The organism is Thalassolituus sp. UBA675, assembly GCF_002297765.1.
Classification (GTDB): domain Bacteria; phylum Pseudomonadota; class Gammaproteobacteria; order Pseudomonadales; family Oceanobacteraceae; genus Thalassolituus.
Window position 1 is genome coordinate 1 of sequence record NZ_DBNJ01000012.1, and the last position, 57,671, is coordinate 57,671.

At 51.8% G+C, this 57,671-nt stretch carries 47 protein-coding genes (1 of these 47 running past the window's edge); 16 read left to right on the forward strand and 31 right to left on the reverse strand.

Going from position 1 to position 57,671, the window contains the following annotated elements:
- Positions 1-320: 320 nt before the first annotated feature.
- The 3 genes from B3007_RS15630 to B3007_RS05750 are packed head-to-tail and all read left to right on the forward strand — an operon-like array spanning position 321 to position 1,099.
- Positions 321-611: a type II toxin-antitoxin system RelE/ParE family toxin gene (locus tag B3007_RS15630; protein ID WP_414716216.1), complete on the forward strand. Its 291-nt coding sequence runs from the start codon at positions 321-323 to the stop codon at positions 609-611.
- Positions 553-840, forward strand: a complete 288-nt coding sequence (gene nadS, locus B3007_RS05745) for a NadS family protein (RefSeq protein ID WP_301378086.1) — start codon at positions 553-555, stop codon at positions 838-840. Before B3007_RS15630 ends, nadS begins: the two co-directional genes overlap by 59 nt.
- Before the next feature lie 34 nt (positions 841-874).
- Positions 875-1,099, forward strand: a complete 225-nt coding sequence (locus tag B3007_RS05750) for a CopG family antitoxin (protein ID WP_301378085.1) — start codon at positions 875-877, stop codon at positions 1,097-1,099.
- Between the two features lie 84 nt (positions 1,100-1,183).
- Here B3007_RS05750 and B3007_RS05755 read toward each other — a convergent pair whose 3' ends face one another.
- The 3 genes from B3007_RS05755 to purL form a co-directional block, all read right to left on the reverse strand.
- Positions 1,184-1,732: a GNAT family N-acetyltransferase gene (locus B3007_RS05755; protein ID WP_301378084.1), complete on the reverse strand. Its 549-nt coding sequence runs from the start codon at positions 1,730-1,732 to the stop codon at positions 1,184-1,186.
- Entirely contained in the window at positions 1,720-2,268 is a 549-nt protein-coding gene (locus B3007_RS05760; protein ID WP_301378083.1) for an NADPH-dependent FMN reductase, read from the reverse strand. Before B3007_RS05760 ends, B3007_RS05755 begins: the two co-directional genes overlap by 13 nt.
- A gap of 359 nt (positions 2,269-2,627) precedes the next feature.
- Entirely contained in the window at positions 2,628-6,506 is a 3,879-nt protein-coding gene (gene purL, locus B3007_RS05765; protein WP_301378082.1) for a phosphoribosylformylglycinamidine synthase, read from the reverse strand.
- A gap of 287 nt (positions 6,507-6,793) precedes the next feature.
- Here purL and mltF point away from each other — a divergent pair, with 287 nt between their 5' ends.
- Positions 6,794-8,239: a membrane-bound lytic murein transglycosylase MltF gene (gene mltF / locus B3007_RS05770; protein ID WP_301388773.1), complete on the forward strand. Its 1,446-nt coding sequence runs from the start codon at positions 6,794-6,796 to the stop codon at positions 8,237-8,239.
- A 19-nt stretch (positions 8,240-8,258) separates the two neighbouring features.
- Here mltF and tadA read toward each other — a convergent pair whose 3' ends face one another.
- From tadA to B3007_RS05800, 6 genes are all read right to left on the reverse strand, one after another.
- Complete coding sequence (tadA, locus tag B3007_RS05775) at positions 8,259-8,786, reverse strand: tRNA adenosine(34) deaminase TadA (protein ID WP_281251176.1); 528 nt, start codon at positions 8,784-8,786, stop codon at positions 8,259-8,261.
- The gene (locus B3007_RS05780; RefSeq protein ID WP_301378080.1) at positions 8,776-10,614 is read right to left on the reverse strand and encodes a monovalent cation:proton antiporter-2 (CPA2) family protein; all 1,839 of its coding nucleotides are present in this window, start codon (positions 10,612-10,614) and stop codon (positions 8,776-8,778) included. The genes tadA and B3007_RS05780 overlap by 11 nt, the downstream gene beginning before the upstream one ends.
- Positions 10,607-11,155: an NAD(P)H-dependent oxidoreductase gene (locus B3007_RS05785; protein ID WP_301378079.1), complete on the reverse strand. Its 549-nt coding sequence runs from the start codon at positions 11,153-11,155 to the stop codon at positions 10,607-10,609. The genes B3007_RS05780 and B3007_RS05785 overlap by 8 nt, the downstream gene beginning before the upstream one ends.
- Before the next feature lie 2 nt (positions 11,156-11,157).
- Positions 11,158-11,517 carry a translation initiation factor Sui1 gene (locus tag B3007_RS05790; RefSeq protein WP_068435511.1) on the reverse strand — a complete coding sequence of 120 codons (360 nt, stop codon included), beginning with the start codon at positions 11,515-11,517 and terminating at the stop codon, positions 11,158-11,160.
- Between the two features lie 75 nt (positions 11,518-11,592).
- A complete protein-coding gene (locus B3007_RS05795; RefSeq protein ID WP_301378078.1) occupies positions 11,593-13,206 on the reverse strand; it encodes a sensor histidine kinase in 1,614 nt (537 codons plus the stop codon).
- A 42-nt stretch (positions 13,207-13,248) separates the two neighbouring features.
- Positions 13,249-13,734 (reverse strand): Lrp/AsnC family transcriptional regulator, encoded by a 486-nt coding sequence (locus tag B3007_RS05800; protein ID WP_068435515.1) that lies wholly within the window; start codon positions 13,732-13,734, stop codon positions 13,249-13,251.
- Positions 13,735-14,022: 288 nt separating this feature from the next.
- Between B3007_RS05800 and B3007_RS05805 the strand changes: the two genes are divergently transcribed.
- Positions 14,023-15,708 carry a 2-isopropylmalate synthase gene (locus B3007_RS05805; protein ID WP_301378077.1) on the forward strand — a complete coding sequence of 562 codons (1,686 nt, stop codon included), beginning with the start codon at positions 14,023-14,025 and terminating at the stop codon, positions 15,706-15,708.
- A gap of 54 nt (positions 15,709-15,762) precedes the next feature.
- On the opposite strand, the gene B3007_RS05810 is transcribed toward B3007_RS05805, so the two are convergent.
- From B3007_RS05810 to B3007_RS05840, 7 genes are all read right to left on the reverse strand, one after another.
- Positions 15,763-17,460, reverse strand: a complete 1,698-nt coding sequence (locus B3007_RS05810) for a VRR-NUC domain-containing protein (RefSeq protein ID WP_301378076.1) — start codon at positions 17,458-17,460, stop codon at positions 15,763-15,765.
- Between the two features lie 83 nt (positions 17,461-17,543).
- Positions 17,544-17,756: a hypothetical protein gene (locus B3007_RS05815; RefSeq protein ID WP_301378075.1), complete on the reverse strand. Its 213-nt coding sequence runs from the start codon at positions 17,754-17,756 to the stop codon at positions 17,544-17,546.
- 390 nt (positions 17,757-18,146) lie between these two features.
- Positions 18,147-18,632: an FKBP-type peptidyl-prolyl cis-trans isomerase gene (locus B3007_RS05820; protein WP_068435523.1), complete on the reverse strand. Its 486-nt coding sequence runs from the start codon at positions 18,630-18,632 to the stop codon at positions 18,147-18,149.
- 76 nt (positions 18,633-18,708) lie between these two features.
- Complete coding sequence (locus B3007_RS05825) at positions 18,709-21,030, reverse strand: ATP-dependent helicase (protein ID WP_301378074.1); 2,322 nt, start codon at positions 21,028-21,030, stop codon at positions 18,709-18,711.
- Between the two features lie 160 nt (positions 21,031-21,190).
- Positions 21,191-22,639, reverse strand: a complete 1,449-nt coding sequence (eat, locus tag B3007_RS05830) for an ethanolamine permease (protein WP_301378073.1) — start codon at positions 22,637-22,639, stop codon at positions 21,191-21,193.
- A gap of 86 nt (positions 22,640-22,725) precedes the next feature.
- A complete protein-coding gene (gene eutC / locus B3007_RS05835) occupies positions 22,726-23,562 on the reverse strand; it encodes an ethanolamine ammonia-lyase subunit EutC (RefSeq protein ID WP_414716215.1) in 837 nt (278 codons plus the stop codon).
- A 4-nt stretch (positions 23,563-23,566) separates the two neighbouring features.
- Positions 23,567-24,967 (reverse strand): ethanolamine ammonia-lyase subunit EutB, encoded by a 1,401-nt coding sequence (locus B3007_RS05840; protein WP_301378071.1) that lies wholly within the window; start codon positions 24,965-24,967, stop codon positions 23,567-23,569.
- A gap of 236 nt (positions 24,968-25,203) precedes the next feature.
- Between B3007_RS05840 and B3007_RS05845 the strand changes: the two genes are divergently transcribed.
- A complete protein-coding gene (locus tag B3007_RS05845; protein ID WP_301378070.1) occupies positions 25,204-26,193 on the forward strand; it encodes a helix-turn-helix domain-containing protein in 990 nt (329 codons plus the stop codon).
- A 41-nt stretch (positions 26,194-26,234) separates the two neighbouring features.
- On the opposite strand, the gene B3007_RS05850 is transcribed toward B3007_RS05845, so the two are convergent.
- The 13 genes from B3007_RS05850 to B3007_RS05910 all read right to left on the reverse strand — a co-directional run bounded on the left by B3007_RS05850 (position 26,235) and on the right by B3007_RS05910 (position 45,510).
- Complete coding sequence (locus B3007_RS05850; protein WP_301378069.1) at positions 26,235-26,942, reverse strand: M48 family metallopeptidase; 708 nt, start codon at positions 26,940-26,942, stop codon at positions 26,235-26,237.
- Entirely contained in the window at positions 26,942-30,196 is a 3,255-nt protein-coding gene (locus tag B3007_RS05855; RefSeq protein ID WP_301378068.1) for a type I restriction endonuclease subunit R, read from the reverse strand. Before B3007_RS05855 ends, B3007_RS05850 begins: the two co-directional genes overlap by 1 nt.
- The gene (locus B3007_RS05860; RefSeq protein WP_301378067.1) at positions 30,189-30,956 is read right to left on the reverse strand and encodes a helix-turn-helix domain-containing protein; all 768 of its coding nucleotides are present in this window, start codon (positions 30,954-30,956) and stop codon (positions 30,189-30,191) included. The genes B3007_RS05855 and B3007_RS05860 overlap by 8 nt, the downstream gene beginning before the upstream one ends.
- Positions 30,956-32,254 carry a restriction endonuclease subunit S gene (locus tag B3007_RS05865; protein ID WP_301378066.1) on the reverse strand — a complete coding sequence of 433 codons (1,299 nt, stop codon included), beginning with the start codon at positions 32,252-32,254 and terminating at the stop codon, positions 30,956-30,958. Before B3007_RS05865 ends, B3007_RS05860 begins: the two co-directional genes overlap by 1 nt.
- Entirely contained in the window at positions 32,247-34,994 is a 2,748-nt protein-coding gene (locus B3007_RS05870) for a type I restriction-modification system subunit M (RefSeq protein WP_301378065.1), read from the reverse strand. The genes B3007_RS05865 and B3007_RS05870 overlap by 8 nt, the downstream gene beginning before the upstream one ends.
- A gap of 100 nt (positions 34,995-35,094) precedes the next feature.
- On the reverse strand, positions 35,095-36,762 hold the full coding sequence (locus B3007_RS05875) for a restriction endonuclease subunit S (protein WP_301378064.1): 1,668 nt from the start codon (positions 36,760-36,762) through the stop codon (positions 35,095-35,097).
- Positions 36,752-37,039, reverse strand: a complete 288-nt coding sequence (locus B3007_RS05880) for a hypothetical protein (protein ID WP_301378063.1) — start codon at positions 37,037-37,039, stop codon at positions 36,752-36,754. The genes B3007_RS05875 and B3007_RS05880 overlap by 11 nt, the downstream gene beginning before the upstream one ends.
- Before the next feature lie 147 nt (positions 37,040-37,186).
- Complete coding sequence (locus tag B3007_RS05885) at positions 37,187-38,365, reverse strand: alkane 1-monooxygenase (protein ID WP_301378062.1); 1,179 nt, start codon at positions 38,363-38,365, stop codon at positions 37,187-37,189.
- Positions 38,366-38,413: 48 nt separating this feature from the next.
- Complete coding sequence (locus tag B3007_RS05890) at positions 38,414-39,448, reverse strand: NADH:ubiquinone reductase (Na(+)-transporting) subunit F (protein WP_301378061.1); 1,035 nt, start codon at positions 39,446-39,448, stop codon at positions 38,414-38,416.
- A 359-nt stretch (positions 39,449-39,807) separates the two neighbouring features.
- The gene (locus tag B3007_RS05895; protein ID WP_301378060.1) at positions 39,808-40,389 is read right to left on the reverse strand and encodes an NADPH-dependent FMN reductase; all 582 of its coding nucleotides are present in this window, start codon (positions 40,387-40,389) and stop codon (positions 39,808-39,810) included.
- A 68-nt stretch (positions 40,390-40,457) separates the two neighbouring features.
- Positions 40,458-41,066 (reverse strand): glutathione S-transferase family protein, encoded by a 609-nt coding sequence (locus tag B3007_RS05900; protein ID WP_068436074.1) that lies wholly within the window; start codon positions 41,064-41,066, stop codon positions 40,458-40,460.
- Positions 41,067-41,140: 74 nt separating this feature from the next.
- The gene (locus tag B3007_RS05905; RefSeq protein WP_301378059.1) at positions 41,141-42,073 is read right to left on the reverse strand and encodes a response regulator transcription factor; all 933 of its coding nucleotides are present in this window, start codon (positions 42,071-42,073) and stop codon (positions 41,141-41,143) included.
- Positions 42,070-45,510, reverse strand: a complete 3,441-nt coding sequence (locus B3007_RS05910) for a hybrid sensor histidine kinase/response regulator (RefSeq protein WP_301378058.1) — start codon at positions 45,508-45,510, stop codon at positions 42,070-42,072. The genes B3007_RS05905 and B3007_RS05910 overlap by 4 nt, the downstream gene beginning before the upstream one ends.
- Positions 45,511-45,730: 220 nt before the next feature.
- On the opposite strand from B3007_RS05910, the gene urtA reads away from it, so the two are divergent.
- The 9 genes from urtA to B3007_RS05955 all read left to right on the forward strand — a co-directional run bounded on the left by urtA (position 45,731) and on the right by B3007_RS05955 (position 54,468).
- Positions 45,731-46,987, forward strand: a complete 1,257-nt coding sequence (urtA, locus tag B3007_RS05915) for an urea ABC transporter substrate-binding protein (RefSeq protein ID WP_301378057.1) — start codon at positions 45,731-45,733, stop codon at positions 46,985-46,987.
- Positions 46,988-47,091: 104 nt separating this feature from the next.
- Complete coding sequence (urtB, locus tag B3007_RS05920; protein ID WP_297534069.1) at positions 47,092-48,018, forward strand: urea ABC transporter permease subunit UrtB; 927 nt, start codon at positions 47,092-47,094, stop codon at positions 48,016-48,018.
- 15 nt (positions 48,019-48,033) lie between these two features.
- The gene (urtC, locus tag B3007_RS05925) at positions 48,034-49,233 is read left to right on the forward strand and encodes an urea ABC transporter permease subunit UrtC (protein ID WP_301378056.1); all 1,200 of its coding nucleotides are present in this window, start codon (positions 48,034-48,036) and stop codon (positions 49,231-49,233) included.
- Complete coding sequence (gene urtD, locus B3007_RS05930) at positions 49,226-49,990, forward strand: urea ABC transporter ATP-binding protein UrtD (protein WP_068436057.1); 765 nt, start codon at positions 49,226-49,228, stop codon at positions 49,988-49,990. The genes urtC and urtD overlap by 8 nt, the downstream gene beginning before the upstream one ends.
- A gap of 11 nt (positions 49,991-50,001) precedes the next feature.
- The gene (gene urtE / locus B3007_RS05935; RefSeq protein WP_297534067.1) at positions 50,002-50,691 is read left to right on the forward strand and encodes an urea ABC transporter ATP-binding subunit UrtE; all 690 of its coding nucleotides are present in this window, start codon (positions 50,002-50,004) and stop codon (positions 50,689-50,691) included.
- A gap of 12 nt (positions 50,692-50,703) precedes the next feature.
- On the forward strand, positions 50,704-51,750 hold the full coding sequence (locus B3007_RS05940) for an aliphatic amidase (protein WP_301378055.1): 1,047 nt from the start codon (positions 50,704-50,706) through the stop codon (positions 51,748-51,750).
- A gap of 14 nt (positions 51,751-51,764) precedes the next feature.
- Positions 51,765-52,835 carry an AAA family ATPase gene (locus B3007_RS05945; protein ID WP_301378054.1) on the forward strand — a complete coding sequence of 357 codons (1,071 nt, stop codon included), beginning with the start codon at positions 51,765-51,767 and terminating at the stop codon, positions 52,833-52,835.
- 10 nt (positions 52,836-52,845) lie between these two features.
- Entirely contained in the window at positions 52,846-54,075 is a 1,230-nt protein-coding gene (fmdA, locus tag B3007_RS05950) for a formamidase (protein ID WP_076515082.1), read from the forward strand.
- Between the two features lie 15 nt (positions 54,076-54,090).
- Entirely contained in the window at positions 54,091-54,468 is a 378-nt protein-coding gene (locus B3007_RS05955; protein WP_068435725.1) for a zinc ribbon domain-containing protein, read from the forward strand.
- Positions 54,469-54,620: 152 nt separating this feature from the next.
- Here B3007_RS05955 and B3007_RS05960 read toward each other — a convergent pair whose 3' ends face one another.
- Positions 54,621-56,501 carry a DEAD/DEAH box helicase gene (locus B3007_RS05960; RefSeq protein WP_301378053.1) on the reverse strand — a complete coding sequence of 627 codons (1,881 nt, stop codon included), beginning with the start codon at positions 56,499-56,501 and terminating at the stop codon, positions 54,621-54,623.
- A 250-nt stretch (positions 56,502-56,751) separates the two neighbouring features.
- Here B3007_RS05960 and B3007_RS05965 point away from each other — a divergent pair, with 250 nt between their 5' ends.
- Positions 56,752-57,033 carry a pyrimidine/purine nucleoside phosphorylase gene (locus B3007_RS05965; RefSeq protein ID WP_273091947.1) on the forward strand — a complete coding sequence of 94 codons (282 nt, stop codon included), beginning with the start codon at positions 56,752-56,754 and terminating at the stop codon, positions 57,031-57,033.
- 87 nt (positions 57,034-57,120) lie between these two features.
- On the opposite strand, the gene B3007_RS05970 is transcribed toward B3007_RS05965, so the two are convergent.
- A protein-coding gene (locus tag B3007_RS05970; RefSeq protein WP_301378052.1) for a bifunctional diguanylate cyclase/phosphodiesterase crosses the window boundary here: on the reverse strand, positions 57,121-57,671 show its final stretch. Its footprint extends 2,095 nt past the window's final position; the window shows 551 of its 2,646 coding nt (coding positions 2,096-2,646); its start codon lies beyond the right edge, outside the window — the gene reads right to left on this strand; the stop codon is at positions 57,121-57,123.

The window sequence follows — 57,671 nt, forward strand, 5'->3', positions numbered from 1 at the left end:
AACAACGGGACGGGTCCATATAAGAGAATCTTATTCCCGACAGCGTATCGGACAATACACGGTTCAGGCTTCAAACCACCCTATAGGAGCGATTCAGCCAGCTTGCGTGGCTATTCGCGAACAACCTCAGCAGTGACCGGCGCTGTGACGTCTATGTAAACCGGACTATTATGCCTGCATCTAGCTGAAGTATAATCCATTGGATTACACTAATAACCATGCAGACAATTGTAGAGCTCCCTGAATTTCAGAAGCGAGCTAGCAATCTTTTCACGGATGAAGAGAAGCTGAGTATTATCAATTACTTAGCACGTCATCCTATGGCTGGCGACATCCTGCAAGGAACTGGCGGAATACGAAAGCTACGGTGGTCTGCTCAAGGGCGAGGTAAAAGCGGTGGTGCACGTGTCGTGTACTTCTACCATAACGGAACCATGCCCCTCTTTCTTCTGACTGTTTTTGGGAAGGGTGAAAAGGCTAATCTCAGCAAGGCTGAGCGAAACGACCTGGCCAGACTCACCGACCTGTTACGTAAGCATTATGGTGATGTTGATGAGGAATGCATTCGCAAGTATCGAACAAGGGCTGAAAGAAGCCGTCGAGTTTTCTAAGGGCAAATCCCAAAAAGCCGTCATACATGAGTTTGGCCCTTTAGATGTTAAGGCTATCCGGGCAAAACTGGATATGTCACAGAATGAGTTTGCATCTGCCTTTGGCATCAGCGTCAGTACCCTGCGCCACTGGGAGCGCGGTGATCGCTCCCCTCAAGGTCCGGCTTTGGTATTGCTGAATGTTGTGGCGAGGGAGCCTGAGCTGGTGTTGCGGGCGCTGGCGGACTGATTAGAACGAAGCTTTCGTAAAATGGGGGTATTCGATGAAAGATGAGTACGATTTATCAGAAATGAAGTCGCGTAAAAATCCTTACGCTTCAAAACTGAAGAAATCAGTCACCATGCGCCTGAGCGAAGACGTGATTGAATACCTTAAAGACATGGCCGAAGAAAAAGGCATCCCCTATCAGAGCCTGATCAACCTGTACCTGCGCGACTGCGTAGCGCAGCATCGTGAAGTGGATATTTCGTGGCATTCGAAGTCTTGAGATTCTGATTTCTGCGGTAGCAATTCAGTCAGTATTCCCAGGCTATTTTCGAATCACCCTGTCTGTGATTCTAGGAATCAGATGCTATGGGACATGATAAACCACTTCATCTAGCAGATTACCCGACAAGGACAATGTTTTCTGTTCTTTAATAATCTCTCCGCCTAGCGACACAGCAATTTTCCTGCTTGCCAGATTCTTCTTCTCAACTGGGTAGATAAAGTAACTGAGTTTCAGATTCTCAGAAGCCCAGTCCCTCAGGCAGCGCACGGCCTCCCGACCCAAAGCGCTTCCATGAGCGCATTTTTTAACCCAGATACCTAGCTCTGGAGTAAGTGAAGACTCACGAGAATGCAAACCAGCACATCCGAGGAATTGCCCTTCAGTATCAACTATTACAAACACTAACTCTTCCGAGCGCTGCATACCTTCAATACTGCTGCGAATGAACTCAAGCGTTTCGGAGATATCCTGTGGTGGAGGCGGCATCATGTAGCGAGTAATTTCTGATGTGAATTCGCGATAAATATCCTCTCGAAACCGTTCAGAAATAGGAGTCAAGGAAATGCGTTGAGAAACGATAACCAGATCTTCAAAGCTTGATATCGGATTATTAAAAGTCAGTTGGTGCATTGTGTACTACCTCCCCTAATTTCAGCCAAATAAGCATGAAGAAACCTAGAAACGTCCTTCTGCAACTCAGTGCTTCTAAGTAATTCATATACTTCATCAGGCGTTTTACCAATAAGGGGGATACGCAAAAAATGGTCCTCAAAAAATTTACTACTTACCGTCGAAAGAACCAGCCTCAATGAATAAAGCATATCATCTCCACGATGAGAGGCATGCGCTAACGCTACTGGTTTATCGACAATTTCAAATCGAGAAACCATCCAGTCGATTGCGTTCTTCAGCCCGCCGGGAATGGCTCTGACATATTCTGGGCTTGAGATAATCAGGCCATCGCACTCCTGAACTAACTTGATAAAGTCACAAACCACATCTGGTGTTAAGGCGCCTTCTGCATCTGGAGAGAAAATGGGTAGGGAATCAAGACTACTGAAAACTGTAAGTTCGACCCCTTCGGGGGCCGTATCCTTCATTGCATTCAACAAGGCTGTATTCGTAGATAATCTGCGGGAACTTCCTGATATAGCGAGTATTTTCATAGCATCCTAGCTAACACGGTAATTTCATAAGTAGCGTACCTCCACAATCGGTATCGCTCTCGGGACAAAGAATAGCCTCCGGCTGCTAGTATAGAAAGCGCCCTTTCATCCAACCAGATTGCCAGACTACTCCATATACACTGCTCGATAAAACCTTATCCGGTAATTGTATGAGGGAGTCATATTCCTTCCTACAGTGATACCCGCAGTTGATCGCGAATAGCCAGGCAAGCTGGCTGAATCGCTCCTACATGGTGTGATTTACCTATAGATTCCCAGAGAACCAAAAAGCCGCTAATCATTACTGACCAGCGGCTTTCTTTATGGGCAGGCATGGTGGGCAGTGCCCACCCTACTTATCAGCTATTCTCAGAGCACCACACCCGCGCATTTCTGAACATACGCATCCAAGCACCGTCCTCGTCCCAGTCGCCTGGAATATGGCTGTTCTGGATCGCGCGGAATACACGCTCTGGGTGCGGCATCATAATGGTGACGCGGCCGTCGGCAGCGGTCAGGCCGGTAATACCCTGCGGTGAACCGTTCGGGTTCAGTGGGTATTGCTCGGTGACTTTGCCGTAGTTGTCGGTGTAGCGCAGTGCAATCTGGCCTGCCAGTTCGTCGATGTCTGATTCGTCGGCGAATTCTGCACGACCTTCCCCGTGGGCGATGGCGATTGGCATACGTGAGCCGGCCATACCTGCGAGGAAGACAGAATCCGATTCCTGAACTTCAACCATAGCAACACGGGCTTCGAACTGTTCGCTGGTGTTGCGAACGAAGTGCGGCCAGTGCTCAGTGCCTGGGATCAGTTCGTGCAGGTTGGAGAGCATCTGACAGCCGTTACATACGCCCAGTGCGAAGGTGTCATTACGCTCGAAGAAGGCTTTGAACTGACCACGAGCCTGTTCGTTAAACAGAATCGATTTCGCCCAACCTTCACCGGCACCCAGTACGTCGCCGTACGAGAAGCCGCCGCACGCCACAAGACCACGGAAGCCTTCAAGCGTTACGCTGCCCGACAGGATGTCGCTCATGTGTACGTCAACAGTGGCGAAACCAGCGCGGTCGAAGGCCGCAGCCATTTCGATCTGACCGTTAACGCCCTGCTCACGCAGAATCGCTACCAGCGGACGCTCGTCGCCCAGATCCGCTGTAATATCTTCATTAATATCGAAGGTCAGTTCAGCGTGGATACCCGGATCTTCTGCATCGAGCAGAGCATCAAATTCCTGCTTCGCGCAGTCGGCGTTATCACGCAATGCCTGCATTTCGTAGCTGGTCTGTGCCCACAGGCGCTGCCAGGTCACGCGGCTTTCGCTGAGGAATTCTTCGTCCTGGAAGCTGAAGGTAATCTGGTCGTCGTCATTCAGCGTACCGATCACCTGAGTGCAGTCCCCCAGACCCGCCGCTTCAAACTGTGCCAGTACTTCTTCCAGATCGTCACGTTTTACCTGCATGACTGCACCTAGTTCTTCAGCGAACAGGGCTGCGGCAAGCTCATCTTTGTTTTCTGCTAATAAGTCCAGTTTGATATCCAGACCCGTATGCGCAGCGAACGCCATCTCGGTCAGGGTGGCAAACAGACCACCGTCTGAACGGTCGTGGTATGCCAGCAGTTTGCGATCAGCGTTCAGGCCCTGTACCACAGCGAAGAAGGCTTTCAGGTCTTCTGCGTCATCCAGATCCGGCGCAGTATCACCCACGCGGTTGAATACCTGTGCCAGACAGGAAGCACCGAGACGGTTCTGACCACGACCCAGATCGACCAGAATCAGGTCAGAGGCTTCGTCAATGCGCTTCAGTTCTGGCGTCAGTACTTTGCGTGCATCAGACACTGGCGCGAAGCCGGTGATGATCAGTGACATAGGCGCAGTAACGGCCTTGTCTTCTCCTGCATCATTCCAACGGGTCTTCATCGACATAGAGTCTTTACCCACAGGAATAGTTACCTGCAGCTCTGGGCAGAGTTCCATACCCACGGCTTTTACGGTGTCGTACAGTTTGGCGTCTTCACCTTCGTGACCCGCTGCACACATCCAGTTAGCCGACATTTTGATGTCAGCCAATTTGTTGATGGGTGCTGCGGCGATGTTGGTGATGGCTTCGGCCACTGCCAGACGACCAGATGCTGGTGCGTCAATAAGTGCAACAGGGGTACGCTCACCCATCGCCATCGCTTCACCGGCGTAGGTGTCGTAAGACGAGGTCGTTACGGCAACGTCAGCCACTGGCACCTGCCAAGGGCCAACGAACTGATCACGCGCAACGGTACCGGTAATAGAACGGTCACCGATGGTGATCAGGAAAGATTTGCTCGCCACGGTAGGCAGCGTCAGGATGCGCTTAGCGGCGTCCGTCATGTCTATTCCGGCGCTGGTGAAGCTCTCTTCGGCTTTGCCACGGGTCGCAACGTCACGGTGCATACGTGGAGCCTTACCCAGCAGGACTTCTAAGGGCAGGTCTACCGGGCTGTTGTCGAAGTGGCTGTCGGTCACGGTCAGGTGTTCTTCTTCGGTGGCGATACCGACTACGGCGTATGGGCAGCGCTCACGGGCACAAATAGCGTCGAACGCGTCCATGTCTTCTTCCGCAACGGCCATTACATAGCGTTCCTGAGATTCGTTACACCAGATCGCCAGCGGGCTCATGCCCGGCTCGTCGTTTGGTACGTTACGCAGTTCAAACTTACCGCCACGGCCGCCGTCAGATACCAGCTCCGGGAAGGCGTTAGACAGACCGCCCGCACCTACGTCGTGGATAAAGGCGATTGGGTTTTTGTCACCCAGCTGCCAGCAGCGGTCAATAACTTCCTGACAACGACGTTCCATTTCTGGGTTTTCACGCTGTACAGAGGCAAAGTCTAGGTCGGCATTCGACTGGCCAGAAGACATAGACGACGCAGCGCCACCGCCCAGACCAATCTGCATCGCAGGGCCACCCAGTGCGATCAGGCGTGCGCCAACAGGGATATCACCCTTCTGTACGTGCTCGTCACGGATGTTGCCGTAACCACCCGCAATCATGATTGGCTTGTGGTAACCACGAACTTCGCCATCGTGCTGCAGTTCGAAGGTACGGAAGTAACCACACAGGTTCGGACGACCGAATTCGTTGTTAAATGCTGCACCACCGATAGGGCCTTCGATCATGATATCGAGGGCAGATACGATGCGATCAGGCTTGCCGTACTGGCTTTCCCATGGCTGTTCGAAGCCCGGAATTTTCAGGTCAGATACAGTAAAACCAGTCAGACCCGCTTTTGGCTTAGAGCCTCGGCCAGTTGCGCCTTCGTCACGGATCTCGCCGCCGGAGCCGGTTGCTGCACCAGAGTGCGGTGCAATCGCGGTTGGGTGGTTGTGGGTCTCAACCTTCATCAGGATGTGCATTTCTTCCTGATGGTAAGAATATTCACGGCCATCTGGATTGGGGAAGAAACGGCCAGTGTGATGACCACGGATCACAGAGGCGTTGTCTTTATACGCAGACAGGATGTTTTCGTTGTAACACTCGTAAGTGTTTTTGATCATGGCGAACAGGGATTTGTCCTGGTCTTCGCCGTCAATCGTCCAGCTGGCGTTAAAGATCTTGTGACGGCAGTGCTCGGAGTTCGCCTGGGCGAACATCATGAGTTCGACGTCAGTCGGGTTGCGATCCAGCTTTATGTAGTTTTCAACCAAGTAGTCGACTTCGTCGTCGGCCAGAGCCAGGCCCAGGTTCTGGTCAGCAGCGATCAGTGCATCACGGCCACCACCCAGAATATCAATGGTGCTCAGCGGCGCAGGCTCAGCGTGAGAGAACAGGTTCTCAGCGGCGGCGCTGTTTTCAAGTACCACTTCAGTCATGCGGTCGTGCAGTGCTGCAGCCACGGCATCACGGTCAGCTGCTGTTGCACCCTCAACGTAGTAAGCAACACCACGCTCAAGACGATCCACATTGCTCAGGCCACAGTTATGAGCGATGTCGGTTGCCTTAGAAGACCATGGCGAAATCGTGCCAAAACGCGGTACGACTAAGAACAGCTCACCCGCTCCGTCTTTCTGCTCAGCCTTTGGCCCATAGCGCAGAATGCGCTCAAGGACAGTGAGTTCAGCGTCATTCAAATCGGCTTTCAGATCAGCAAAGTGCATGAATTCGGCGTACACGCCGGTTACTGCTGGCACCGCTGACTGCAGCTTGTTAAGGATTTTGTTCTGACGGAATGAGGAAAGCGCCGGGGCGCCACGCAGCTCAAGCATGGTGGTTCGACTCATAACAGGAAAAAAATGAGGCCGAATTGTACTGGATCAGCCCTTCATCTGCCATACGGAAGGTGAAGCAATAGAAAAACAGATATGACTGAAAGAACAGTCTGTTCCTGAGGTCAGAGTGGCATGTTGTGCCAGACAAACTCTATTTTCTGTATATATTTCAAAGTACTACCTGCAATTCACTGCTTAAGGCGAAGGTAAAATTCTCCCGCATCGCTGTTTTAACTCATTCACAGGAGCTAAACTCTCAAGTCCAAGGGAGATGTAAAATACTTATGACCAGGCTGCTGAACACCATAAGGAATACAAGACGTGTACTGACCACACTCGTTGTGGTTGCACTGCTTGTGAGCAGCCGACACCCCACTCTGCTCGACCGGATTATTGAAGATGGTCGTCTGATCGTTGTTACACGTAACAATCCCACCACCTATTATGAAGAGCGCCACGGCGCGACAGGGTACGAGTACGAACTCGTCGAGTCTTTTGCGGATTACCTGGGCGTAGAGCTTGAACTGATGGTCGTTGATAATCTGCAAACAGCCATGGAAGCTCTCGAAAATGGCGATGCACATATATCAGCAGCGGGGTTCACCAAAGAGCAGACATCAGGCTACCCGGTTGTGTATGGCCCAACCTACTCCTCAATATCAGAGCAGATCGTTTACCGTCTGCGCACCACAAAACCTGAATCGATTGAAGACCTGCAAACCGGGCGCCTGATGGTTCCGGCTAAGTCACGGCACGCACGTACGCTCAGGCACTGGCAGAAAACCGAGCTGCCCTCGCTTTCATGGCGGGAAACCAGCGAGCTGGATGCGTCTGACCTGCTGCAGATGGTGTCTGACCGCGAGCTGGATTTTACGCTGGTGAACTCGAACGAATTTCGCCTCATGCGTTCGTACCTTCCGAACCTCGATGTCGCATTTACTCTGGGTGAAATTCAGACCGTTGCCTGGGTTATGCCGCGCCGCGCAGATGATTCTCTGCGCGACCGGACTTTCGACTTTTTCTACCGCCCCGAGACCGGCGTACTCATGGCCGAACTGTCTGAGCGGTTTTATGGTCACGTCGGGCAGTTTGACTATGTCGGCGCTCATCGATTCCTGCGTCATAGCCGCAAGGTCTTGCCCCGCTACGAGAAAGACTTCAAAGCAGCCGCGGAGAAACACGGTTTCGACTGGCGCCTGCTCGCCGCTATGGGCTATCAGGAAAGTCACTGGAATCCACGCGCGCGTTCATTCACAGGCGTCAGAGGCCTGATGATGCTGACCCTGAGAACCGCAGGTGAGCTAGGCGTTACCAACCGCCTCGACCCATCACAGAGTATTGCTGGCGGTAGCCGTTACCTCGCTGGGTTACGCGAGCGTCTCGATGAGTCAGTGCACGAGCCGGACCGCACCTGGATGGCGCTGGCCGCCTACAACGTCGGCTTCGGCCACCTTGAGGATGCCCGCAGACTGGCGGAGAAACTAGGGCGTAACCCGGATCTGTGGATCGATGTGAAAAAGGTACTGCCGTTATTGACTCAGCAGCGCTACTACCGCCAGACGCGTTATGGCTATGCGCGTGGCCAGGAGCCAGTGACCTATGTTCAGAATATCCGTCGTTATTACGATGTTCTGATCTGGAATGAAGAGCAGGTTGTCGCAGACGAGACCGACAACGACAGCATTCAGGACTCCGATGTGCCCGTGACGGTTATTCCACCCCTGCTCTGAAGCGCAAAGTACTTAAAATTCAGTCTGCCGCAGGCGAGGCTTTCTTGAGCTTCTTTTTACCTGCTCTTCGCGCAGCAAAAAACTCGGTCATGGTGGTAGCGCATTGCTCAGCCTTTACGCCGCCCACGACCTCTACCTGCCAGTTCAGAAAGGGCTTTTCAAAGAAGCACTCAGCGCTTTCCACCACGCCCGCTTTGGGCTCGGTAGTGCCGTAAACCACCCGCCCGATCCGGCTGTGAATAATCGCACCTGAACACATACTGCAGGGCTCAACTGTGACATAGAGCGTCGCGCCACTCAGCCGGTAGTTTCCGATCCGCTGTGCAGCATCACGAATCGCGTTAACCTCCGCGTGAGCAGTTGGGTCGAGACCAGTGATCGGCGAATTTGATCCGACGCCAATGATTTTGCCCTCACTGACGATCACAGCCCCTACTGGCACTTCACCCTGCTCTGCTGCCAGAGCTGCCAGCTCAAGGGCACAGGCCATGCCCGCCTCATCATCGGCAATGTCGAGGCCGCACAGACTCACAGGATCAACTGCCACTGTCCCAGCCTCTGTCGTCGAGTTCGGTATTCGCCTGATCGTCTGACTTAAGCACTTTTTCCAGATCGGTGGCGTGCTGTTTGGCAACCGTCAGATACTTCTTATCGTCCTCGATTACTTCACTAAGAGCGTACAGGCTCTTCTTGTCGTGGTGCTTAAACAGCTGTGCCGCTCGTTGTGCCTGGTAGGCACGGAATCCCATCAGCGAAAGTGCCATACGGCCCATCGACAGCGCCGAATCAAAGGTTTCCCGCTCAATATGGTCAGCACCGGCGTGAATTAATTCAGCGGCCTCACGGCGCCCAGCGGCTCGCGCCAGAATCTTAATATCCGGATGATGACGCTTAACCTGATGGATGGTTTTCAACATCCGCTGATGATCATCAATCGCCAGTACCAGCAAATCCACGTCTTCAATGCCTGCGGTTTCCAGCAGATCCATCCGGGCGGCATCACCGTAGTAAACTTTGTGGCCAAAGTTACGGACAAGATCCACCTGAGCAGCATCGTGCTCAAGTACGGTAATTTCAAAGCCGTTCATACGCAACAGACGCCCTACAATCTGGCCAAAACGACCAAACCCTACAAGGATCGCCTTCCCTTCCGGTTGTTTAATCGCATCGTGGGGACGTTCGGATGCTTTCACTCCGCGCAGGCGCGGCAACACAAAGCGCTCATTGATAACAAACAGTAATGGTGTCAGTGCCATCGATAAAGCAACAACAAGCGTCAGTGGGTCAATAATGTATGGCGGCAATACATCCTGCGCAGATGCAAAACTGAACAGCACAAAAGCAAATTCACCGGCCTGCGCCAACGAGAAAGTAAAGATGGCATTACTGCGGCTACTGAGGCCGAAGGCCTTACCCAGTACCAGCAGAATCACCAGCTTAATCAGTACCAGTCCGCCAACCATGGCGAAAATTGGCCATGGGTTTTCCATCAGCAGCGCAAAGTCGATCGAGGCCCCCACAGAGATAAAGAAGAGCGCCAGCAGCAGCCCTTTAAAAGGCTCGACCTCGGCTTCTAATTCATGGCGATATTCAGAGTTCGCCAGAACCACACCAGCGACAAACGTACCCAGCGCCGGAGACAGACCAATGTGCTCCATCAGTAAAGCAATGCCGACCACCAGAAAGAGTGCTGTCGCAGTAAACATTTCGCGTAGACGGGTTTCAGCAATAATGCGGAATACCGAGCGGCTCAGCCAGCGACCGACAACAACGATCCCGATAACCACACCCAATACCATCAGAGCACTCTGATAGCCCGGCAGATTATGTTTATCGCTATAAGTACCGACCTCAGCCACCGCCAACAACGGCAGCACGGCAAGCATAGGAATGACGGCAATATCCTGAAACAGCAGCACGGCAAATGCGGACTGGCCGCTGTCATTTTTCATCAGACCTTTTTCGTTCAGGGTCTGAAGAACAATGGCGGTAGATGATAACGACAGAACCATGCCGACGACGACCGCATGCTGCCAGTTGTCGAGATAGATAAGCGCTATACCGGCAATCACGGCAGTAGTGAGTACGACCTGCAGCCCGCCCATACCCACAATGGGTACACGCATGCGCCAGAGCTTCGATGGGTCAAGTTCTAACCCCACGAGAAACAGCATCATCACGACACCGAACTCAGCGAAGTGCATCACCTCTTCGATATCCTGACCAATCAGACCCAGCGCAAACGGGCCGATCACAGCGCCCGCACAGAGATAGCCGAGAACAGAGCCCAGGCCAAGGCGCGCTGCAATAGGCACCGCAATCACCGCGGCGGCCAGAAAGACAAACGCCTGCATAAGGAAGCCAGCTTCATGCATCGCCCGGGTGCTCCTTCAGGTACTTCAACAGACAGGACCGATACTGCTCAACCGTTTTATCAAGGTCCTCATCCGGAGAATGACGACCATGATAAACCTCAAAGGTGGGTTTCATTTCCAGATGACAAACGTTCGCCATCCGCGGGTAATGAAGAAAATACTCACTCAACGGGCGCTCATTAACACCAGTGTCGCTGTAAGTATGCTCTGGTGCCCCGGCCGTCAATACAACCCACATATATTTGCCTGCCAGACGCTGCTGCTTACGCCCGTAGGCGTAACCGTATTCCAATACAAGATCCTGCCATTCACGCAAAAGCGCTGGCATGTTGTACCAGTACACAGGATGCTGAATTACGATAACGTCGTGTTCCAGAAGCAGCTTCTGCTCGGCCTCTACGTCGATAAAGAAATCCGGATAGGTTTCATATAGATCATGCACGGTGACGTTATGCAGATCGCTGATCCGGTTCAACAGAGCACGATTTGCTCTTGAGCGCTGATGCGCAGGATGAGCATAGACAATCAGAGCCTTGGCCAATATCAGCCCCCTACTTTTTTGACAGTAAATCCACGCTTAGTCAGCTCAGAGACCAGCAGATCACGCTGTTCGCCCTGAATCTCAATCACACCATCTTTGAGAGCACCGCCCGTACCACACTTCTTTTTCAGTTCTTTTGCCAGTGTTTTCAACTCACTACCAACAAGAGGCACGCCCGACACCAGAGTCATGACCTTGCCGCCGCGACCTTTGGTTTCACGCGCGACCCTGACAATACCGTCGCCCTCGGGCACCTGCTCCTGATCACAGACACACTGATCAACAGGCTCGCCGCAACCCGGGCAGGCACGACCAAATTCAGTGGAGTAAACCAGGCCACCAGATGAAGATTTTTTAGACATGACGTGTTTCCGTTGTCAGAGCAGTTCAGCTGGAAACTACCCTAACCGGGAGATGGGTTCAATCAGGGGAGCGCTTCAGAAGAGCACATTATCTCTGGGAAACTTAAGAACAACCATAGTGCCATGACCTTCCTCACTGGCCATGCTCAATTCACCGCCCTGATTTAACATCAGGTTGTAGGCGACGGTCAGGCCCAGGCCGGTTCCCTCACCGACGGCCTTATTGCTATAGAAAGGGTTGATCGCTTTTTCCAACTGGCCCGAATCCATACCACAGCCACTGTCTTTGATCACCAGGTTGATGTTGGCATCATCGACTTCCGAAGCAATTTCGATATTGCCCCCCGCTGGCATTGCCTCACAGGCATTTTCCAGTATTTTGCCGAGGATTAGTCTCACCTGAGATGGAACAACCTCGACCTCAAGATCCTCGTCGACCAGACTGATCAGTCGGATTTCATCCCGTTGGCAGCCATCGACTGTGCGCACAGCTTCGCGCAACAGATCATTCAGCCGCACTTTCTCACGCTCGAGCGAGTCAGAATCGGCAAAGGTTCTCAATTCACTGATGATATTCCTGACCCGCTCAAGGCTATGTTTCGATGCTGAAATTAACTCTGGCCCATCGTCTTTCACGAAGGCCAGGTCAATCGCCTCGCGCATTTTCTCCAGCGCTAAGCGCAATTCGTTATCGTTAATTTTATCTTCGGCATGCTGATACTCTTCGGCGAGGCTGATCAACTCACTGAGATATTCACTCAACGTCGCGATATTGCTGTACACCACAGCGACAGGGTTATTGATTTCGTGAGCGACGCCGGCAGCAAGATGCCCCAGAGAGGCCATTCGCTGGGCCTGCAAAAGCAGCGCCTGCATTTTTTGCAACTGATCAAGGCTGGCTTGCAGGTTAGTATTACTCTCGTGCAGTTCGCGCGTTCGGGCATGTACCTTTTCTTCCAACTGCTCATTCAACTGCTTCGCTTTCTGCTCAGCGGCCTGTCGCCGCTCCATCTGCGATTGCATCGCCGATAAGAGATCACGCATCTTCGATGTCAGGTCATCCAGCTCTGTACCAGCCAGCGACTCCTCGACTTCGATATTAAGTTGAGTAGGACTATGAATGTCGGTTTCGATCAAGCGCCGGGTCAGGCGTCGGACCGGCCCAGTCAGACGTAAACGAAGTACAATCAAAAGAACAACGATCAGTGTTACTGTGCGGCCCAGATCTGCCAGAAGCACAATGATTGCGCGGCGCTCGAAACCTGCGTTGATCTCAGATTTGTCAGCAAAAAGCGTGACTTCCCCAATGACCGACGGCGGCGCGGCGTTGGCCGTGCGATACTGCTGAGGCACGAAGAGCTCGGTGGTGAATTCCAGTAACTCCTGACGACCAGACACACTGCCCTGACGGATCATAAAGTCAGTATTTACTTCGCTGACCTGGGCAGCAACAACCCCAGGGTGGGTGAGCATACTATCGAGCCCTGCGGTCAGACTGCGTTGATCATAGTTATACAGTGCCAGCGCAGCCGTAGAGGTAGATCGCTCTAACAGGGTATTAACAGATTGATCAAAATTTTTCTGTGCATCGCGATAGTCCACCACCATCTGTATGCCGCTGAAAACGAGTCCGGCAAGAAGGCTCCAGATTACAACCTGAAGGGTGAGCTTTTTATCGATCGAAGTCACTGGCGACACTCAGATTCTGTAATGTATCCCGAAGTATAGACCCTATCGGGGAATTGGAATCGCAGTACGGTCCACAACTTTACGCATTACAAATGAAGAGTGTACGCCGCTGACGCCTTCAATCCGTGTCAGGGTGCCCAAAAGAAACTGCTGATAGGCGTCCATGTCCTCTACCAGCACCTTAAGCACATAATCGGCTGACTGGCCGGTAATCAGATAGCACTCCAGCACTTCCGGGCAGGCGGTCAGCTTCTCCTCGAAGTTATTGAAACGCTCTGGGGTATGACGGTCCATGCTGATATTGATCAGTGCCAGCAGGTCGAGGCCAAGCTTACGGGCGTCTAACAGCGCCCGGTAGCCCGTAATCAGCCCGCTATCCTCCAACGCTTTCACACGGCGCGAGCACGGCGACGGAGATAAGCCGACTTTATCGGCAAGCTCAAGATTACTGAGACTGCCATCCTGCTGCAGGAGCTCCAGGAGGTGTCGGTCGGTGCGATCAAGCACCACAGGAGTTGTTTTAGCCATCGACTCACCCTAAAAAGCAATATTTAACCAATAAATATTATAATTACAGATACTTATTGCCCGATCAATGGTTTTCAAAGGCACATTTGCAATCATTCTTCGCAATAACAGGCATACACTATATCCATACTGTGAAGGCAGCCGGTGACTCCAATCAGAGCCCGGTGGCGGGAAGCTCAAAAAGCTGACCGAAGTAACACTCAAAAGGCAGTTACAGGCCAGCCAGACAGTCTCGAAACCAACTGAAACTACCCATTCAGAACCAACGGACAGATAACGGATACGACAATGACGACGCCTACGAACCCACGCTTCAATCACACCAAATACCGCGCCTTTCCGCGCGTGACGCTTGACGACCGCCAGTGGCCATCGAACGCCCTGAGCAAAGCGCCAATCTGGTGTTCTGTGGATCTACGTGATGGCAACCAGGCGCTTATTGATCCCATGACCGTTGAGCAGAAAAAACAGATGTGGGCCCTGTTGGTACGCATGGGCTTTAAAGAAATTGAGATCGGCTTTCCATCAGCGTCACAGCCTGATTTCGACTTTGCCCGCTGGCTGGTCGAAGCCCGTCAGATACCAGAAGATGTCACTGTTCAGGTACTGGTACAGGCACGCGATGAACTGATTGAACGCACCTACGAAGCATTGCGCGGCGTACGCCGGGCTGTGGTGCACGTCTATAACTCCACCTCGCCCGTGCAGCGCAACAAAGTTTTCGGGCTCGAGAAAAGTGGCATCATCGACATTGCCCGCAAAGGTGCAACGAAGGTGATGGAAGAATCGAAAAAATTTCCTGATACGGAGTGGGTGTTCCAGTACTCACCGGAAAGCTTCTCAAGCACCGAAGTCGAATTTGCCACAGAAGTGTGTAATGCCGTGATCGATGTCTGGCAGCCAACGCCAGAAAACAAAACCATCATCAACCTGCCGGCCACGGTAGAGTCTGCCATGCCGAACGTCTTTGCTGATCAGGTTGAGTGGTTCTGCCGCAATGTCGATAACCGTGACAGCATTACCGTGAGCATTCACACCCACAATGACCGTGGTTGTGCCGTCGCAGCAGCAGAACTTGCCTTACTGGCTGGCGCCGACCGCATCGAGGGGACGCTTCTGGGTAACGGTGAACGCACAGGTAACATGGACATAGTGACGATGGCCATGAACCTTTACAGCCAGGGGATCGACCCCGAGCTGGATATCAGTATTGCTGACGACATCATTGCGACCGTCGAAGAGTGCACGAACATTAAAACGCATCCACGCCACCCGTGGTTGGGAGAGCTGGTTTATACGGCCTTCTCAGGAAGCCACCAGGACGCTATCCGTAAGTGTCTTGCACAGCAGAGCGAGGAAGAGCACTGGGATGTCGCCTACCTGCCGATTGATCCACAGGACATTGGCCGTACGTACCAGTCGGTTATCCGCGTGAACAGCCAGTCGGGTAAAGGTGGCGCCAGTTATATCGTCGAACAGGCGTTAGGAGTGACTCTGCCACGCTGGATGCAGATAGAACTGGCGCAGCACATTCAGTCAGCATCGGAGCGTGAAGCTCGTGAGCTGAGCAGTGATGAGATTGTCGCCATCTTCCGTCAGGCCTTTATGCCTCGTGGCGGCCACTACGAACTGTCGGGCTATCAGACCGAGCATGACAGCCTGCACCATACGATTCAGGCGACGTTGAATGACGGTCAGAACCTGATCACTCTGCACGGTAAAGGCAGCGGCAGTATCAGTGCCTTTGGTGATGCACTGCACAAAACAACCGGAATAGATCTTCAGGTTGTACAGTTTGAAGAAGTATCTCTCGGCGAGGGCTCAGACGCGCAGGCAATGGCGTTTGTTCAGATCAGCCTGCAAGGGCAGCGCTTCACAGCAGCAGCTCAGGACAGCGACACACTGGCAGCCAGTCTGGAGTCGATTGTGACTGCACTGAATATCGCCATCAGTCAGGGCGTTAAAGCCGCCTGACCTGGGAGTCAGTCCGGGAGTCAGTCTTCTGGACTTTCCTCTCCTTGCTCTGCGTCAGTCAGACCGCCCCCCCATAATGGTGGGGTCGTCTTTTACACGAATCACCCTGGCTGGAATGCCTAAGCGTTCGAACTCGGCGAACCAGACTTTCTGATTTTTCTGTAAGGTGTCTCCCGGCCCTTTTACCTCCAATAATTCGAAGCCCTCACTCGCGGGGAATCGGATCAGGTCTGGCAAGCCGGCTTTATGCTGTCTGAGATCTTGCAGCATAAAACGAAATACACCCTGCCACACGGCCACAGGAATGCGCTCAACAGACAAACGAATCAGGTCTTCGGTCAGCACCGCCCAATGCACAAACGGATTCGCGATGCCCTGCTTCTGCTGATAGGTTTCTGAAGCTCTCTCTAAAAGACTGTCAGCGGATTCTAATGCCTGCCAGCAGACATCAAACTCTTTCTGGCGCAATGTCACGAAGTCCGCTTCATAAAGGTCTGATGGCCGGATCTGGAATGGGTGGAAAAACGCACCCGGGACTTCAGCATAGATAGCCGACCAGAAAATCAGGCCGAACATCCCAGGAATTAACAGATTTTCGCAGTACACCAGCCGGTCACCGGGGTTCTCCGATTCAAATGCAGCAGCCACTGCGCGCTCAACACCAAGCGATAATCGCGTTTCAGCCGGCATAGTCATAACGTCTTCCAAGGGAGCCGACACCCGCTCTGCAAGACGCTGACACAGTTCATGGTTGTGCTTCATTTTTCGCGGCACAAATGAGAGTAAAAACTGGTGCTCTTCTTCGTTGAAGGGAGCCTTCGCCATGGCGAACGCAAGCTTATCAGCGTCTTCCTGCTGTCCTTGCGCAACTAATATCCTAAGCCGGCGCTCCCGGGCCGGGTGACGCATGCTGCGCTCATAGATAGTGAGAGCGTCATCAGAATACCCCAGCCGTTCTACCTGGCGTCCGATATCGACCAGAAAGCGATGACGTCGCCGCCTGAGAGTGGGCTCTTCGGATGCCGGCAAGCTGTCGGCGATCCGGCACAAGCTTTCTGCGCTGTGATCTTTCAGGTCTCCGGCCTCTTCACGCAAAGCGTAATAAAGCCGGTGTGCTTCAAGATCACTACGTTGATGGCACCAACGACTGGCAACGTTGAGGTTGTATGATTCGTATCGGTAAATCCCCAGATCCCGCAGTACAAATTCCGTAAAGTCCTGATAAAGATTGCCAAAAAAAAGCAGCCGGAAGGTGTCCAGCTCCTGCTCTCCGTAAACGCAATAAATCTCCGTGTCAGGCAGACCGGCAACGAGCTTCTCGCTGTTTTCCTCGAAGCGTGCCAGCAACTCTTGCTTGCGCAGCGACGTTGGCACTTTCTGACCGGTAGACGTCTGTATGGCTGTGGCCAGTTCCTGACGCGTGAACAGATTCAGCCAGTCATCTTCCTGGGGCAATCCGCCCGACTGAAGGTCATAGATTTCGAGAAAACGCTGGCTCTGCAATTCGACTGCTGCGGCAGTGATATCGGGGATTTCTGCGTACGCCAGTTTGTCACGCCTGAACCAGTCCCCACGGCGACTGAGCAAGCGAGCATATAGACACTGTGCACTTTCCGACAGCGCAATAAAATCGTCGTAAAAGGTACGCTCGTCCTCATTAATAATGTCTGCGTAAAGTTGCGCGACATGATTGAGAACAAAATAAAAGTTATCGAGGTAGTATTTCTCGGGAAGATCCGGGGCGACGGGCATGCGTAGGTAACTCGTCCTGTGTGGTCAGTGCCAGGACATAATAACAGGCGCAGCAGCCTGCCCAAGACCGCTGCGCAGAATTCTTATTTTTTTGTCTGGTGAGGGTGATGATGTACCGGAAAGGTACGACCGTACGTAATCATCTCTCCCAGGATCAGACCACCGAAGAAGCCTGTTAGTGCAGCTTCAAGGGACGCGCCCACCATGCTGCCGATTACAACGCCAAAGGCGGCACCAAGAAGACCACCAAATACCATTGACTTGCGACGGTACGCCGCTATTTTACCTTTTCTCATTTGCATTTCCTCCAGATGTTCAACCTGTTGAACAGGGCATGCTTGAAGACAGCCTACTTTCTGAAAAGTTGCCGTTGTAATAACAAATTTCCAGATTGTTTCTACCGTCTGACTTTTAATTTATCACAGCTTGTTAAGGCTTCAATCCGGTGGCGCAGAAGGTCTCAGTTCTCACAGAGAAAATACGACTCAGATCAAGATTGATGTACAAATTAATGCTGACGAATGGTGCATGATTACTGGTATTTCAGAGGGGCGCACCAGTGGTGTGCAGTGAGATGTACAGTATTGGTAAATAAGGCGGGAGGGTCTGAATTTGTCGGCTTTGACAGAGGGATGAGAAGTTAGCGAAGAGCAGACCAGCGCCTGGCCTGCTCTGTCATACGAAGATCAGTGCTGAACGCCACCTTCGCCGTGCACGTGACCGTGCTGCAGTTCTTCTTCGCTCGCTTCACGAATGCTCTCAACTTTTACAGAGAACGCCAGTGACTTACCTGCCAGCGGATGGTTTGCATCAACAGTCACTTCAGTTTCATCAACTTCAGTCACGATCAGGTTGATTGGGCCGTGTTCAGTCTGAGCAGTGAATGCCATACCCGGCTCTACTTTCTCAACGCCCTGGAAAGCTTCGTGCGGTACTTTCTGGATACGCTCATCGCTGTATTCGCCATAAGCATCTTCAGGAGCGATGGTTACGTCGAGCTCGTCACCCACCTGCTTGCCTTCCAGCGCAGCTTCCAGGCCTGGAATGATGTTCTGCGCACCGTGCAGGTACGTCATTGGCTGACCACCTTCTGAAGAGTCGATCACTTCGTTGCTGGCAACGTCAGTGACTTTATAGTGAATAGTAACGACTTTCTTTTGTTCGATGGTCATAGTGTTTCCCGTAATTGTTTGCCCGGCTGGGCTGAATGTGGCCCCAGTATAACAAGCCACACGCTGAGGAAAACCGTCACAGCAAGCGGATTTTGTCCATGACGGCATTTCTTGAGAGTGTTCGCACCCTGGAATCACTGTCAAAACGGACTTTGAGGTAATCGCTGTCCTCACTGATAACAATTCCTGTCCCCAGGGTGTCATGCACAATTCTGGTCAACTTTTTATCATCATTGAATTTGCTGTCGATCACACCGCCCGGGCGTTTCACCTGCCCGGCGGTCGACGAAACTGGTACTTCAAAACGTACTTCCAGATCCCCGGCGCCGAGGTGCGCCAGGTACGTCCCCAGCCATTGTGGTTGATAGCCGTCCTGACCGCGGAGCACATAGGTATTATCCCCGCGCGCTATTGTCTCAAGCAGCTCTTTTGACCTGATAACCCCCAGTTCCCGCTCAAAGGTGCTGGGCATCTCGCGGTCTGAGCACTCGCGCAATGGCTTGTCAGGCGTGTCCGGAGCGAGTAGATGCAATTGTTTACGCGCCCGGGTCATACTCACATAGAGAAGCCTGCGCTCACTGGCGATGTCCGCCGCAGTCGTGAACTCCCCCTCAGGGTGGTACGGGAAGTACTGGCCATTCAGGCCCGGGATAATCACAGTATCCCACTCCCTACCCTTGCTTTTGTGCGCACTGGTGAGTGTGACTCTATGGTCGGACTGATTCTTCTGCGCTTTTACCTTTTGCAGGAGAGACCTCCAGTGCTCTGACAGTTCACCCGCACTGAGATCAGTACTACTCGCATACCTCATAAACGCACGGATGGTCTCTATGCGATCATCGCTCTGCTGTGCACTGAAGGCATTATCGCGAATGCCCTCTTCCAGCTCAGTCTGCTCTGCATAATCTTTCAGCAGCCGCCAACCCTTCATATTGGTCAGTTCTGCGGCTGAAATAATCTGCGCACGCGTTTCAAGTTGTTGTATCTGCCATTTGCTCAGATCGTCCGGAAGCGCCTCAATCAAGGCTTCGCCGTAACCATGAGTAACAGCGCCCATTTTCTGAGCAATACGTTCCAGGAGTGCTCGTCTTACTTTTGGAAAAGGCGTCGTCAGTATGTGCAGCCAACTGTCTTCCCGACTGCGGACTGAACGCTCTGCAAAACGTCCGGACGCAATCTCCAGTAATAACCAGAAAATGCGTAATTCCCAGGCCTCAAGAACCGAACGACTGTGATCCAGGTGATAAGGAATATCTTCCTTGAGAAGACCAAGCTCCAATGCCGCCGACAACGACCAGATACGGTGGATAACGACAATCTCTGCGTTCTCATCCTGCTCAATGGCATCCCGGATTAACTTAATACTGAAAGCAGCTTCATTCCGCACCCGGTGCAGTTTTACCCGCGTATCGGGCGTCGTCGAATGCGACAGACCCGTAACTGCTTCACGATCGCGATTGTGATAAATCAGGTGATTAGCACAGAAACTGAGAGCATGCCCGTAGCGGAAGGTATGCGGCAACTGATACGTCGTTACATCGCCAAACTCCTGCGCAAACCGGCTTACGATAAATTCGGGTTTTGAGCCACGGAACTCATAAATCGTCTGATCCGGGTCACCGATCACGACGACATTTCCGCGCCCACCCCAGAGCATATGAAGAAGCGCCTGCTGAACATCGTTGATGTCCTGATACTCGTCGACCAGTATCCATTGCATGTGACCGCCAAAGTGATCGGCCAACTCAGGATGCGATCGTAAGCACATCACAGGGTCGTACAGCATGTCAGAGTAACTGATGCGGTAATTCGACCGGCGCCAGTCTTCAAAGCGGTAAAAGAGTTCAGTGAAGATCCGGCACTCTGGTGGGTAATCGAGGGTTTCCAGAACATCCGCTGCGGGCAATAGCCCTGACTTAACCAGATCGAGAAATGCCATCGCGGGCTCTACCCACTTGCGGCGCTGGGAAAGAATATCCTGACGCGTGTCATCGTCTGCTATTTCCTGTAGCAAACGCCAGACAATGTTCTCGGTCTCTCCGTCTGACAGGACCTTACCCTGCCACTGTGGCAGTGCCCCCATAGTGATCAGGCGATCATAAATTTTCAGACCCAATGAGTGGAATGTACGAATCTGGGGAAGCGGCTGACCACTGACAAGTGATGTCAGACGCTTTTGAAAATCTTCCTGCGCCGCTTTGTTGTACATCAGCACCAGCATGCGCCGCGCTGGTACGCCATCGTGCAGACGCGCCTGAATAAAATGCGTCAGTGTCGATGTCTTCCCTGCCCCGGCCACAGCGATCACACGTGCATGCCCCTGCTTATGGGCAACGACGGCTTGCTGCTCCTGCGTCAGTTGCGCAGTTCTGTAGTGAGTGTGCAGAGAATCAGACAAAAGCGGGAAGGCTCAGAATCGGTTAAAACGGCATGGTACGGAGCCCGGCTTGGAGATGCAATTCAGGCAAGCACGTATGTGTATAAGGGATATAAAAAACGCCCTGAGACCTAAGCACCAGAGCGTTGTTTGATAAGCAGATTAAAGCTGCCTGCGTGAGTTATGACGCCGCTTTGGCCGTCGCCATAGAAGGCGTTGCTTCAGCATCATCTTCCAGCTCATGCTCGGCCGCTTCCAGCATGGCGAACTCTTCCGCCGCGGTCTTAGCAACCAGATGGTTACGGCTATAACCGAAGAAGTACGCTGCACCGATCACAAACAGCACCACAGTGAAGAAGAACGCACGAGGATCGAAAGCGTACACACCGGTCAGAGCGATCAGCGACAGCACCAGCGCAATTCCTGAGGTCACCACACCACCCGGTGTTTTATACGGGCGTGGCATGTCTGGCTGGCGTACACGCAGCAGGATGTGGCTCAGGGCCATCAGGGCATAAGACACAGTTGCACCGACAACGGCCATGGCCAGCATCAGATCGCCTTCGCCACTCAAGGAAGCCAGGAAGCCCAGAACACCCGGTACGATTAACGCACGTGATGGCACTTTACGCTCACTTGTCACCGACAGTGACTTCGGCAGGTAACCCGCACGAGACAGGGCAAATACCAGACGGCTGTAGCCGTAAATAATCGAGAAGAAAGACGCGATCAGACCCGCCAGACCCAGTACGTTCACCGCTGTCGCCAGATTTTCATTACCAGTTACTTTCAGAGCATCAACCAATGGCACCGCACTGCCACCCATAGCTTCAGCACCCGCTGCACCCGCCAGCAGAACCACAACCAGGAGCGCAGTAAACAGCAGGAAGACCATGGCACCGATAATACCTTTGGGAACATCTTTCGCCGGGTTCTTAGATTCTTCTGCCGCCAGAGGGACACCTTCTACTGCCAGGAACAACCACATGGCAAACGGCAACGCCGCCCACACACCGTACCAGCCGAATGGCAGGACTTCTGATGCACCAGCTGCTGCGGTCGGAGCAATATCAAACAAACGGCTGGCGTCGAAATCGCCAACTAAAGCAACCGCTGTCGCCAGAATCGCGAATACCGCGAGAGCACTGATCACCATCATGACTTTTAAGGCTTCACCGACACCGGCCAGATGAATACCAATAAACACCAGATAGAACCCAGCGTATACCAAGGGGCCATTTAATCCGGTCAGTTCTTCAAAGGCCGAACCGATAAATATCACAATCGCCGCAGGTGCCAGCGCATATTCAATAAGTACCGCGAGACCAGTTAAATAACCGCCTGCTGGCCCCATCGCCTGACGAGCAAACGAATAACCGCCACCCGCTGCAGGAATCGCCGCCGACATTTCAGCCAGCGACAACACGAGTGTTAAATACATAATCGCCATCAATACGGCAGCAATGGCAAAGCCGCCCCAGCCCGCTTCCGCGAGGCCAAAGTTCCAGCCGGCGAAATCGCCGGAAATCACATACGATACGCCAAGACCTGCGAGCAGAATCCAGCCGGCGGTACCGCGCTTTAACTGGCGTTGAGCCAGGTACTCCTGATTAACTTTAGGTGCAGACATAATGGTCTCTCCGTTTTCAGATAATTTAAAAGTTGGTTTTCAATTCAGGTTTAAAATTCAGGTTTAAAATTCAGGTTTTAAATGGGTTAAGAAATTAAAAAGTTTTTATTGCCGGATACCGTTGCAATCACGTCATCCTGTGTTCGGTCTTTTAAGTTCACGCCCGACAGTTTTAACTGACGGGATTCATCCAGCAGATACTGAGTACGACGGGCCGCTTCTGCGTAAGAAAGCCCTGCCGGGCGGATATTCGAAATACAGTTGCGGGCAGCATCGGTGAGGCCGACGTGCGGCTGATAGGTCAGGTAGAGGCCCAAGCTATCCGGTGAGCTGAGCCCCGGGCGTTCGCCGATTAAAACAATCACACAACGAGCATTCAGTAGCTCACCAACTTCATCGCCCACCGCTACCCGGCCCTGCTCAACCATAGTGATGGGGGCCAGTGAGTACTCGTTTAATTGCGGCAATAACGTCTCGAGAAACGGCACGATATTCTGCTGTACGGCTAAGGACGAAAGGCCATCAACAATCACAATGCCCAGGTCATGTTCGCTGCTGACGCTGCTTTCAGGTGATGAAATGTCATGCTGTAACAGGCTGCGGGAATGCTCATTCAAGCGACGTCCTAAATCCGGGCGCTGCAGGTATTCCATCCGATCAGACGCACGACTGTGCACACGATGAATATCGCTGACACGGCTATTAATCACCTCAGAATCTTCAATGGCTGTGATCAGCCCGTCGCAATCCAGCGGGAAATGCACCGCATCACGGGCACGGGCGTGCGATAACTGAAACTCGAGTAATTCTTTGGTCGGCAGACTGACACCTGCACGCCCTAAACCGATACGTGCATCGGTAAATTCGCGCAGACGACGCCAGGGATTCTCTACAACACCAGTTGAGTTATTTTTCATCGTCATCCCCTCAGTGCTGACCGGCAACAGGTGGTAGTGCATTAAGCGAACGGGCAAATGCCTCAGGTAAAGCGTCATTTAATACAAAGGCATCACCCATGATCTGCATACGCGCAAGCCATTGCGCGAACTCAGGCGCGGGCTGACTGCCCAGCACACGTCGGGCGTAAAGTGCATCGTGAAAAGAGGTGGTCTGATAATTCAGCATGATGTCGTCAGAGCCAGGAATGCCCATCACAAACGAACAACCGGCGACGCCCAATAGGGTCAGCAGATTGTCCATATCATTCTGGTCAGCTTCGGCATGGTTGGTGTAACAGACGTCACAGCCCATCGGCAGGCCGAGTAATTTTGCACAGAAATGATCTTCAAGACCGGCACGGATAATTTCTTTACCGTCGAATAAATATTCCGGGCCGATAAATCCAACAACGGTATTGATTAACAGCGGATTAAATTTACGCGCGACGGCATAAGCACGCACCTCACAGGTCTGCTGATCCAACCCATGATGCGCATTCGCCGACAGCGAACTGCCCTGCCCGGTTTCAAAATACATAACGTTATTGCCAACGGTACCGCGCTTTAAACTGAGTGCGGCGTCTTGTGCCTCGGCAAGTGTTGCGATATTGAAACCGAAGGAAGAGTTGGTCGCTTCCGTACCACCAATCGACTGAAACACCAGATCAACCGGCGCACCGGCTTCAATGCATTCAATCGTATTCGTCACATGGGTGAGCACACAGGACTGAGTAGGAATCTCGTATTTACAGATCACTTCGTCCATCAGTTTCATCAGCTTGATCGCCTGAGCAACGTTATCGGTAGCGGGGTTAATACCGATTACCGCATCGCCATTGCCGTACAACAGGCCATCTAAAATACTGGCAGCAATGCCGTTCACATCATCAGTGGGATGATTCGGCTGCAGACGTGTCGATAAATGCCCCGGCAAACCAATGGTGTTGCGGAAGGCGGTTTTTACATAGCATTTTTTAGCGACCAGAATCAGATCCTGGTTGCGCATAATCTTCGATACCGCCGCCGCCATCTCGGGCGTAATACCCGCACGCACACCTTCTAACACCTCAGGTGTGGCCATATCGCTTAACAGCCAGTTGCGAAAATCGCCAACGGTGAGATGAGAGATCGCTGAGAATGATTGAGCATCGTGCTCGTCGATAATCAGACGGGTCACTTCGTCATCTTCGTACGGTACCAAAGCTTCATTCAGGAACTGCTTTAGTGGAACGTCGGCCAGAACCATCTGCGCGATCACCCGCTCTTCTGCTGAACGTGCAATCACGCCTGCAAGACGGTCGCCGCTGCGGGCTGGTGTGGCCTTCGCCATCACTTCTGCCAGGTTCTCAAAGTGCCAGGTCTGCTGACCGGCGGTGTAGCTGTATTTCATAGTTTTCCTTCGCTTCCCGTCCTTATTGAGCCAGACGGGAACACTTGTTGCTGTGTCATACGAAGGAGTAGTGCGAGAGATAGTCCAGCGGCCTATCGAATTTTGGCAAAGTTTTTCAGAACGTCTGAAAAGCTGATGCCACGGGCCTCTCAGCTGGTTAGGATGACTGTAATACAGAAGATCACAGACTTAATAACGGACAGATGCAGTACCGTTACCGAGCCGGGGAGCAGAAAATGCACCAACAACAGACACTCGATGCACTGACTCAGAGCACTGAACCACTGCGCGCAGCGAATACGAGTGAAGCATGTGATGCCGATCTTCACGCCCGCAACCTCACCAACTGGCAGCAGGAATACGACCAGCTCTCCGGCGGCCACTTCTATGGGCGCATTGATGAGATCGCCCTCGAAGGCATGCAGGTCTTTAAAGAACACACCAGTCAGGCGCTGCGCCAGCAATGCAATGTCTGGCCTGATGCCATCTGGTTAGGAATTTCTGCTGAACCTGCTGATTGCCGGATTAACGGCCTTGAAGTCGATAACAACCAGATCATGTGCCGCCCCGGCGCCTGTGATTTTGAACTGATCACACCGAATGAGTTCGACATTTATGGTCTGGTGATCCGCACGGATGCACTATTGGCCGCCGCAGAAAATGATGAACTGAATCTTCAGGGGTTATCACTGCACGAACACCCGCGTCTGGCGATTCCTGAACAGGACCTCGCGCATGTACGCGAACTGCTCGGCAAACTAGTCAACCCAGACACACCCGACCTTCATCAACGCTTACAACGCGATCTGATTCTGCGCACCCTGTTAGACCTGCTGAAGAAAGAAACACCGGCCAAACGCCCTGCCACCAGCTACGCCCACCGCAAAGCCGTAGTCGATAAAGTAAAAGCCTGGATGGACATGAATCAGGATGCACCGCTTACCATTACAGAGCTGTGCGAACTCACACATACCAGCCGCCGCACCCTGCAGTACAGCTTTGAGAGTATTCTGGGTATCAGCCCACTGAAGTTCTTAAAAACTGCACGCTTAAATCAGGTACGACGTTCTCTGTTAGCAACCGAAAATCAGGAGCGTCCTATTTCTTCGATTGCCGCGGACTGGGGCTTCTGGCATGCGGGGCAGTTCGGGCAGGACTATAAAAAACTGTTTGGTGAGATGCCTTCTGAGACCGTATCGCGGGCAGAGTTGATAACAACGCTATAACCACGACGACGCATTGGAATTAAAACTACAGGTGAGCGAGCTCAGACATCTAACCCCGCACCGTTCACGCGGAGCCATTCTTTTCTCTCCCGCCAGTCAGGCAGAATCTTATCGACCTCGTTCCAATACGCATCGCTATGATTACGGTGATGAAAGTGACACAGCTCGTGCACAACGATGTAGTCGATAATTTTTGGTGAAGCCATCATGCACTTCCAATGGAAGTTAATGTTTCCCCTGCTGCTGCAACTCGCCCAGCGGAACCCCATGTCCTTAACTTTTACAGCCGCCGGGGACACGCCAACCTTAGGAGCAAAATAAGCAATTCGATCCTGAAACCGCTGCAATCCTTTAACGGTGTAGAAACGCTCAAATGCCTGCTTTGCACCATCAATGCCTGATGTTTCGATCAGCTCACGACTTAAACAGAACCGACCATCCTTCAACGTCAGATCATTCTCCTGCCCCGAAACTAACTGAAGGCGATAAGAGCGCCCAAGATACAGAAACGTTTCTCCACTAACGTACTCACGCGTAACCGCAGTGGCATTCAGATCACGCCACTCGGCCAGATTACGATAGATCCACATCCGCTTACTCTCGACCACCGCATCCACCTGCTCTGCGCTGTAATGCTCTGGAGCACGGACAACGACCGAACCATCCCGCTCAATCACGATATCTGTTGTCGCCCGTGGCGTCCCGGGGAGTAACTGATAGTCGATATCCTGCACACGTCTTGGTGTCATCAGTTTTTCATGCCTTTTAATAGTTCGTCATGGCGGTTCTTCGCCAGTTTCATAATCTCGACTGCGATTCTTTCACGGTTCTGCTTCAGCTGATCAATGCCTGTTAGTGTCAGAGCCGTTTTGATCTCACTGCGCACACGCTTCTGCTTATCACTGTTCTGCCAGAAGTCGATACTGCCAATACTGAGCTGCAGCACCTCAACTACCGACTCCATCAGCGCTTTCATTTTAGCAGTGGCGCTATCGGGCACAGATCCACCAAAGGCTTCGTTTGCAATATGCTCGTAGAAGGTTGTCGCTTCTTTGCTCATGCCTTCATCGCCTTTCTGACGACCTTCGACAGCAACGGTACGAAGCTTCTCAAGCTCCTCAGCCAGCTTGTCCCACTGATCCTGATACTGCTCAATAAGTTGCTCAACCTTCTCAGACAAGCTCTTATAAAACGCCGGGTCTTCATCGTGATGCACCGTGCAGTGCTTACGAATCGCATGCTCCATTTCACTGGCTTTTGCTTCGGCATTACCGGCCGCGTGCTGATTAAGTTGTTCAAGAAAGTTCTCAGACAGCAGTTCAACCGGAGCCACCTTAGGGTTAATACCTAAGCTCACCAGATGCTCATTGATCAGATCCCGCACCTTCTGACCGGCATCCCCCAGGTTCAGAGATTCATCCTTGTAGCGCTCTTTCGTAACCCGCTGAATGTAGCCCAAACGCTTGGCAGGAATACGATAACCATGCCCAGCTGAATGCGGCAGAATGATATCCAGACTACTCAGAAACTTCTTCAGAAAGACATCAAAGTCAGCACGTAATTTTTCGTTTTTCAGTAGCTTAACTGCCTCATGCACCACTTTTGCATCGGCTTCTACGTCAGGCAGTTTGCCTTCGGCAAAATCCTGAACACCTGCAACCTTATTTTGTGAGAACAAAGTCAGAACACGCTGATACCGCTCCTGCAAAACAGGCACTTCAGACTGAATACTCTTCAACCCCAATGCCAGCTCTTCCTGTTCATCGGTGGCTGCGTAAAGGGTCAGTGCATCCGTCAGGTTATTCGTCAGACCAATATAGTCGACCACATAACCACGCTGCTTGCCCTTTTTTACCCGGTTAGTGCGGGCGATGGCCTGCAACAGAGTGTGTTCACGAATTTTCTTATCGAGATACATCACCTGTTCAATCGGAGCATCAAAGCCCGTCAGCAGCATGTCGCAGACCACAAGAAATGCGATACCTGTGTCTTTCTTTTCTGGATCATCGAACGAAAACGCCGCACAGAAGTTATCGACCGCCTTCATCGCCCGAGCTTCTTTTCGGGCTTCCGTGACATACGCTGGCTCATTAGTGCCATCACTGGATATCACTACAGCCGCTTTCAGAAATTCCACTTTGCGAATCAGCTCAGTGTCCGGTACATCCTCTGATTTGAGCGCTTCCACTTTCTCCACAAGCGCCTGATGTATTGCCTTCTGATAACGCACTGCAGCCAGTTTCGAATGACAGACCACCTGCGCCTTAAAACCATTCGGAAAGATATGCTCTAAATAATGCGTCACCATATCTCTGGCGATGGCTTCGATACGTTGTTCCGCCTCCAGAATATCGCCTGTAGCGCCGTACTTCTTTTTAATCGCCAACAGTTCTTCATCTGTTCGGTCTTTAAACAGGTTTTCAAAGGCGGTTTCAAAACCATGTTTATCGTTCAGCGCGGCGTCGGCCGTGCGACCCTCGTACAGAATCTGCAACGTCGTGCCGTCTTCAACGGCATCCATCAGCTTGTATTTGTCGATGTATTCGCCAAAGCGTTTTACTGTGCGCTTTTCACCATGACGCTCTGTGATTAACGGCGTTCCGGTAAAGGCAATACGTGCGGCATTAGGAAAAGCCTCAAAAATATTGTCACCAAGATCAGAGCCCTGCGTACGGTGGGCTTCATCAATCATCAGCACAATGCGCCCGGAGTTATTCACCACCCCAAAGGTCTGTTTACCCGGCATCGCCTGATATGTAGCCAGCGCCTCTGCTACCGCTAACGGCAGGCTTTGGTCGTTCTGCTGAAACTTATGCACCATCACCATATTAATATCAGAGCTGTCACCGGAAAGGTCAGTGCGCAATGCCTGGCGGGACTCAACCACGTTCACTGTGCCACCAATCAGTTGTGCGGTGTTCGTCAGCTGCTCTTCAAGCTCAGTGCGGTCATTGATCAGTACGATCTTGTAATCCTGAAGGTCAGAAGAGGCCCGCAGCATACGTGCGACAAAGACCATGGTCAGGCTCTTACCCGAACCTTGTGTATGCCAGACCACGCCGCTTTTTTCTTCTGCGGTTTTACCATGACGTAGCCGCTCAACAATTTTATTGGCAGCCCGGAACTGCTGATAACGGCAAACCACCTTGATACGATGACCATCGTCCGTAGTCATAAAGACCGAAGACGTACGCAGAATATGCAGCAGATTGGTTTTATTCAGCATGCCGTTAATCAACTGCTGTTGCTGATTCATACCCTGAGCGGTTTCATCAGGCTCTGGCCACTGGGTTTTCCAGGGGTAAAAGTGCTCTTCTCCCGAGGTAATCGTTCCGTAGTCGGCCTCAAGCCCACAACTACGTATGACCATCAGATTATTGTGAAATAACTTTGGCTCACCTTCACGCAACCCTTCTTTTAATGTCTCAGGGCGTTTGTTCATATAACGCTGCAACTGAACATACGCCTCAGCCATTGGGTTGGCGCAGTTGGGGCCGCCTTTCTTACACTCCACCACAACCAGGGGAATACCATTCACGAACAATACGATATCCGGAATGATAAATTGCTTCACGCAGCCCGGCGTATCCAGTCGGAACTGATTGATCGCGGTAAACTCATTTCTTTCCGGGTGGGCAAAATCAATCAACTGCACCACCGGGTACTCGTCACCGGTTTCTTCGTTAATATCCAGGCCGGTCTTAAACAATAAGCCCTGAATCGCTTCATTGGCTTCCAGCAACGTCCGGTTAGGCTGGCGCAATAGTTGTTCCTGCAGGTCCTGTAACTGCTTGGGCGTCAGCCAAGTCTTGCCTGCTGACTGCCCGGGGTTAATCGCAGCAACCGCGCGGTTAAATACCTCGGGTAGCAGCCAATGTCGAAAATCCGGGCGCAGACTTTTTGAAGGGTCAGATGGAATATCCTGTCCTTGATCTATCACGTCCCAACCCAGTGCCTGCAACTGCTGCAGAAAGGGTTGTTCTACTTCCGTGTACTCACTCATCAAAGAGTTCCTCATCATTGGCCGCCACCGGCTGCGGTGCAGCAATGTAGGCCTGTCTTGGGTCTGTCGGGTTTTGCGGGAATGCCAGTTGCAGCTCCCCCCTGGTGACCATAGGTGCCAGATATTGAGAACGCAGACTCTCAGCATCGCGGTTCACCAGCTCCGCCAGGCATGGCCGGGTCATGTAATGCCCGGTACACAGGGATAACAGAATGCCCTGCATTACCTCTGAGCTGATGCGTTGTTTCTCGCGGGGCTCCCGCGAGAGCTGGCGCAGACGGTCACGCAGCTCGGCTGAAATCTCATTCAGATCATAAATCACAGGGGCAGGTAATAGTCCTGAAAGCAACCGTCCCTGACTGTCGAGCTGCTGATCTGACTGGCTATCGTCCGTATCAAGGGAGCTTATGGTCTTATCTGGGGAGCTTGCTGCCGTATCAAGGGAGCTCTCAGCCTTATCTAGGGAGCTTGTCGTGTTATCTAGGGAGCTTGCTGTCTTATCTAGGGAGCTCGCCGAGTTATCCAGTGAGCTTATGGCCAACCCCGTCGCACCAAACACCTGATCCGGTGTTGGCAACTCGCGGCCCACCAACTGGTACGCCCCACCACGGGTATTGGCAAACGCACTGACCGTCGGCCAGAGATCATGTGGAATCTCACCTTTACCATCACGCCCAGCGGCTTTTTTACACTCAAGCTCGCAGGACTCTGACAGATCCAGCAACCAATCCGGGATATGCGTGGCATCCAGTAGGGTCATCAGGCGGCTCCTTCCTCCGGTGATGCAGGTTCAACCGGTAAATCAGCAGAAACAGAAACTTTGCCTGTCAGAAGATCGTGCATCAGGCCGGATTTGACTTCTTTCTTCTTAGCGAGATCACTCTGCATAGAAAATATTTTTCCTTCTAATGCCAATAGAGAAGAAGCTATAGTCTTCTGCTCATCGAATTCAGAAGGAACACCGATTTTAAGCTTTTTAAAATATGACAACCCGATAGTAAGGATTGTGCTCCCCATAGCGATATTTTCAAAGTACCGCTTATTGTGCTGAAGCCAGTAATAAAGAAAAACATTATGCATGCGTTTTTCATCACACCGCCAGCACATAAAATGCTGGCTCACTGCCATCGGGGCCTTCGTAATCGCACTTTTACCAACACCGGCATCACGAGACAAAACAACAATGCCCGGGGGATGCAAAATAGCCGACGAATTCTGTAAACCAAGCTCACTTATTTCAAATTGAGTTTCTGAGATATATAACTTATCTAAGCGATGTGAGTCTGCTAAAGAAATCCACTTTACCCCTCCGTCCCAATACTCTGGAAAGCTTTTGCTCGGGGTATGGCCACTGCCTCGCACTGCAACTTTATCTAGTAACTCGCAGTCCCAATCTCTTGGTATCCAGCCAATCGGTGTTTTATGATACAACTCTGGCGCCTGCGCTCGGGGCGGACGTAACTTGCCATCAGCTCCTATTCCCCGGGTAAACAGGTCATTCATCAGGCCAGCTTTGATCTGCTGGTATTTTTCGATCAGTTGTTCGGTTTTTTCGATGGCCTCGTCGATGGTCTGGAGGATATTGGCGATGCAACCCTGTTGAGACTCACTAGCAGGGATAGATAGTACAATATTCCCTAAAGACTCTTTATTAAGTGTTGCACCTTTTACTGCCACATCTGTGACCGATCTTAAAGCTGCTTGAGGTAAAACATAGTATAAAAAGTCTGAGTTAATAGCACCTTTTGACTCAAACCCTGCAATGGCTTCATTTGTGTACATTGGACTTTTTAAAATCGCACCTCGCCCAATGGATAACTTAAAACTCATTACGAATGAGCCAGCATTGAGTAGCTTAACGTTCGAATTGATTACACCAGAATCAGTTATTCTTTCTTTGGTTTCACTGATATACCTACCTTTCAGATCTGAAATTGCACACCATTGATGCCCATCCTGTCCCTCAGATGCCCAATAAGCTGATATTGTTCTAGAAGGTGTACCACCAATTTTAATTTCAGCAATATCCTTCAAGCGAACTTTCGCCCACTCACTCATACCCCAACTCCGCCAAAAACGCCTGCAACTGAGCGGACGCCTGATCTCGCTCGGCTTCGATGGTTTTCGCCGTTACCGCGTATTTGCTCCACAGGTTTTCGATAGCGCGGATACAGCGGCGCTGTTCGGCTTTCAGGTAGCCCTGATAACGTGCCAGCAGCAAACGACGTAAGCGCTTAAGAATCAGCGTGCGGGCTTCGCTGGCGTCGATCTTTTTACGGGCCGATTCCACCAGCTCGTCGCGCTTGGCACTGATGCCCTTGATCGTTGCTTTGATTTCTTTGACTTCGTTCTCTAACGCACTGTGGCGTGCCAGGCTGCTGGCCAGTTGAGTAGCACGCTGCATGGCCTGTTCGCCGCAGCGTACCGCCGTTTTAATCTGGTCGGTGTATTCACTCTGGTACAGGCTTTGTTCTGCCAGTGTAGTAATGCGAAGACCGTTACTGAATTGCGGGTCTTTCTGGGTCAGACCTTCGCTGCAGTAGAATCCTTTTTTTGCACCCTTAGGAATTTTGTTGGCGGCTTTCAGCTCGGTAAACAGATTACCCGCAAGATCTTTGGTGAGCTTGAGCTGGGCTTTCCATTCGGCAGTGGTTTCTTTGAGTTCTGCCTTTTTGCTGGCAACGTCGTCGGTCGGTAGCACACCGGTGTCGTCGTTGTCTTCAAAGTCGTCTTCGCTGGCAGCGGCAAACAGGGCTTGCAGCTCGGCCAGGCGACTCTGGGCCTGCTCCTGTTCTTCCAGCACCTTCGGGAACTGGCTTTCAAGAATCTCGTTATCGGGGATGAGTTCGGCTCCCCAGCCGCTGGCGGCAATGGATTTAAAGTCGGCTTTCAGGTCGTCGGCAAAACCGGCGAAGGCACCGCGCACCTGAAAAGGCGTCAGCAGTGTCTGGTCGGCCAGATGTTCCTGGATGCTTTTCTGCAACTGGCGACGCATGACGTAGACGTTGCGCATGCGCCCTTGTTGGTTATCAGCATCAGGTGCCAGAGCTTCGACGATAGCCTGGTTGTTTTGCCACCAGGTATCGACCTGCTGCATAAATTGATCATTAGCAGCGAGAACGCCCGGATGCTCATTAATGTGCGGGGCGATATCGCGCTTATCGGTCAGCGTTTGGGCAAAATCCTGATATTCACCTGAGTTAGCAAGCGCTTGCTGATCCCGTTTTTCAAAGAGACTGGTTTCAAGGCCGGTGTAGTTTTCCCAGTAATGCGCTAATGCGGCGATTTCAGCTTCAGGGACACCACCATGCAGGTGCGCACGGACATCGTGAGGTTCTGGCGGTGGCGCGTTGTCTACGTAACGGCGGATATTGCAGTTGTAGTTTTCGTCTTTAATTTCACTAACGGGCACTTTGCGAGCATAGCCCGGAATATCATCACCCGCGCGGTAGGCGTTGATGATTTTGTCCAGATCTTCCGGGCGCAGATGATTCTGCGCTTTGCCTTCGCGGTATTCGCGGTCGGCGTTGATAAACAACACCGAATCACGCTCGCTGGCGTTTGCTTTGTTCATCACCAGAATACAGGCCGGAATGCCGGTGCCGTAAAAGAGGTTACCCGGCAAGCCAATAATGGCCTCAAGCCAACCTTGCTCGATAATGTACTTGCGCGCTTCGCTTTCTTCACCGCCGCGAAACAGCACACCGTGTGGCATGACCGTCGCTAAGCGACCATTGTGTTTCAGTACAGACAGCATGTGCTGCACAAACATCATGTCGGCTTTTTTGCCTTTTTCTGGCATAAACACCGGGAAACGACTGGCAAATTTGATGTCTTTTTTAATGTAGTTCTGGCTGAACGGCGGGTTGGCCACTACACGATCAAAGCGCTTCAGTTCATTGTTTTCGGCCATGTGTTGGGGTTCGCGCAGAGTGTCTTCCTGACGGATATCGGCATGAGAGATACCGTGCAACAGCATGTTCATTTTGCAGATTGACCAGGTAGTGCCAATTTTTTCCTGCCCGTTCAACGATAGTTCGGTGGAGTCACCGCCCTTCTCGCGCAAATAATCACGCATCTGTATCAGCATACCGCCTGAGCCACAGGTCGGGTCGTAGACGCTCATGCCTTCATCCGGGTCACAGATTTCTACACACAGGCGCACAACTTCGGCCGGGGTGTAAAACTCACCGGCTTTTTTTCCCGCCGAGTCGGCAAAGTATTTGATCAGCCATTCGTAGGCTGCACCGAGCAGGTCAGGGAATTCAAAATCAGCATCGTGCAGCGGAATTTTATCGAAGTTCTGGATAAAGTCGGCAAGCGTATCGTCGTCGAGCGTGCGCTGACCGATCTTTTTGTTGAAGTTGATACCTGCGAGTACATCCTGAAGGGCATCAATGTTCTCTTCTTCAATGGCTTGTAAGGCTTTGTTCAGATAGGAACCTACGTTGGTTTTCAGGTGCTTTAGTGCCGGACGCTGATGAACAACTTCTTTGCCGTCTTTTAATTCAGTCTCTTCCCAACCTTCATTCCAGCGGGCACGGGGTGGCACGTAGAAATATTTGCCGTGGTATTCGTCCCGGTCATTCTGTACTTCTTTGATGTCTTCCGGGCTCATGCCCTTTGCTTCGAGCTCTTTCTTAATCTGGGCACGGCGCTCATCAAATAAGTCGCTGGCACGCTTAAGAAACAGCATGCCAAAAATGTATTCTTTATATTCGCTGGCATCCATGCTACCACGCAGGTCGTCACAGGCTGCAAGTAGCAGATTCTCAAGACGGGCGAGGGTCAGTTTCATAGTGTTCGTTTGTCCTTAGTGAGCACCCACTCAATACCGGTGGAATTAGTGCGTGCTCTGAATTCAATTCATTGATAACGGTATGTGTCTTGTTCTGGGATCAGCCAGAATGTCCCCATAGCTCTGTCATACACTGGCTGATTTTTTCACGGTGCTGACGAATGGCCAAATATTCCTGCTGGATAGCAGTGAAGTTGGCTTCAACCTCGGCACTGCGATCTTGCGTAGGCACTTCCACTGGCAAGTTCTGTAAATCCGCAGCTTTGATCACTTTCATGGCTGTGCCTGTCTCGATTTCAGCCAGGTAGGCCTGAATAAGCTGTGAAGACAGGTAGCGATACAGGTAGATGCTGCTTACCGTTGATCGTGGTCTGATAATGACAAACAGCTGCCCAGCGATCCAGTTATGAGCGCAATTTTCTGAGACCAGCGCAATACGGCCGATATTACCTTTTACAGCCAGCAAGATGTCACCTGCCTGTAATCTCTGAGCTTCTGCACGGCGCAGCTGACTATCATCAACCCTGATGCACTTTTCTGGAGTATTAAGGATGCCAGTTTCGTCAATATCGCGCGCTCCGGCCTCAAGATAAACGCCCTCTTCGCTTGCATCAGCACCCTCTGACTTCAGATTCTGCGCTCTGATGATATCTGCGAAGTGACTCAATGGCTGTGCAGAGGCACTTTTAAGAGCTGCAGTGGCACTGCCATATTTGTATCGTCCGAATGATAGGTCATAGTCGTTCTCGCGAATCTGATCCGCGTCGACCAGTACACCTGAGCTACCTACTTCCAGGTTGTCGACCATTTCGGCGAGCGGCGTTGAATCGGCCCGGAACTCTCCTTTTGTAAATTCATATAAAGCAATTTTGTCGTTATCTGAGCGATGCTTGTCGATAACAAGTAATACCGGAGGAATCGAGGTATGTAATAAACTGCCTTGCGGTAAGCTAATCACCGCCTGGATCCAGTTTTTTCGTACCAGTTGCTCACGCATAGTGGCAGCAGATCGTGATAGGAGAGCGGCCTGAGTAACCATAACCACGGCTCTGTCTGTTGCTTCGTTAATTGCTCGTTCCAGTGCCCCCTCTTCTGAACGGATTCGCCCCTCTACGGTGGTAATTTGTGCTCCCAAGGGAGGGATGGATACCACACACGATGCATTAAGGTTCGCATCCTGCGTATCCAGCGGCTGAAAAATCAACTCAGGTGCTGAGAAAACGAGTTTTACTCCCAGAAGATAGGTAATTGCGAAAACAACAGGCCTGGCATTTGACGAGTAGAAAATGGCTTTATCGGGCTCTTTGACGTCACACAAAGCCATCAAGCTTGCGTCATGATAGAAAGCAGTTTTAGCCTGTGTATATTTCGCTAATTCAAGAATCTGCTGACTGACTCCCTGATTAAGAAATATGGTTGGCGAGCGTGGGTCGATTGTCTGAGATACCTCGCAGAGTGACCTTGCTATTTCTTTGTAATCATTGCCGATTGCCGCGATATGCCGAAGCAGCTCCTCCAGTGCAGATTCAGACAATCGCTGAACCAGACGAGATCGTTCGACATCAAGACCATGGTCTCCCAGGTCTTGAGCCATCTCGCGATAAGAATCAATCAGAAACGCTGCCTCTCTGAGCTTTGGCTCCTGCCCATTACGCTGCTTCCATGCCGCCCAAGTAATCAGCAGACTGATTTCATCGAGAGAGTCGGACGGGACGAAGCTCCCACGTAAGATTTCCAGAATGATACTCAGTATTGACTTAGTGGACACTGTTTTTGCCTCCAACCTTTTTACGTGAGTAGCTGTCGAGCGAGTATGTCGTGATCTGAGCATCACCGCTTTCTACCACCACTAAACCTCCTTTTTTATGGATGTCGAGAAGTCCTTTCTTCACCGATTCCAATTCTTTCAACGCTGCTTCAGCATTCTTTTTGTTCAAAATCAGTTTATCACCCTGAGCCACGCCAAACTGACTGACTATATCAATCAAGCCCGCTGTGATACCTCGCTGGTTCATACGCTTTTGAATGTGTCTTGTGTGTGCCATACATGCTCCCTGTTGCTAACTTTGATTTTTGTAGTATATTCCATACTAGATACTATTTCAAATACTTTTCGAATTCTAACAAGCACGCACAAAAAAGCCCCGTTTCCGGGGCTTTCGATTTCTTACTTCTGGCAATACCTGCTGAGCTTACGCCTGCTGAGCTGATACCTGGCCATGCTCTGTCAGCGCTTTAATGCCACTGATACGGTTCGCTTCGGCGGCCAGTACCTTCTCTTCGTCGCTGGCGTATTTCTCATCCCACTCCAGCACTTTTGGCGTCATCAGGTGGTGCCACAGCGGTGGGATCAGGGCGACGACGATGGTAGTCAGGTAGCCATTGATCATAGTCGGTGCTTCTGGGTATGGGCGCAGGTCCTGGTATGGCACTTCACCGTGAGCGTGATGGTGAGAGTGACGGGTCAGGTTGAACATGGTCCATGACGAGAAGCGCTTGTTGGTGTTCCATGAGTGACGTGGCTGCACTGGCAGTTCTGGATTACGAACCATGCCGTAGTGTTCCATGTAGTTCACGATTTCCAGCAGGGCTTTACCGAACAGGCCTGCACCGATAAACATCAGCATGGTTTCTACGCCACCCGCCAGGTAAGCCAGCGCAACGATGATGGCGCTCATGCCGTAGCCACGCAGTACCGAGTTACGAATCGACAGTGGGTTATGCCCCATTTTACGCAGGCGCTCGGCTTCGAGTTTAAGTGCGCTGATGTTGCCCTTAATGGTCGATGCCAGTACGTGGAAATAGACGTTGCGGCCACGCGGTGCAGTGGCAGGATCTTTAGTCGTACTCACGTAACGGTGGTGACCGTAAACATGTTCAACGGCGAAGGCGACATCGAAGCTGAAAGCCAGCAACCAGCGACCAATAAACATTGAGGTCGGGTCCCAGGTACGATGCGTCAGTTCATGGCCGGTAATGGTGCCCACCATACCAATCATCAGGCCGGTCATAAGCAGAGCGCACAGATCTGACACCCAAGTGCCCTCGGCTTTAGCTGCCAGAACATCGTAACCGGTCAGGCTGGTGAGCATCTCTCCCAGGCCGAACAGATCACCGGCACTCACCTGCCAGAAATAGGCAAAGACAATCAACGAAAGGAGAGGCAATGCTAACCAGAGCTGCGCAGTCAAAATACCCGGGTGTTTAAAGTCAGGAGTCGTTGTGTCATCCCCCAACACAGCGTCCAGTACGATATAGCCGCCGAAGATGGCGATCAGACCATAAATAATCCAGTCGGCGCCGAGGAACATTGCCGCTGCGGCAAGCAGACCAATGGCGTGAAAAAGAAAGTATTTGAGGTAATGGAACATAGGATTCTCCTTCCGTTATGCTCTTTTATGTTAGATTTAAATTCTGTCTTATCCGGCTTTTTGGGTATGCGAACGGTCGGTAAACCGGTCGCAATAAATTCCGTTTTCGCTCATGCCTGAGTTACGCAGGCACTTTTCCGCGGCGTCCAACATAGGTGGCGGCCCACACATATAGGTCTGCGAAATATCTGTTAATTCAGGGATCACATCGGTAACAAGACCCCGACGACCTTCCCAGCTACTACCTTCTGGCTCTTCAGACAGTACAGGAATAAAGCGGAAACGGCCGGACCAGTTGCGGGAAATTCGGGAAATATCCTCCAGCGCGCAGAGGTCTTTTTCAGTGCGGGCACCAAACAGGAAGGTCACATCCCGGTCGATCTTATGGTTCATGGCATCTTCGAGAATCGCCAGTACCGGTGCGATACCACTGCCACCCGCGATCATCAGCATTTCACCGCTGCCCTGGCGAAGGTAAAAATCACCGTAAGGGCCATCGATGGTGACTTTATCGCCGACAACTGCCTGATGATTTGCCCAGCCTGACATTTCGCCGCCGGGCACTTCACGGATGAAAAAACGTACCTGGTTACCCTGAGGCGGAGTAGCGAACGAATAACTGCGCGAGCCTGACGACACGGCCGGCGTTGAAAACAGAGCGTATTGGCCGGGAACGTAGGTGGTCTCTTCTGGCAAGGTAACCGTGACGCTGACCATGTCGGCTGTGAGTTTTTCAATCGAAGTAATTTCTCCTTCCTGCACGCTTGCTACAGAGGTGCCATCAGACAAACCATCAACAAATACCGTCACGTCAGACTTCAATTGAGATTGGCATCCCAGGATGTACTTATTGTCGAGATCTTCAGAGCTGAGAATAAAAGCGGATGAGGTCAATTCTTTAACCTGACCATCCTGAAGCTTGCATTTACAGGTTGCACAGCCCCCTACTTTGCAACTGTACGGAAAGCGAACTCCCTGACGCAGGGCAGCAGTCAGAATGGTCTCTTTCGGATTTACCGTGAACTCTCCAACGCCTTCGATGGTTAAGGTGTGTGGTTTCGCAGATTTGAACAGTCCAAACATTGCTCTGGCTTCTCATTGTTAGATTGTCGGACAATCCTACAATCAGAATAATGTATGAAAAGGTCTGATTACGCCATCAAAGTGACTAAAGAGTCATTATGGATGCACCGGAACCATCCACTGATATCAGAAAAGGGAGCCATCACAAATGGACTGGGCCGACGGAGTCTGAAGTCTGAAACCCTGAAACCAGTGGGAATGAGCAGAATAATCCGGGTATAAGCGGAGAATAAAAAAGCGGGAGTGTTTATCAGCCAGTGGGACGAACGCACACCAAAGCTAGTTGTTGCTCACTTGACCTGCGTCAAGTGAGCTAAAGCGCCCTTTCAGCATTGAGGGCTCAATACAGGGCAAAAAGCTTAAGACATGCCGTTTGGAAAATCTTCCAGGCCCGCAGTGAGTGCTTCGCGTTGAGGCGCAAGCGCGTCAGTGTAGGTCTTGAGTTGCTCAACCGCATAGCGGGCACGCTTCTCAAGGTACTCATCTGATTCACGGCCCTTACCCTGCCAGAGTTCAGAGGCATCACGAAGAATCAGATGCTCTGGTAACCAGAGTAAACGCGAGTTTTTGTAGCCGCTACCGCGAAGCTCAGCGACAACAAAGGCGCCACCGACCGACCCAGACACGGCAACCAGCAAAGCAGGTTTATGCGCAAACTGCGGATGGCTGCACCAGAGAAACAGGTTCTTCAACCCGGCAGGCGCCATGCCGTGCCACTCAGGCACCACAAACACCAACCCATCAGCCTGCGTAATTTTATTCTGTACTTCTTTGACCTGCTCATTCGCTTCGCGCTCGCCATTCCACAATGGAAGGTCCGCTTTGAAGAGATCAATCACGTCAGCGCCGCCGTCGAAGAAGCGCGTGTTCAGTTCTTGTGCCAGACGCAGGCTTTGTGCGCCATCACGATGGCTGGCGCTGATAATTGCGTAATTCGCCATAATTACCCCTTATAACTAATCCGTAAAGTTGCTTCTATTTCCGTGTCCAAAAGAGCGGAAAAGTTCTCTTAAGCCGCGTATGACGGACGCTCTTTCATTGCCGCGTACCAACGCTGGATATTGGGGTACTCGTCGCCGACCCGGACTTTAACAATGCGTGCAAAGTCGATGGCACAAATCGCAGTGATGTCGGCAATAGAAAACTGGCTGCCTGCTATCCACTCGTTATTAGCAAGCTGAGCATCCAGAACAGGCAAAGACTTCATGAAGTTTTTAGCGCTCTCTTTGCCGAAGTCTTCGACTGGCGTCATACGATCCTTAAAGAAGCCCGTAATGTGCTGGAAGGCAAACAGTGCAGGATAGAGAACCATAGATTCCATCCGGTGCTCCCACATATGAATGATGGCACGCTCTTTTGGTGTGGTCCCAAAGAGGCTGCCTTCATCGGAAACTTCATCAAGGTAACGACAAATAGCCGGCGTTTCTGACAGGCACAAGCCGTCGTCCAGCTCCAGAACCGGCACTTTAGCGAATGGGTTCTTCGCACAGAACTCCACTTTAAGGTTGTCACCAGCGCCGAGATCTAGTTCTTCACGGTCATAGGTAATGCCTTTTTCAGCTAATACCATACGTACACGACGCGGGTTCGGGGCGTGCGGGTTATCATAAAGTTTCATAGAGCAATGGCCTCTGCCTGAGTAAGTAACGTCTCAAGCTAACCAGAGGCTAAGGTGCGGTCAAGGTTGATAACTTATTGTTGCCCAGAGATAGCTAATGCGGTGGCCACCGCTGCCGTGCGATTCTCAACACCCAACTTACGGAATACAGGCTCAAGATGCTTATTCACCGTTCTGGGGCTCATCTCCAGTATTTGCGCAATTTCCTGATTGGTTTTGCCCCGACTGAGCCAGAACAGCACCTGCGTCTCACGATCGGTAAGATCAAACGCTGCCTGCAAGGCCTTACGCGCAGCAACCTCTTCATTCAATACGAAGCGCATCAGGTACTCTCCCGGTAACGGGCGACCCAGATATCGGACACTGACTTCGGCCTGATCGGACGTTAATCGCAGCATGGCATTTCTCTCTGGCGAGCGGGTCAACCATGCAGGTAAATCCTGGCTTAATACCGGTTGCCAGCTTGCCAGTTCAACCCCTGTGCTTCCCAGCAGTTCTTCGGCGACTCGCGTTGCCCAGAGCAAGGTTCCGTTGACATCACAGGCAAACGCCGGCTGTCCCATTTCTTCAAGGGCACGACGGGCGCTCTTGGTTTTCATTGCCGTAGACAGGTGCACCTGCACACGTGCCAGCATTTCATCGAGGTTGACCGGCTTGGTCAGGTAGTCGACGCCGCCAGCCTCAAGCCCTTTTAATACATCACTGCTATCGCTCAGCCCGGTGAGAAAAATGACCGGGACATCTTCGCTGTCAGGTGATGCCTTGAGAGCACGACAGGTTTCAAAGCCATCCATACGAGGCATTACGCCATCCATCAGAATCAGATCGGGCGTCATCAACCGGGCGATATTCAATGCCTGCTCACCGTCCATAGCGACTAAAACGGTATACCCTGCCCCAGCCAATGCCTCATTCATAAAGGCCAGGGATTCCGGTGTATCGTCGACGATCAGAATAGTGCCAGCAGTTGTAGCACCGGGTTTAGCCGAGCCTGCTTCAGGACTCATGGTTTTTCACTCCCAATACTGTGCTCATCAGTATTATCTTGTGACTTCGGAGATTGAGCATCCAGGCGCGCGGCGCACATGGCGTGGACGTCAGCAAAGCGGAACGAGGTAATACAGCGCTTAAGCTCTCTGACGAAATCAGGGTCCAACTCTTCCTGCTCGCAAGCCTCGATCAATGCCTCCAGCCCGGCGATATAGCCGAGCTGAGAAAACGACATAAATTCGCGTAGCCTCGCATCAGTGAGAGGAGCGACCCTTGCCTGCTTCGGGACGTCCTCAGGGCTGCCTTCATAAATCCAACTGAGATCCAGCTGTCGCGCAATTTTATCGAGTAATACCTGATCCTTCATCGGTTTGATCAGATAGTCATCATTCAAACGTCGGCCCGGTTCAGAAAATGCCCCGTTTCCTTCAGCAGAAATCCGGTCTTCCGCATCAGCAGATACCATAATCACAGGCGCCGAAAATCCATCGTTACGTAGCTTCTGCAACAGGGTCCAGCCGTTGCGGCCCGGCATCGAAATATCCAGTAGCAGAAGATCGACTCTGGCCTCACCAAGCACAGCCTCGCATTCATCGGCACCGGAGGCTTCGAGCACGGTAAACCCGAGGGGCGATAAGGTCTCACTGATCAGCCCACGATGTGATGGTTCATCATCCACAGTGAGTACGACTCGTTTATCGCCTTCATAACCAATGATTTTCTGTGCCGGCGCTGCGGGTTTATCAGCAAGGTGAACTTTTCGTTCAATGCTGGATAGCATCATGGTTAAGCGGAACGTACTGCCGGAACCCGGTGCGCTTTTCAGTGTGATTTCACCGCCCATAATATCGGCAAGTAATTGACTGATCGTCAGGCCAAGACCGGTGCCCGGCTGCTGCGGATGGCCAGGTTTGCGAATACGTTCAAACGGTTGGAATATCTTTTTGTGCTCTTCTGCGCTGATCCCCGGCCCGGTGTCTTTTACCGTAAATTCAGCAACCTGGCTACGGTATTTTACGCTCAGCGAAACACCGCCGGTCTCCGTATATTTCACGGCATTCGATAAAAGGTTAGTGAGAATCTGGCGCAGATGTTTTTCGTCGGTACGTACCATATCCGGTAAATACGCCGGCGCCTCGTACGTAAACGTAATGCCCTTGGCGACCGACTGCAGACGGAACATTTCGGCGAGATCATTCAATAAGCGCTTGAGGTTGACTTCATCACGACGAATCTCAAGCCGCCCGGCTTCGATGCGCGACAGGTCGAGCAAGCCTTCAATCAGGTCAGCAAGATATTCGCCACTACTGCGGATCAGACTTATCTGACGTTGCTGTTTATCACTGAGGCCGTCACTTTTTTCGAGTAACTGAGCGTAACCCAGCACAGAATTCAGTGGGCTTCTTAACTCGTGACTGATACCACCGAGATAGCGACTTTTTGCCAGGTTAGCAGCCTCTGCTAATTCTTTCGCCTGCTGCAAAGCACGGTCTGTCTCTTCATGCGCAGCAATTTCCTGCGATAACAGATCCGTCTGTTTTGTGGCTTCATCTAGCGCTAACTCGCGACTCTCGTTAGCGAGTACAAATAACCAGATCAGAACACCGACGATAATCATCAACAATACGTAAACCTGCAACAGACTACTGCCAAGCAAAGCCTGCATGCTGTTATCAGAAGGTGCCTGCATGTACACCAACCAGAACAGGAGCCCAACGATGCCACCGATAATGGTCAATAAACCCGAAAACTGCAGAATACGAGGGTTAAGACGATGTACTAAGCGGTCGGGAAGTAGGGTCGTCAGCGTCGCGGCAATCTGATCGCTGAAGCGTGCGTTTTCTTTGCACTGGTCGTGGCAGCGTGATTCCAGCGTGCAGCATAACGAGCAGATGTGCCCGTTGTAAGCCGGGCACACGGCGATATCTTCGCGGTCGAATTCGTTCTCGCAGACGCTGCAGGTTAACTGCTCAGTGGCTGGTGACAGCGGAATAATCTCACGCGCAAGATAGTATTTACCGCCGGTGATCAGAGCGATAACAGGTGCCAGAAAGAACGCAGTAAATAAAGAAATAAACGAAGACAGCGCCTGTGCCGTCTCACCCCAGATACCGGTAAATGACAAAATGCCGCACAGAGATGCGAGCACCATAGCGCCAAAGCCCACAGGATTAATGTCGTAGAGATACGCCCTCTTAAACTCAATATGTTTAGGGCTGAGGCCGAGAGGTTTATTAATCACCAGGTCAGCAACGAGCGCACCGACCCAAGCCACAGCGACATTCGAATAAATACCCAGAATATGTTCGAGTGATTCGTACACACCCAGTGCCATTACCAGAATGGCGATCATAACGTTGAAGTATAACCAGACCACACGACCTGGGTGACTGTGAGTCAGACGCGAAAAGAAATTCGACCAGGCGATTGAGCCCGCGTAGGCGTTAGTGACATTAATCTTCACCTGACAGAGCACTACAAAAATCCCCGTCAGTGCCATCACCGCCAGTGGTGATTCGGTCAGGTAGCTGAACGCAACAGCGTACATGTGGGTCGGGTCACCCGCCTCGTCGTAACCCAGCCCGTGACTGAGTGCCAGCACAACCAGAAATGATCCGGCCATGATTTTAATGGCGCCCATCAGAATCCATCCCGGCCCGCCGATAATCAATGCAGTCCACCAGCGTAGTCGCTGATCCGGTTTCGGCTCCGGCAAAAAGCGCAGGAAGTCGACCTGCTCTCCGATTTGAGCAATCAACGAAAAGATGACGGCAGATGCGGCACCAAAATAGATCAGACTGACGCCGTTGCCCTCTGACGGTGCAACCGGCGATTCAAAGTTGATCCAGTCGCTGATGGCCTGAGTTTCCTGCCAAAGAATGAACACGAACGGCGCCAGCTGAAGCAGAAACCAGAGGGGTTGAGTCCATAGCTGAAACCGTGAAATCAGGGTAATACCGTGAGTTACCAGCGGAATCACGATCAAGGCACTGATCAGGTAGCCAAGCCACAAGGGCACCGAAAAGAGGATATCCATGGCCGACGCCATGATGGCAGCTTCGAGCGCCATAAAGATAAAGGTGAAAGATGCGTAGATCAGCGAAGTCACCGTCGAGCCGATATAGCCGAATCCGGCTCCCCGGCTGAGCAGATCAATATCGACCCCATAGCGGGCCGCGTAATAACTGATGGGAATTGCCGTCAGGAAGATAATGGCCGACACCACCATGGTCGCCAGAAGCGCCGCATGGACGCCATAGACCAGAGTGATCGCAGCCCCGATGGCTTCCAGCGCCAGAAAGGAAATCGCTCCCAGTGCGGTGTTGGATACCCGTGCCGACGACCAGCGGCGGGCGTTCTTACCGGTAAACCGAAGCGCAAAGTCTTCGAGGGTCTGGTTGGCAACCCAGCGATTGTAGTTACGGCGGGTAGTCAGTAGTTGTGGGTTTGCCATCCGGTCTCCAGGAAATCTGCTGTCGTATCCATGAATCTGCTTTCGCGTTCATAAAATCTGTTATCGCATCCTGGCGACTTATATTAATCATATCCCGTGCCAACTCGTATGCGTCAAATGACGTACCCCGGTGGAGCGTTCAACGAATGTTCCAAAACCGTCGCTACAGGCAATCTGAAAAGGTCACAGCAACCACAAACTACCTAAGTGAGGCCTGACTATGCGACTACCAACCTTTGAAAACACAGCGCTTGCACGGCGCGGTTTTCTGAAAAATTTACTCGCAATACCTGCCGCTCTGATGCTTGCACATACAAGTGTTCCAGCGCTGGCGGACGAAGTGAACAGCACTGGGCTGGCAGTAACGGACGATACCGTTAAAGTCGGTATTCTACACTCTGTTACTGGCACCATGGCGATCAGTGAAACAGGTTCAGTACAGGCTGAGAAGCTTGCCATTGAGCAGATCAACGCCATGGGCGGTGTACTGGGTCGTAAGATCGAATACATTCAGGAAGACGGCGCCAGTGACTGGCCGACCTTCGCTGAGAAATCCAAGAAGCTCCTGGTTCAGGATAAAGTCGCGGCCGTCTTCGGTTGCTGGACTTCAGCGTCACGTAAAGCCGCTCTGCCAGTCTTTGAGCAGTATAACGGTATGCTCTACTACCCGACTTTCTACGAAGGTCTGGAGCAGTCACCTAACGTGATCTACACCGGTCAGGAAGCGACTCAGCAGATTCTTGAAGGTCTGGACTGGGCAGCCCGCGAAAAAGGTGCGAAGAAATTCTACCTGCTCGGCTCTGACTACATCTGGCCACGTACCTCAAACAAAATTGCACGTAAGCACATCGAAAACGTACTCGGCTCTAAAGTTGTGGGCGAAGAGTACTACCCACTGGGTCACACTCAGTTCAACTCTGTGATCAACAAAATCAAGCTGAAAAAACCTGACGTTGTATTCATCTCAGTGGTGGGCGGTTCTAACGTTGCTTTCTACAAGCAGCTGAAAGCGGCCGGTATCGACATGGGCAAAGAGAAGCCATTGTTCCTTACCATCTCGGTGACCGAGGATGAAATCCTGGGTATTGGTGGTGAGAACATTGAAGGTATTTACGCTTCAATGAAGTACTTCCAGTCTCTGCCTAACGAAAACAACCAGGCCTTCGTAAAAGCATTTAAAGAACGCTGGGGTGACGACATCGTGATCGGTGACGTAACTCAGGCAGCTTACCTTGGCCCATGGTTATGGAAAGCAGCGGTCGAAAAAGCCGGTTCTTTCGATATCGATAAAGTCCGTGAAGCCTCTCCTGGTATCGAGCTGACAACCGCACCAGAAGGTTATGTCCGTGTTCACGAAAACCATCACCTTTGGTCGAAAACCCGCATCGGTCTCGCCGAGCCTGACGGTCAGTACAAAGTGGTTTATGAAAGTGATGAACTGATCGAGCCTGATCCATTCCCTGAGGGTTACCAGTAAAACCCCACGCATGACCCGGGCTGAGTTTTCTCAGCCCACCCTTCCGGTAGCGCGCCGGTAACCACCAGCCGCTACCGAATTCTGATCCACCGGGGAGAAACATCATGTTTGCCGAATATTCTGCATCCGAGCTTACCTCCATCTTTGCTATGCAAGGTTTTGCCGGACTTATCCTGTTTTCTGTTTTTGTTCTGATGGCACTCGGTCTGGCGATTATTTTCGGCCAGATGGGTGTGATCAATATGGCACACGGCGAATTTATGATTCTCGGTGCTTACGTTACCTACATAATTTCAAATCTGTTTGCTGACTACCTGCCAAGTATTTATGGCAGTTACTTCTTTCTGGCCATGATAGTGGCCTTCTTTGTCACGGCCGCTCTCGGGGCCTTTGTCGAGTGGGCGATGATACGCCACCTGTATCACCGCCCTCTGGATACTCTGCTTGCTACCTGGGGCCTGAGCCTGATTCTGCAACAACTCTACCGCACCGTATTTGGCGCGCGTGAAGTAGGCGTCACTCTGCCTGACTGGTTGATGGGTTCGTACCCTGTAACCGACATGGTTGAAGTGCCGGTTAATGGTCTGTTTGTGATGGGCCTGACGATCGTGATTACCGTCGGTGTTGCATTGATGATGCAGAAATCCCGTCTGGGTAAACAAACCCGCGCCGTTGTACAGAATCGTCCGATGGCTGCTGCTGTTGGTATTAATACCGAGAAAGTTGACCGTCTGACCTTCGCACTCGGTTGCGGCATCGCAGGCATCGCAGGTTCTGCGTTCACCATGATCGGTTCTACCGGTCCGACGTCAGGTCAGCTGTATATCGTTGATACCTTCCTTGTTGTTGTGTTCGGTGGTGCATCCAGCCTTCTGGGTACCGTCGCCTCGGCCTTCACCATCTCTCAGGCCCAGTCAACGATGGAGTTTTTCCTCAGCGGCTCAATGGCCAAAGTACTCACCCTGCTGTTTGTGGTCGGCATTCTGATGCTTCGTCCTCAGGGTCTGTTCACTCTCAAAGTACGTCACTGAGCAGGAGTCTAATTGATGAATAAATTTGCCGATTTTATTGCCCGCAATCAGTACAGCCACATGATCATTCTTGCAGTTCTGCTGTTGGTGATCCTGCCGCTGTCGATGGATATCTTCCGCCTTAACCTGGTGGGAAAATATCTCACTTACGCTTTCGTTGCCCTCGGTCTGGTTCTTTGCTGGGGCTACGGTGGCATTCTCAGCCTCGGTCAGGGGGTATTCTTTGGCCTGGGCGGTTACTGCATGGCGATGTTCCTGAAACTGGAAGCCTCGTCACCTGAAAATACAGCGATTCAGTCGACTCCCGGCATTCCGGACTTTATGGACTGGAACCAGCTCACCGAACTGCCATGGTTCTGGGAACCCTTCCACAGCTTTGGCTTTACTCTGTTCGCTGTTATTGCTGTGCCCGCTGTCTTCGCTTTTATCATTGCTGTTGCCATGTTCAAGCGTCGTGTCGGTGGTGTGTACTTCGCCATTATCACGCAGGCGGTTGCGGCCATCCTGACCATCCTGATTATCGGTCAGCAAGGTTACACCGGCGGCGTAAACGGTATTACCGACCTGCGCACACTGCATGGTTGGGATATCCGTACTGACGAAGCGAAGTACATCCTCTACTACATCAACGCGCTGCTACTGTTTATCTGCCTGTTCGTTGCCGCCTTTGTGATTAAAAGCAAACTCGGCCGCTTATTAGTCGCGATGCGTGAAAGTGAAGAACGCGTTCGCTTCTCTGGCTACGACGTCTCTGGATTCAAAATCTTTATCTTCTGCCTGGCTGCGGCAATCTCCGCGATCGGCGGCGCAATGTTCACGCTTCAGGTCGGATTTATGTCGCCTACCTTCGTTGGCATCGTTCCTTCGATTGAAATGGTGATCTTCTGCGCACTGGGTGGTCGTCTTTCTATTCTCGGCGCTGTGTACGGCACATTACTCGTTAACTGGGCTAAGACCAGCTTTTCGGAAAGCTTCCCCGAACTCTGGCTGTTCGCTATGGGTGCTCTGTTTATCGGCGTTGTAATGGCCTTCCCGAATGGTCTTGCTGGTATCTATCAGCGCTATATCGAACCCATACTGCTGCGTATGTCCGGTAAGTCTCAGGATGATTCACCCGCCACGCCTGGTCCGCAGGAACCCACTGCCAAAGAAAATTCGCCTGAAGAGGCTCTGACTGACGAATCCCGGACAGAAGAGGAACGCAAACATGCTTGAGTCAACGAAATCCATTCCAGCAAAAGACTTTGTCTTGAGCGTAGAAGGTCTGACTGTGTCCTTCGATGGCTTTAAAGCAGTGAACGATTTATCGCTGTACGTCGAAGAACAAGAAATCCGCGTCATTATCGGCCCTAACGGGGCCGGTAAGACCACGGTACTGGATCTCATCTGTGGCCGTACCAAGGCCACTGAAGGTTCGATTAAATTTAAGGGTAAAGAATTAACCAAGCTGAACGAGCACCAGATTGTTCACGCCGGTGTGGGTCGGAAATTCCAGAACCCATCCATCTATGAAGACCTGACGGTATTCGAAAATCTTGAGCTGTCGTTCCCGCGTGGACGCAACGTCTGGGGTGCCCTCTTCTTCCGTCGCGATAAAGAGGTCGTCGACAAAGTAAAAGAAATCGCCGACATGATTTTTCTCGGCGACAAACTGGATACCTCAGCTGACCTGCTCTCTCACGGTCAGAAGCAGTGGCTGGAAATTGGCATGCTGCTGATCCAGGACCCTGAGCTCCTGATGTTGGACGAGCCGGTTGCAGGTATGTCGGTCTCTGAGCGTAAACAGACAGCAGACCTGCTGCACCGAATTACCAAAGACCGCTCAGTACTTGTGATTGAACACGATATGCAATTCGTTGCCGACATTGCCGACCGGGTGACCGTGCTTCACCAGGGCAAGGTTTTATCTGAAGGCTCAATGGAACGGGTGCAGTCTGACCCTAAAGTCGTCGAAGTCTACCTGGGCCATTAAGGGGAACTACCATGCTGCAATTAAACGATTACTCCGTCGCCTACGGCCAGAGCACCATCATTGATGGTATGAACCTGACCCTTAAAGAGAACGAAATCATCGCCATTCTCGGTCGCAATGGCATGGGCAAAACCACATTGATGAAATCCCTGATTGGCATGATTCCAAGCAAGGGAGGCACGGTTAAATTGGCGGACAAAGAACTGTCGCCATTAAAGAGTCACGAGCGTGTCAGTGCTGGTCTGGCCTTCGTGCCCCAGGGCCGGATGATTTTCTCGACCATGACGGTAGAAGAAAACATCGAAACCGGACTGACCAGCACCGGTGAGCGCAACATTCCATCTGACCTCTACAGCATCTTCCCGGTGCTGGATGAAATGAAACATCGCCGCGGTGGCAACCTGTCGGGCGGTCAGCAACAACAGCTTGCGATCGCACGAGCACTGGCAAGTAACCCGGATGTCCTCATTCTGGATGAACCTACCGAGGGGATTCAGCCCAGCATCATTAAAGATATGGCCAAAACGCTGAAACAGATACGTACACAGCGTGGCTTGTCGATTCTGGTTTCCGAGCAGGTACTCAGTTTTGCACTGGATGTCGCTGACCGGATTCTGGTGATTGAAAAAGGAAAAATTGTACTGGACGTACCGGTCGAAGAAGCCGACCAGGAAACCATTTCAAAATACCTTTCTGTTTAAGCGGAGAACATTATGCGTCACGGTGATATTTCCAGTAGCCCAGATACCGTTGGTGTTGCGGTCGTTAATTACAAAATGCCACGTCTTCACAGTAAAGCTGAAGTCCTCGACAACGCCCGCAAAATTGCCGACATGATCAAGGGCATGAAAGTCGGATTGCCCGGTATGGATCTGGTCGTATTCCCGGAATATTCAACCATGGGAATCATGTACGACGAAGAGGAAATGTATGCCACTGCTGCCACTATCCCGGGTGATGAAACGGACATCTTCGCAGCTGCCTGCAAAGAGGCCGATACCTGGGGCATCTTTTCACTGACAGGTGAACAGCACGAAGAACACCCGAATAAAGCGCCTTATAACACGCTAGTCCTGATCAATAACGAAGGCGAAATTGTTCAGAAATATCGTAAGTGCATTCCGTGGTGCCCGATTGAAGGCTGGTATCCCGGTGACCGTACTTATGTAAGTGAAGGTCCTAAAGGGTTAAAAATCAGTCTGATCATCTGTGATGACGGTAACTATCCGGAGATCTGGCGCGACTGTGCCATGAAAGGCGCAGAGCTGATTGTTCGCTGTCAGGGCTACATGTACCCAGCCAAAGAACAACAGATCATGATGGCGAAAACCATGGCATGGGCAAACAACTGCTACGTAGCTGTCGCCAATGCAACAGGCTTCGACGGTGTCTATTCCTACTTTGGTCACTCTGCTCTGATCGGCTTCGATGGCCGTACACTCGGCGAATGTGGCGAAGAAGACATGGGTGTCCAGTACGCCCAATTATCTGTGTCACAGATTCGCGACGCCCGTAAAAACGATCAGTCGCAGAATCATTTGTTCAAACTTCTGCACCGTGGATACAGCGGTGTTCATGCCTCGGGCGATGGTGACAAAGGCATTGCCGATTGCCCATTCGAGTTCTATCGCACCTGGGTAACCGATGCTGAAAAAGCCCAGGCCGATGTCGAAGCCATGACGCGCACAACAGTCGGCGTAGCAGATTGCCCGGTCGGTACTCTGCCCGTTGAAGAGCGCTCAATGGAGGCTGGCGAGTAATCGCCAGATTGCCGATGGTCTTTGTCACTGATCGCATTCGTTCACAGACACAATCGCAGAGCCAACCGCTTCTGTCGCGGTTCGCTTTTCAGCCGGCTGAAGTATCAGCTCACCTGAAAGCATGTATCCGTAGTCAGGATGCCGTGATTGATCGGCTTGAATCGCAACTGAATGTGATCAGTGCCGGACTTAACGACCGTCGGCGCCCGCTTCTCTCAGCTTTATTTATCGGCGCGACCGGCGTTGGTAAAACCGAAATGGTGCGACAGGTTGCGCAGGCGATTCACGGTCGCAGCGATGCTTTCTGTCGTATCGATATGAATACTCTCGCACAGAGCCACTACAGTGCTGCTATTACAGGGGCACCTCCGGGCTATGTGGGCAGCAAAGAAAACCTCAGCTTACTTAATGAAGAACTGATCAGTGGCACAAGCTCGCGCCCGGGCATTGTCCTGTTCGATGAAATAGAAAAAGCAGACCACTCGGTGGTACTGAGTCTGATGAATATCCTCGACAACGGCACCCTGAAGCTGGCGTCGGGACAGAAGTCGATCAGTTTTACCAATACGCTGGTGTTTATGACGAGTAATGTCGGCAGTCGCCTCGCTGAGTCATTACGCTGGCTGGACTCCGTTCCCGGAGTTAACCGCAGTGGTCTTTATAAACGCGCACTGGAGCGCCATTTTAATACGGAATTTATCAACCGCATTGGCATTGTTGAGTACTTCTCTGCACTGACATCGGAGGATATGCCGAGTCTGGTTGAAGGCCTTGAGCAGTCGCTGAATTCTCAACTGAAACGCCACAACACCAGTATTGAACTTGAACCGGCGGCTCGTGATTTTATCGTCATGACATCCGGATTCCGTAAGTACGGTGCCCGCGCCATCGAACGTCGTTTCCGCGACCTGGTTATTACCGAGGTGGCTCGTCACCTCACTGCGCACAACGACACTATGAATACACACCTGCAGGGCGTTCTGTCTGAACGACAGATCACTCTGCTCCCGGTTTCCCTTGCGGAAACGCACTCTGAATTCCCTTCCGAACCGGAATTTACCCCGAAAAGCCCCAAGGCTACCTAAGGAGAAAACCATGACTGATACCATCATTAAAATTGATCTCAGTAAATCCGCTTATGAAAATGACCAGGTTCACAACCGCTGGCATCCGGACATTCCGATGGTAGCAACCGTAAAACCCGGTGATGACTTCATTGTTGAATGTTATGACTGGACCGGTGGTCAGATTGAAAATAACGACGACGCTTCCGACGTCCGTGATGTCGACCTGAGCCAGGTTCACTTCTTATCCGGCCCGATTAAAGTCGAAGGCGCAGAGCCAGGCGATCTTCTCGAAGTTGATATTCTGGACATCGGTGCTTTCCCTGATAACCAGTGGGGCTTCAATGGTTTCTTCTCGAAAAAGAACGGCGGTGGCTTCCTGACCGATCGCTTCCCGGAAGCACAGAAATCCATCTGGGACTTCAACGGCATGATGACCAGCTCACGTCACGTTCCAGGCGTTGAGTTTGCCGGTATTCTCCACCCCGGTCTGATCGGCTGTCTGCCAGACAAAAAAATGCTGGATATGTGGAATACCCGTGAAAAAGCTTTAGTCGACACCGATCCAGAACGCGTCCCCGAACTGGCGACACTGCCTTATGCAGAAACGGCTCACATGGGTCGCCTATCAGGGGACGAAAAAGCGAAAGCAGCAGCCGAAGGTGCGCGTACTGTGCCTCCTCGTGAGCACGGTGGTAACTGTGATATTAAAGACCTGACACGCGGTTCTAAAGTCTATTTCCCTGTCTATGTTGATGGTGCGGGCCTGTCTGTTGGTGACCTTCACTTCTCACAGGGTGACGGTGAAATCACCTTCTGTGGCGCGATTGAAATGGCGGGCTGGATTCACATGCGCGTTAATATCATCAAAGATGGTATGGCGAAGTATCAGGTTAAAAATCCAATCTTTAAGCCAAGTAAGATGGTACCGAAATACGACGATTATCTGATTTTTGAAGGTATTTCTGTTGATGAAGACGGTAAACAGCATTACCTGGATACTAGCATTGCCTATCGTCAGGCCTGTCATAACGCGATTAACTACTTAACTCAGTTCGGTTATAGCGAAGCTCAGGGTTACGCCATCATTGGTTGTGCACCGGTACAGGGCCACATCAGTGGTGTGGTTGATATTCCGAACTCCTGTGCGACGCTTTGGTTACCAACCGATATCTTCGAGTTTGACGTGCAGCCGAATTCCGAAGGGCCTAAGAAACACCTCGATGGCAGCATCGATATTCCAAAAGCGCCGGATCTTTAATAAGGGGATTTAACTATGCCACTCTATGACTATAAATGTCCTGAACACGGTGTATTCCAGGAACTGGCTTCGATGGAGCACCACGATAAACCCGCGTTCTGCCCGCAATGCCAGACTATGTCTGCGCGGGTGATTGTGTTGCCACCAGAGATTGCCAGCATGATCAAAGAGCGGCGGGAAGCCATGGAAGCGAACGAAAAAGCAAGTCACTCACCCGAGGTTATGACCGCCGGTGAATTCCATGCGCGCGAGAAGGAAAAGCAGGAGCGCCATGCCCACAAGCATGGTAGCAACTGTGGTTGCAACGCGAAAAAACGTCGGAGCAATCTGATGTATACCGCGGAAGGCAACAAGATGTTCCCCTCGATGCGGCCATGGATGATCAGTCACTGACAGCTCATTACAGCTCTCGAATCACCTTGCAGTTTTTTCGGGGCTGTTTCTGAGACGATCAGTGTTTTGAGACTTCCCCGGGCATCTGCCCGGGGCTTTTTGATAAGGCGACGAAGTAAACCTGTCGCCTTATTTAACCGATAAAAGATTTATCAGTCGGCTTTACGTGCAGGCGCGTTTCCGCCTTTACGGTGAGGCTTACGTGGCTTGTCTTTAAAGTCGCGGCTGCCTTTAAAATCACGGTCTTTAGAACCTTTGCCTTTAAAGCCGCCGTCACGGCGCTTAGGACCACCCGGCTTACGCTCAGGAATACCCGCCTCGCCTTTAAACTCTTTAATTTCCAATGCACGGCCACACACGCGCGCATTGCGCAGTGTTTTCATTGTTTCTGGTGGCATGCCCGCTGGCAGGTCAACGATAGAGTAATTTTCCAGAATTTCGATATGACCGATATAACGGCTTTCGAGATCGGCTTCGTTCGCCACAGCACCCACGAGGTTACCCGGACGCAGGCCGTCATCGTAGCCAACACTAACCATATAACGCACCATATCGACATTTGGCTGACCTTTTAATGGCAGCGGATTAATGTCTGGTGTCGCCTTACGGCCACGGCTACCGCGATCACCTCTGTCGCGAGGTTCACGCTGCTGACGAGGTTCACGATCATCGCGGTCACGTTTTTTGCGTTCCTGCATTTTCTGATCGGCTTTTTCATCAATAAACAGCGCTTTGTCACCCTGAATCAGGCTGGCGCAAGCGGCAGCAACGTCGAGTGCATCGACCGGATGCTCGGTCAGTACAGACTCAATAATCTCGCGGTAAAGTGCATTTTTCTCAGTGTTGAGAGCATCAATAATACGCGCTCGGAAAGCTTCGCGACGCTTTGCATTCACCTGGGCTGCGCTTGGCAACGGCATTTCTTCAATCGGCTGACGCGTGGCTTTTTCAATATCACGCAGCATGCGCTTTTCACGACCACGTACAAATACAATCGCTTCACCTTCACGACCGGCACGGCCAGTACGACCAATACGGTGAACGTACGACTCTGTATCCTGTGGAATGTCGTAGTTGATAACGTGGCTGATGCGTTCAACGTCAAGACCACGAGCGGCAACGTCGGTCGCCACAATCATGTCGAGCTTGCCTGCTTTCAGCTTTTCAACAGCACGTTCACGCTGCTGCTGCGGAATGTCGCCGTTCAGAGGCGCACAACGGAAGCCGTTCGCGGCCATAAAGTCAGCCACTTCTTCCGTTGCTTGCTTGGTGCGCACGAAAATCATCATGGCATCAAAGTCTTCGGTTTCGGCGATACGCAGCAGTGCGTCGTTCTTATGTACACCACCTACAAACCAGTAACGCTGACGGATACGGTCATTGGTGGTTGTCTTTGATTCAATCTTCACCTGTACCGGTTCGTTCAGGTGAGTTTCAGCGACACGCTGGATTTCTTTTGGCATGGTTGCCGAGAACAGAGCGACCTGGCGTTTCGCCGGTGCCTGCTCCAGAATCCAGTTTACGTCGTCAATAAAGCCCATGCGCAGCATTTCATCGGCTTCATCAAGCACGACGGCCTTGATGTCAGCCAGACTCAGCGTGCCGCGACGCAGGTGATCCATAACACGACCCGGCGTACCAACCACCCACTGTGGTCCGCGCTTAAGATCACGCAGCTGGCTACCATAGTCTGAACCGCCATAGATTGCGGTCACATTGATGCCACTCATGTGCTTGCTGTAGGTTTTAGCGGCTTCCGCTACCTGCTGAGCAAGCTCTCGGGTTGGCGCCAGTACCAGCACCTGCGGTGTGCGGAAGTCTGGGTTGGTACGTACCAGCAGTGGCAGCGCGAATGCTGCGGTTTTACCGGTACCCGTCTGGGCCATACCCAGAACGTCTTTGCCTTCCAGCAACGGCGGAATACTGTTTGCCTGAATGGCAGAAGGAGTTTCGTAACCCAGCTCTTCAAGAACACGGAGTACAGGAAATGGCAGGCCCAGGCTCGCAAAGCCTGTGCTGTTCGAATCGGTCATATTTTCACCTGTGTACAATCGCTTAGGGGCTTACCGTTGACGGTCAGTTCTCTGCTGTCCGTGCAATGCTCAATGAGGCATCTGTTGACCCCGAACACCCCTCAGGGTGCTGCTGACACGGTGTTGCCCGACGATCTGATTTAAAAGGGTGGCGGAGTATACACAAATGATGGGACTTTTGCTCGTCTATTTTGCGCTTATGGACAGTGCCTGCGTATAATCGCCCGCCAGATCCACAGGAGAATCTAAAATGTTAAAAGTAAACGAGTATTTCGACGGCAAGGTGATGTCGATTGCCCTGCAGACCGAGACACTGCCAGCGACTGTTGGCGTTATGGAGCCAGGCGATTACGAATTCGGCACCAGCCAGAAAGAAGTCATGACTATCGTGTCAGGCAAGATGGACGCTCTGCTCCCAGGCAGCGAAGAGTGGCAGACCTTCACTAATGGTGAATCCTTCGAGATTGAAGCTAACGTGAATTTCAAAGTCCGCCTGTCAGGTCAGACGGCTTACTTCTGTACTTACGAGTAAGTTGCTCGGGTACAAGTCTTGGGTACAGGTTTAAGTACCTGAGCGTCGTGATCGGGCAGACAACCGCCCGATCACGCTGAGACGTCATCAGTTAAGTCTCAGTTCTTCTACCGGCACCGGGCGACTGAAGAAGAACCCCTGGCAGGTTTCACAGCCGTTATCCCTCAGGAAGTGCAATTGACCTTCCGTCTCGACACCTTCAGCCAGCACCTGTAAACCCAGGCCTTTCGCCATCTGAATGATGGTACGGGTAATGACTTTTCCTTCATCTTCAATTTCGACGCTCTGAACGAAGCCTCGGTCGATTTTGAGCTTATCAACCTGATAACGATGCAGATAAGACAACGAAGAGTAGCCAGTTCCGAAATCATCAATCGCCAGAGCCACCCCTAAGGCTGTCAGTCCCGAAATGGTACTGAGCACCTGAGAACTCGGCTCCAGTAAGGCACCCTCGGTAATTTCCAGTTCAAGCCAGCCTGGATCAATGCCGGTTTCCTCCAGCAATGCCGTCAGACGCCCCACAAGGCCACCGGCCATAAAGGTTGGCTGGGTGATGTTTACCGCAACCGTAATTTTATTTATCCCCTCGTACTGCCAGTCCGCTATCTGGCGACAGGCAACACCCAGCACGTAGCTGT

Excerpts from the sequence above, each read along its gene's own strand:
- urtB (WP_297534069.1), top strand. The coding sequence starts at position 47,092 with ATGTTTGCCGAATATTCTGCATCCGAGCTTACCTCCATCTTTGCTATG.
- B3007_RS05800 (WP_068435515.1), bottom strand. The coding sequence starts at position 13,734 with ATGGCTAAAACAACTCCTGTGGTGCTTGATCGCACCGACCGACACCTC.
- B3007_RS05880 (WP_301378063.1), bottom strand. The coding sequence starts at position 37,039 with ATGGCACACACAAGACACATTCAAAAGCGTATGAACCAGCGAGGTATC.
- B3007_RS05960 (WP_301378053.1), bottom strand. The coding sequence starts at position 56,501 with ATGACCGATTCGAACAGCACAGGCTTTGCGAGCCTGGGCCTGCCATTT.
- B3007_RS05810 (WP_301378076.1), bottom strand. The coding sequence starts at position 17,460 with ATGCCCGTCGCCCCGGATCTTCCCGAGAAATACTACCTCGATAACTTT.
- fmdA (WP_076515082.1), top strand. The coding sequence starts at position 52,846 with ATGACTGATACCATCATTAAAATTGATCTCAGTAAATCCGCTTATGAA.
- B3007_RS05895 (WP_301378060.1), bottom strand. The coding sequence starts at position 40,389 with ATGGCGAATTACGCAATTATCAGCGCCAGCCATCGTGATGGCGCACAA.
- B3007_RS05910 (WP_301378058.1), bottom strand. The coding sequence starts at position 45,510 with ATGGCAAACCCACAACTACTGACTACCCGCCGTAACTACAATCGCTGG.
- B3007_RS05750 (WP_301378085.1), top strand. The coding sequence starts at position 875 with ATGAAAGATGAGTACGATTTATCAGAAATGAAGTCGCGTAAAAATCCT.
- urtA (WP_301378057.1), top strand. The coding sequence starts at position 45,731 with ATGCGACTACCAACCTTTGAAAACACAGCGCTTGCACGGCGCGGTTTT.
- B3007_RS05760 (WP_301378083.1), bottom strand. The coding sequence starts at position 2,268 with ATGAAAATACTCGCTATATCAGGAAGTTCCCGCAGATTATCTACGAAT.
- nadS (WP_301378086.1), top strand. The coding sequence starts at position 553 with ATGAGGAATGCATTCGCAAGTATCGAACAAGGGCTGAAAGAAGCCGTC.
- B3007_RS05845 (WP_301378070.1), top strand. The coding sequence starts at position 25,204 with ATGCACCAACAACAGACACTCGATGCACTGACTCAGAGCACTGAACCA.
- B3007_RS05855 (WP_301378068.1), bottom strand. The coding sequence starts at position 30,196 with ATGAGTGAGTACACGGAAGTAGAACAACCCTTTCTGCAGCAGTTGCAG.
- B3007_RS05940 (WP_301378055.1), top strand. The coding sequence starts at position 50,704 with ATGCGTCACGGTGATATTTCCAGTAGCCCAGATACCGTTGGTGTTGCG.
- B3007_RS05820 (WP_068435523.1), bottom strand. The coding sequence starts at position 18,632 with ATGACCATCGAACAAAAGAAAGTCGTTACTATTCACTATAAAGTCACT.
- B3007_RS05805 (WP_301378077.1), top strand. The coding sequence starts at position 14,023 with ATGACGACGCCTACGAACCCACGCTTCAATCACACCAAATACCGCGCC.
- mltF (WP_301388773.1), top strand. The coding sequence starts at position 6,794 with ATGACCAGGCTGCTGAACACCATAAGGAATACAAGACGTGTACTGACC.
- purL (WP_301378082.1), bottom strand. The coding sequence starts at position 6,506 with ATGCTTGAGCTGCGTGGCGCCCCGGCGCTTTCCTCATTCCGTCAGAAC.
- B3007_RS05890 (WP_301378061.1), bottom strand. The coding sequence starts at position 39,448 with ATGTTTGGACTGTTCAAATCTGCGAAACCACACACCTTAACCATCGAA.
- eat (WP_301378073.1), bottom strand. The coding sequence starts at position 22,639 with ATGTCTGCACCTAAAGTTAATCAGGAGTACCTGGCTCAACGCCAGTTA.
- B3007_RS05840 (WP_301378071.1), bottom strand. The coding sequence starts at position 24,967 with ATGAAATACAGCTACACCGCCGGTCAGCAGACCTGGCACTTTGAGAAC.
- B3007_RS05755 (WP_301378084.1), bottom strand. The coding sequence starts at position 1,732 with ATGCACCAACTGACTTTTAATAATCCGATATCAAGCTTTGAAGATCTG.
- eutC (WP_414716215.1), bottom strand. The coding sequence starts at position 23,562 with ATGACGATGAAAAATAACTCAACTGGTGTTGTAGAGAATCCCTGGCGT.
- B3007_RS05900 (WP_068436074.1), bottom strand. The coding sequence starts at position 41,066 with ATGAAACTTTATGATAACCCGCACGCCCCGAACCCGCGTCGTGTACGT.
- B3007_RS05860 (WP_301378067.1), bottom strand. The coding sequence starts at position 30,956 with ATGACCCTACTGGATGCCACGCATATCCCGGATTGGTTGCTGGATCTG.
- urtC (WP_301378056.1), top strand. The coding sequence starts at position 48,034 with ATGAATAAATTTGCCGATTTTATTGCCCGCAATCAGTACAGCCACATG.
- urtD (WP_068436057.1), top strand. The coding sequence starts at position 49,226 with ATGCTTGAGTCAACGAAATCCATTCCAGCAAAAGACTTTGTCTTGAGC.
- B3007_RS05965 (WP_273091947.1), top strand. The coding sequence starts at position 56,752 with ATGTTAAAAGTAAACGAGTATTTCGACGGCAAGGTGATGTCGATTGCC.
- B3007_RS05905 (WP_301378059.1), bottom strand. The coding sequence starts at position 42,073 with ATGAGTCCTGAAGCAGGCTCGGCTAAACCCGGTGCTACAACTGCTGGC.
- B3007_RS05865 (WP_301378066.1), bottom strand. The coding sequence starts at position 32,254 with ATGAGTGAGTGGGCGAAAGTTCGCTTGAAGGATATTGCTGAAATTAAA.
- urtE (WP_297534067.1), top strand. The coding sequence starts at position 50,002 with ATGCTGCAATTAAACGATTACTCCGTCGCCTACGGCCAGAGCACCATC.
- B3007_RS05780 (WP_301378080.1), bottom strand. The coding sequence starts at position 10,614 with ATGCATGAAGCTGGCTTCCTTATGCAGGCGTTTGTCTTTCTGGCCGCC.
- B3007_RS15630 (WP_414716216.1), top strand. The coding sequence starts at position 321 with ATGGCTGGCGACATCCTGCAAGGAACTGGCGGAATACGAAAGCTACGG.
- B3007_RS05885 (WP_301378062.1), bottom strand. The coding sequence starts at position 38,365 with ATGTTCCATTACCTCAAATACTTTCTTTTTCACGCCATTGGTCTGCTT.
- B3007_RS05945 (WP_301378054.1), top strand. The coding sequence starts at position 51,765 with ATGGTCTTTGTCACTGATCGCATTCGTTCACAGACACAATCGCAGAGC.
- B3007_RS05850 (WP_301378069.1), bottom strand. The coding sequence starts at position 26,942 with ATGACACCAAGACGTGTGCAGGATATCGACTATCAGTTACTCCCCGGG.
- B3007_RS05955 (WP_068435725.1), top strand. The coding sequence starts at position 54,091 with ATGCCACTCTATGACTATAAATGTCCTGAACACGGTGTATTCCAGGAA.
- B3007_RS05815 (WP_301378075.1), bottom strand. The coding sequence starts at position 17,756 with ATGAGAAAAGGTAAAATAGCGGCGTACCGTCGCAAGTCAATGGTATTT.
- B3007_RS05870 (WP_301378065.1), bottom strand. The coding sequence starts at position 34,994 with ATGAAACTGACCCTCGCCCGTCTTGAGAATCTGCTACTTGCAGCCTGT.
- B3007_RS05790 (WP_068435511.1), bottom strand. The coding sequence starts at position 11,517 with ATGTCTAAAAAATCTTCATCTGGTGGCCTGGTTTACTCCACTGAATTT.